Below are 56,463 nucleotides of genomic sequence, written 5' to 3' on the forward strand. Positions count from 1 at the left end.
CCGAACTGCCGCGGGCTCAGCCCGGTGAACCGGGCTGTCCAGGAGGGCTCCGACGCCGTGATCACACCAGCCACGACGTGATCATCTCACCCATGACCAGCAGTTACGGGACAGCCCTCAGGGGCGCTTTCGGCCGGCCTGCGTCCTGGCTCCCACGAGCCATCCGTATCCCGGCCGGACCTGGCAAGGCGCGTGCGGCAAAGATGAACCTGGTGTCTGAAGCCGCCCAGGCCCTCAGCCCTCGCTTGAGCGCCTGCATCTGGACCGCCGCGCGGTGCCTGCCGCCCGCCTTATGCAGGTGAGTCCAGGCACCGCATCAAAGCCTGAAGGCGCCGCCACGCCACAGGCTCGTCTCCATCGCCAAGCTGGTAGTACAACGCCGGCCGGGCCTTCGAGCCAAGCCGCAGAGGTGGCGCGTCGGGCAGTGCGGCATTCGCACGGTTGAGTCCGAAGTCCGCCACCGCGTCCGGGCCGAGTGTGAGCGAGACGGGGAGGGCGGGCGGCTCATAGTGAGCCGGAACAGTGAGGTCGGCGCGCGCGGCCCGGACTTCGGTAACCATCGTGGCCAGGTTGTGGTGGGCAGCGAGTTCCTCGGCCAGGTGAGGCAGCCGGTCCAAGGGGGCGGGCCTGTCCGCGGTGTAGCCGAAGGCGAGGGTGATGTGCTCCTCAACGCCGAGACGAGTGTGCTGCACCTGCTGAGTGGCTATCCCGGGCTGGCCGGGGCTGCCGATCGCCACAAGCCAGGTCGGGGTTCCGCACCGCGCCCGGGTCCGGGCCAGGTCCGTCAGCTGCCGACGGGACCAGGGAACGTTCACCGGTTCCGCCGTGGACCAGACGGCGGGCGGTTCACCAGTCAGCGTCTGCCAGGCACACTCCAAGGCGCCGCCGAGGAGCAGGTGTTCGTCGGCGGGGTGGATGGTGCGCAGAGACAGAAGAAGCTGGCGTTCGCCGACGGCGCCGCCCGCTGGTGGCCGGAAAGCTTCCGCGACGGTCGGGCTCGGATCGGTGACGGGCGTGAAGTGACCATCGCGCCAGCTCAAGACCATGCCGGACAAGCCGTCGTAGTAGCCGGCCTCGGGGTCCCTGATAACCCACCGGGCGGCGGCACGGTCCAGGACGGTACGGGCAGCGAGAGTGAGGCGGGCCGTAGACGGGGTGACCAGATACAGGTGACGGCCGGTCTGCTCAGGGGTGCGCAGAAGTTCGGTCAGCCAGGTAGTGACTGCCAGGACTGGAATGTCGTAGAGGATGACGGCTGACTGGTCAGTCAGCACGTCGGCTTCGGCAAGGACGCCATCCCCGTCGCCGGGTGACGGGTGTGTGCCGGCAGCGGGCAGGGTGACAACCTCTGTGTGGGCGGCGGCCTCAGAGGGCCAGGTAACACCGTCGAGGAGAGCTGCCAGGCGGCCGGCGATGGAGGCTGCCAGCCGCTGCGCTTCCGGTACGGCCGTGCTCGCACGGACCTCGGTCCACCACAGGGGTAGCTGCGTCTCGACGGCCGGTGCAAGCAAACGTGTTGCTTCTCCCGCTACCTGTATAAACCGAGGTGCCTCAACCGAGGCCACCTGACGGCCATCCTCCGTGCGCAGGTACACGAGAGCGCCTTGGCCTGCGCGGCTGACCCGCAGATTCGGGCCGCCAGCGTAAAGGGCGGCTAGCAGACTCTGTGTGTCCGGCATTCTCTGGGTGAGGACAACTACATGTTGAGTCACGTGGTGTCTTCTCGGGACTAGTACCGACCTGACAGCTCTTGCAGAGCGTCAAGTGACGGGGACTCGCGCGGGGCATCCTCGGCAGGGAGGCCGGCATCGGCAGGCGGCGAGGTCTGCGCCGCCCAGGACAGTGCGGCAAGTGCGCTCATCCCTTTGGCGTGGGCTTCGCGAAGGCGGAGAAGCCATTGGGCACCTGCTTCAAATGCAACCTCACCAAGCGCCGTTCGAGGTTCGTAGCCTGCGGCCTCGTCACCGGTGGAGGCCCAGAGGTAGCCGAGCGTCTGGCCGTCTCGTTGGATGGTGAAGTAGCGGACCGGGTGGTCGGTGATACCTTCGTACTCGTCCTCGGAGGCCGGGATGCGGCGCTCGAGCAGCCCCGCACGGCCAGGTACCTCGAACGTCCCCCACGAGTCGTCGTACGCGAATCCTTCGATCCTTGGGTCCTCGAAGCCAAACTCGGTGGGAGTCGCGTGCCGGTTGGGGTCACCCGGGATAGGGGCGCTCCCGAACAGCGCAGCGAGCTCCTTCAAAGCAGCGGTCAGCCGGGGTGCGTTTTGCGCGTAAATCTCTGGCTGCTCACGGTCACGGGTGTCCATGGTCAACCATGCGTCATGGTACGTCTCGATGGTCACCACGAACATGCGGTTGGGCCAGAGATCTACCTGGACGACGAACAGTATCTCTGCCCGGTACTTGACCCCCGACTCCAGCCAATAGCCCGGACATTCGAAACGGACATTAGCGAAAACCTCGTTGCCAACAAGGGCGTCTACCTTGTCCGCCAGAGAGGACAGAGCGGTGCCGGAAGACAGCGGTTCACGCTCCAGGGGCAACCCAGATGCCTCCACTCTTTCAACGCGTGGGCCGCGCGTGACTTGGATCGACACCCTGGCCCGCCCCCCGGGGATCGACAGCTCGTGCCGGGCCAGGACGCTCCAGATAGCCGCAGCAGTTTTCACTGCCTTGACAGGACGAGCCTCTTTCTCGTCCAGCGTCAGTTCCCAAGTCCAGTCACCAACTGGGTTTTTTGAAGTGATCACAGCTTGCCTTCTGGATCGAGCTGTCTTCCGGGCGGAATAACGAGATTGCCATCCTCAAGACGGATAACGAACGTAACCGGCTCGCCATATCGCACGATTGGCTTCCCATCTCGCACGCGCCAACCCTGCTCCAATTCGAGCGGTCTATCATAATAGCCGCGAGATATCCAGTCAGCTTTCGTGCCCTGGCCGCCGTCCACAAGGAGTATTCGATGGTGGACCTCAGCTTTCTCCAGCTGACCCAGGTACTTCACTCGCGTGATTTCGTTAACCGGATCCGCAGGATTGTTGAGGTGTTTCAACTGATAGGCGTAAACTTCACCGGCACTATCCCTTACTTGAACATCCACGTCGGCGCCAAAATGATTCTTCTGCTCAAAGCAGATAGCGGAAGAAGGAACTCCGCTTTTCACCAGGTCATCCGCGAAAATTAGCTGATCGACAGCAGGCTGGAACATCTGGGCCTTTTTTCCCCATGCAAGATACGACAGCTCGACGGCGCCGCCCGCTGGTGGCCGGAAAGCTTCCGCGACGGTCGGGCTCGGATCGGTGACGGGCGTGAAGTGACCATCGCGCCAGCTCAAAACCATGCCGGACAAGCCGTCGTAGTAGCCGGCCCCGGGGTCCCTGATAACCCACCGGGCGGCGGCACGGTCCAGGACGGTACGGGCAGCGAGAGTGAGGCGGGCCGAAGACGGGGTGACCAGATACAGGTGACGGCCGGTCTGTTCAGTGGTGCGCAGAAGTTCGGTCAGCCAGGTAGTGACCGCCAGGACTGGAATGTCGTAGAGGATGACGGCTGACTGGTCGGTCAGCACGTCGGCTTCGGCAAGGACGCCATCCCCGTCGCCGGGTGACGGGTGTGTTCCGACAGCGGGCAGGGTGACAACCTCTGTGTGGGCGGCGGCCTCAGAGGGCCAGGTAACACCGTCGAGGAGAGCTGCCAGGCGGCCGGCAATGGAGGCTGCCAGCCGCTGCGCTTCCGGTACGGCCGTGCTCGCACGGACCTCGGTCCACCACAGAGGACCGTCCCTGTGCACCACGTCGCCCAGTAGCCGCGCTGTCTCTCCGGGCACCTGTATGTAACGCGGAGCCTCCAGAGAGACCACCGGGTTTCCGTCCTCGGTGCAGAGCTGTGCTACGGCACCCTGACCTGCCTGCTTCATACGCAGGTCGGGGCCGCCTGCGTGCAGGGCGGCCAGAAGGGCTTCAATATCGGGATATTCAACGGTGATAGCAAAAGCGCTCTGCGGCATGCACTGCATCCTTGGGCATTGTAAACCCAGCCAAGAGAAACTAATAATTCAAAACTACGACGGATACACAATCCGATCTCAGAGTTTGTCTGTCAAGTCTGGTCCGAGTCCGTCATCACACGAATCAGGCGTAGAGATTCCGCACCCATGCGCATGACCAAAGTAAGTAGGCTCTCCTGCCTCAGGTGTCACACCCAGCACGGAAGTCAAATCTTCCAACGCCTTGGCGAGCCGCGGAGCATTTTGATTGTAGACCTCAGGGTGCGGACGGCCAGAGAAGTCGAACCAACACCAGATGTCATGATGAACTGCAACCTCAGCCGACGGGCCGAAGGGATCCGGCGATACACTCAAGTCGATCAAACGCGACTCTTTCCGGGAGGCACCTTCTGAAGTGATCCACAAACCGGAGCCGATCACTTCTAGGTCGCCCACCTCAGCATCGGGGAAGCCAATAGGCCGACTAGCCAGCACCTTCTCGGACAATTTCGGGTCGTTCAATGGCGTTGTCGGAATAAGTAGACCGCTTGTCACACCTGTCGAACCCGCACCGAGTACGTACCAGCGGTATTCAAGCATGACTGGGTCGAGCAGGTCATGCTCCCGCAGAACATCAACCATGCGTGCGGCGATTTTTAGCGCTGACACAAGCCCTGGCTCTTCGACTTCGCCGAGATCCCAGAACCAAGATCCGCAAGGCTGCGGTGCACGCATCAGCATTGACATGATTGCCCCTTAAGGGTATACGGGGTTTTCAGATGGGACCGTGATAGCGCCATCCTCGAATCGGAGTAGGTAGGTAACTTGCGGACCTTTGCGCGAGATGTGCAACTCCCTCAAAGATTCGCGGGGTGAGATTTTCCAGCGATTCATGCACATCGAGGATCGCCACACGGTGACTCATCGGGTAGTCCATTTGAAATGCCGACTTGCTAGCGCGCAGCTCAGCAGCCGTGGGGACCTTGGCCGCCTCACGCTGCGACCGCGCAGCCATCTCCAGATCGCCCTCGACATAGGCGTTGGTGGCTTTGACGGTGCCGTCCATGGTCTTCCTGATACGGGCCGCCATGAACGTGATCTGCCCTTGGGTGTCAGAGACGAAGTTCGCCACCGCGGCACCGACCGGACCTGCGGGCGCGGGTCCGCAGTAGGGACCACTGGTCGTGCCCGCGCACTGGGCGGCCTCCTCGACACTCTTGCCGTAGCCCTTGATGTCCTTGCTCAGGTCCTCTGCTGCCAGCCCGACCAGCGACAGAATCGACTCCACCCCACTGGGTGTGATGTCCCACCCCGTCACGGCCCCCCGAGGCACTCTGCCAGCGTTACGTTCTCATAGTCGTGCCCGGCAGCAAGCACGCCGCGGACAGGACGATCTTCATGCCTATCAGGGCAACGAAGGCCAGCACAATGCAGTTCGTAGCCGATGGTGCGGAACCGGCCATAGGCAAGGAATCAGCGCGCGGCGGTGCCACGCCTGCCGCGATGACCAGACCACGCCAAGGCCAGGTCGTCTGCCCCGTGAGTCCGGTCACTTGGCATCCGAGACGGTACAGGCCCTGACACTCTTGCAGCGTGTCGAGGGGCGAGGACTCGCGCGGGGTGACCTCGGCAGGGGGTCGGCATCAGAGGGCAGAGAAGTCCGGGCCGCCCAGGACAGTGCCGCGAATACATTCAACCCTGTGGCGTGGGCGCCACTTCAGGCGCAGGAGACACCAGGCGCTCCTGTCGGGCGAGCGTCGGGGTCCCGGACGGGAGCCCGACGGCGCATGACGCCGTCTGATCGAGCGGGGCACGTCCGCAACCAGGGCCCTGAGCCGACGGCAGGCCGCGCACAGCCATAGCGCCAGTTCAGGTCCCCCACTGGGGGTCTGTTGTCGTAATCGGTCCACCTACGGCAGCGCATGCGCCGAAGGGTATTCCCGGCCCGACAGGTCCTGCACGTCCTCCACCGAACAGGATGTTCGCAGTGAGTCCCGCACCACAGTCCCGGATCGGTCGGTCCCGGGCCACCGTATGGCTTCATGCAAGGCATCACGCGCTGACAGTCCACGTCGTCTGGCTTTACCGAGGAACATCAGCCAGTCCTGCGCCACGTCGAGCGCAGCATGTCCCGCGGCGGGACGCGGCTCGTAACCTGCCGCATCACCTCTCGCATCCGCCCACACATATCCGATCGGTCTGTCACCGATTGCCACCTGGACGAAGTCGACAGGCGCTGAAGTCGTAGTGCCGTATCGCGGGGTGTCCTTCGGCACCATTCCATGCAGCCACTCGGTACGTCTCGGTACCTCGAACATGAACCAGGAGTCGAGGAGATCTGGGTCATCGTCCGGGAAGTCCTCGAACCCGAACTCCGTGGGCGCACCATGAACACCCGGATCCCAGGGCTCGATCGGGTGTACCGAGCTGCTCCGTGACGGCCCCGAGCGCGGCCCGGAGGAGCGCAGCATTCTGCTTCTGCACATCAGGCTGCTTGTGACCGCGCAGATCGTGCGACAGCCAGCAGTCGGAGAAGGTGTGCAGGGTGGTCGTTGCAGCACCACTGGGCCACATGTCCACAGTGATGACGAACAGCTGTTCGACTGAGCATCGTCTGCTGCCGCGTAGGACACTGCCTGGCAATGACAGGTCGACCGTCACATAAGCGATGTCCTGATTCTCCAGCTCACTGAGTACGTGGTGGAGAGTGAGAGTTCGCTCGAACTCGACGGCGGGGAGATCGACCCGCAGTCGCCGCTTTCGCAGGACGACATCGCCGCTCGCTGCATCCCGAGCAGCAAGGTCCACGTGTGCTCTCGCGTCCGCAAGGCCATGTGACTTGAGGACCGCCCAGACACCGGGTGCTTCTCGCGCACACTGTGCGAGCAGGCAGGCCAGGTCGCCCGCCGCTGTTGAAGCCGCCAGTGTCTCCCAAGACCGACTGGCGACCGGATCGACGATTCTGATCACAGAACACTCCTCCGCGGGTCCGCCCGGGCTTGCCTCCCCAGGGAACTGCCGTCAGCGAGAGAGTTGGCCCTGTCGACCACCGCGGCCAGGGCGGTGCCGGAGGACAGCGGTTCGCGCTCCAGGGGCAGGGCCGCGGCCTCGACGCGGTCGATGCGTCCGTCGTGCACGGATCGGGCCGAGATGGTCGCCCTTCCCCCAGGCAGGGCCAGCTCATGCCGGGCCAGGATCTTCCACACGGCCACGGCGGTCTCGATCGCTCGGGCAGGCCGTACCTCGGTGTTGTACATGGTTTCCCAGTCCCAGTCGCCGACGGGGTTCTCCGAGGTGAGCACGGAGCACAGCCTGCCTTCACATGTCGCGCTTGCGTGCGGTGATGTGCCCGGCCCGCGGCGCGGCGCCGCGTCCCCTGGCCCGGCCCACGGGTGTCGCCGGCCGGGCCAGGGGGCGAGGTGCCTGCTACTGGGCCGGGCTCAGTTCCGCGCGGCCGAACAACAGAGCGTAACCCGAGGGGAGTTGGGCGAGGATGCGGGTCAGCAGGTCGGTGTCGATCAGGTCGGCCACCACGCTCAGGACCGAGCTGACGTCCCAGCGGGCCGTGGCCGGGGTGGAGCCGTCGATGCGGGCGGCCACCGCTTCGACGAACTCCGCGGCCGTCAGGGGGCGGGTGACCGGGATCTGGGAGGCGATCACACGGGCGGCCTCCTCGGGGAGGGCGCGGGCCAGTTCCACACGCTCGTCGGCGGTGACGTGGCCGCCGAGGGCCGACAGGACGATCCGGGTGACGCGTTCGGCCTCCGCCCGCGTCGGGTACTGGCCGGCGTCCCGCACCCGCTCGGTCAGGTCGGTCCAGTCCGGTTCGCCGCCGCGCGTCCTGCGCTGTGCGGGCAGGTCGAAGGCCGGCTCACGGTGCGGGAGCGCTGCGGCGGACGTCGGTGTCGACGGGACCTTGGTCGTCGTGACGCTGGGCAGGGTCACACGCGGCACCGTGACACTGTGGACCGTCGTCGCGGTCATCTGTGCGGTCCTCCTCCTGGATTGCGTACGGGCATGGCCGCGTCCCGCGGCGGGGTACCGGATCCGCGGGACGCCTTTCCTGGAGTGGTCGGTGTCGGGGCGGCGGAGATCAGCTCCCGATCAGCTCCCGATCTGCTTCCGTTCGCTGCCGCCCGCGATCGGGATCTTGCGCGGCTTCGCCTGCTCGGCCACCGGGATGCGCAGTGTGAGGACGCCGGCGTCGTAGGAGGCGTCGATGCGCTCGGTGTCGAGCGTGTCACCGAGGAACAGCTGGCGGGTGAAGGTGCCCGTGGGGCGTTCCGCGGCGATCATCTCCGCGCCCTCGGGGGCGGGGGACTTCCGCTCGGCGCGGAGGTTCAACACGTTGCGCTCGACGTCGAGGTCGATCGTCTCCGGGTCCACGCCGGGGAGGTCGAAGTGGACGATGAAGTCGTCACCCGACCGGTAGGCGTCCATCGGCATCGCTCCGGGGCGGTCCGGGCCGAAGACCTCCCTGGTGAGGCGGTCGAGCTCACGGAACGGGTCGGAGCGCATGAGCATCACAGGTCACTCCTTTCGTGAGGCGCTTCTTGCGATGCCCTCTGCTGCTTATATAACTCGAAGGATGAAACTTGACAAGAGTGGACTCAGGTTTGCCTCGGATGGGTGAACAGGGGGTGGTGGGGCGGGGCGTGGGGGGGGAGGGTAGGGGTCGCGGCCGGAGGCCGCGTGGTGGGGTTTCGGCGGGTGTCTTGCGTGCAGGACACAACGACACGTACCCGGGCTCCCGGTGGACGCCCCGGCGGTACGTTTCCTCGCCGGTGGGGTGCGCGCTCGGGTGCCGGAACGTGAGCGTTAGCCTCGGTTTGTTTCTATCTCGCAAGCCGGGAGGCAGTGATGGCGCAGATTCTGGCGAAGGTTCCCACGGCGGCGGTGGCCGCGAGCGGGCTCGTCGGGGGGTACGGCGTGGCGCGCTGGACGAAGAAGCGGCAGCTGGGCGGCGCCGTCCTGGCCGTCGCCGGGGCCGCGGCCGCCCATCAGTGGACCAAGCGTGCGGGCGGCAAGGCGGCGGGGGCGCTCACCGCCGCGTATGTCGCGGCGTTCGCCGGTTCGCACCCGCTGGCCAAGAAGGTGGGTGCCTGGCCCTCGGTGTTCGGTGTCGCCGGGGCGGTGGCCCTGGCCTCGTACCTCGTCGCCGACCGGCGTGGTGACTGACGGACGGATGAGGATCTCCGGCGCGGCGGCCTGACCTGTGCCGGTCGTCAGGCCGGGTTCGAGGACGGCGGTGACGGCGGCCGGATGTCCGGAGGGCCGCCGTTGCCGTCGGTGCCCGTGGCCGTCGGCCCCTCCTGGGGCGTGACCGCCGTCAGCGGTGTGGCGATGTCCTCCAGGGAGCGGCGTTCGGCCTTGACCGCGAGGAAGACGGCGACCAGTCCCGCCGCGCACATCAGGGCGGCGCCGATGGAGAAGGCGAGCACGGTGTCGCCGGTCCTGCCGGTGCCGGTCAGGCCGGCGAACAGCAGCGGGCCGCTGATGCCGCCGGCCGCGGTGCCCAGGGCGTAGAAAAAGGCGATGGCCATCGCCCTGGTCTCCATCGGGAAGATCTCGGAGACGGTCAGATAGGCGCTGGAGGCGCCCGCGGAGGCGAAGAACAGCACCACGCACCAGCAGACCGTCAGGGTGGTCGCGGTGAGCGAGCCACGGCCGAACAGCCAGGCCGTGCCGAACAGCAGCACGCCGGACAGCAGGTAGGTCGAGGAGATCATCACGCGGCGGCCGACCGTGTCGAAGAGCTTGCCCAGCAGCAGCGGGCCGAGGAAGTTGCCGGCCGCGATGACGGCGAAGTAGTAGCCGGTGTGATCGGCGGGGATGGCGAAGAACCGGGTCAGGATCGCGCCGAAGCCGAAGGTGATGGCGTTGTAGAGGAAGGCCTGGCCGACGAAGAGGGAGAAGCCGAGCACGGCGCGCTTGGGATAGCGGGCGAAGACGGTGCGGCCGATCTCCGTGAAGGAGATGCTGCGGCGCTGATGGATGGTGATCTCGCCGTGCGGCGGAGGCAGCGGTCCGCTCCGCCTGGACTCGATCGCGCCCTCGATGCCGGACACCACCTCCTCGGCCTCGCGGTCCCGGCCGTGGATCAGCAGCCAGCGCGGGCTCTCCGGGACGTGCCGGCGGACCAGCAGGATCACCAGGGCAAGGACGGCGCCGAGCGCGAAGGTCGCCCGCCAGCCCACGTCGGCCGGCAGGATGCCGGTGTTCAGCGCGACGACCGACAGCAGCGAGCCGGCGACCGCGCCGAGCCAGAAGCTGCCGTTGATGATCAGGTCCACGCGGCCGCGGTAGGCGGCGGGGATCAGTTCGTCGATCGCGGAGTTGATGGCCGCGTACTCGCCGCCGATGCCGAAGCCGGTCAGGAAACGGAAGAGGAAGAACCACCACGCGTGGAAGGAGATGGCGGTCAGGGCCGTGGCCGCCAGATACACCGCCAGGGTGATCATGAACAGTTTCCTGCGGCCGAACCGGTCGGTCAGCCGGCCCCAGAACAGGGCGCCGCTGCACGCGCCCGCGACGTAGAGGGCCGCCGCGACGCCCGTGACCTCGGCGGAGGTGATCGGCAGTCCGCTGCCGGGCTCCGACAGGCGGGCGGCGATGTTGCCGACGACCGTGACCTCCAGGCCGTCCAGGATCCACACCGTGCCCAGGCCGACGACGACCGACCAGTGCCAGCGGGACCAGGGGAGGCGGTCGAGCCGGGCGGGGATGTCGGTGGTCACGGTGCGGCCGGTCGCGGCGTCTGCGGTGGTCATGGGGCACCCTCCTCACCGAGGAGAACGCCCGGACGGGTGCCCCGGACACGGGCCGCGCACGCACCGCAGCGACTCGGCTACGCTCCCAGCACCCGGGTCACCGTGTAGATGAGCAGCCCGGCCAGGGAGCCGACCACTGTGCCGTTGATGCGGATGAACTGCAGGTCACGGCCGATGTGCGCCTCGATCTTGCGGGTCGTGTGCTCCGCGTCCCAGCTCGCCACGGTGTCCGTGATCAGCGAGGTGATCTCCTTGCGGTACGTCGTCACCACGTACACCGCGGCGCCCTCCACCCAGCGGTCCACCTTGCCCTGTGTCCGGGCGTCGCCGGCCAGCCGGTTGCCCAGGGACAGCAGGGAGGCGCGTACCCGCAGGCGCAGTTCGCTGCGTTCGTCCTCCGCCGCCGCGACGATCATGGAGCGGACGGCGGACCAGGCGGAGGCGATCAGGTCCTGCACCTCGCCGCGGCCCAGCACCTCGCTCTTGAGACGCTCGACCCGGGCCCGGGTGTCGCCGTCGGTCTGCAGGTCGGCGGCGAAGTCGGTGAGGAAGCGGTCGAGTGCGCCGCGTGCCGGGTGGCTCGGCATGTCCCGCATCTCGGTGACGAAGCGCAGCAGCTCCTTGTAGACCCGCTCACCGACCTTGCGGTCGACGAACTTCGGGGTCCAGCCGGGCGCCCCGCCCTGCACGGCGTCCATCACCGAGTCGCCGTGCAGCACCAGCCAGTCGTGCGCGCGGGAGACCACCAGGTCGACGGCCCGGCGGTGACCGCCGTCCGCGACGATCTTCTCCAGCAGGGTGCCGAGGCCGGGTGCGATCTCCTGCGCGGCCGCCCGGCGGGTGATCGCCTCTCCGACCACCGCCTGCACGTCCGCGTCGCGCAGCACGGTCAGGGCGCCGCGCAGCGCCGTGGCGAGTTCCTCGGTCACCCGGTCGGCGTGCTCCGGCCGGGCCAGCCAGGCCCCCAGCCGGCTGCCGATGCCGACGGCGCGCAGCCGCTGCCGTACGACGTCCTCGGAGAGGAAGTTCTCCCCTACGAACTCCCCCAGCGACACACCCAGCTGGTCCTTCTTGGTGGGGATGATCGCGGTGTGCGGGATGGGCAGGCCGAGCGGATGCCGGAACAGGGCGGTGACCGCGAACCAGTCGGCGAGGGCGCCGACCATGCCGGCCTCGGAGGCGGCGGCGACATAGCCCGCCCAGGCCCCGGCGCCGGCGTGCTGGGCGGCCTTGGCCAGGACGTAGACCACCGCGACGAACACCAGCAGCGCGGTCGCGGTCAGTTTCATCCGGCGCACACCGCGGCGGCGTTGTTCGTCGGCCGGACCGAAGACGGTCATGGTGCGGTGCGATGCGGCTGCCGCCGTGTCCGAGCTGGTCCGCGGACTCGTCGTCGTCGTTCGTTCCATCCACTCCACCCGCTCGGTGATCGCGCCGTCGGTGATCGCGCACACGTCCCGCCCCCAATTGTCCCTTCCTGGCCGGCTCGCGGGACGGGAGCCGGGGTTCGGGGCAACGAGGGACGGCTTGGCGAACGAAGCGGAGGGTGAACCCGGCTAGGCCTGGCCCTGCCGGCGGCGCTCCCGGTCCTCGCGGCGTTCGTCGCGCCGGGAGGCGTGCAGTTCGCTGCGCTGGGCCCGGCGTTCCAGCCTCTCCTGGCGGCGCTGCTCCTTCAGACGGGCCTGTTCGGCCTTGGCGGGCTTGCGTTCGACGCCCACGCCGCCCCAGAAGGCGAAGCCGGTCACGATCACGCGCGGGGCGCCGGGCTCGCCCGCCACGCCGTCCTCGCGGTGGTCGAAGCCGCCCATGATGCCGATGCCGCGCACGACCACCTCGACCCCCGGCGGCACGATCACCTGCATGCCGCCCATGATCGCGACGCAGTTGATCTCGACCTCGCCGTCGGCGAAGTCCGCCTCGCGCAGGTCGATCTCGCCGCCGCCCCAGAAGGCGAAGCAGTTGAACCGTTTGGGCACGGTCCAGGTGCCCTTGCGCTGGAAGCCGGACATGATGGCGACGGCCCACGAGGAGGAGCCCTCGCCGCCCACGATCCGGCCGCGCCAGCCGCTGTCCGGCACCGGGTCCTTGCGCAGGGACACCGCAGGGGCGGCCCCGGCGGCCGTCACCGCCTGCCCGGCGGGCAGGTCACGGGTGAGGGGCGCCAGCTCCCCGTAGGTGCGCGCCTTGTAGGCGGCCTCCAGGCGTTCGTCGAACTCCTGCATGTCCAGGCGCCCTTCGGCCAGGGCGTCCCGCAGGACCTCGGCGACTCGTTCGCGGTCGGCGTCGGACGCGCGCAGGTCCGGGGCTTCGTCGGTCATGGGCAGCAGCGTACGAGGCGGGCGCGCGCAAGACGAGAGCGTCGGCCGGAGGCCGGCATTCCCCTTGCGTCGCCGGGCTCGCGAGGGCGCACGGGGGCCGGCAGGGGCGCGGGCGCGGCGGTCCCCCGGCCGGCTACGACAGCGCCCGCTCGGTCCTGTCGGCCACGCCCTGCGCGTACATCCGGGCGATCACCGCCTCGATGTCCGGCTCCCGCACGGACAGGTCCACCAATGGACAGCGTTCCGCGATCCGGGCCACCAGCGGGGCCGCCGACCGGTCCGCCGGGAACGCCAGCCACTGACGGGGCCCCTCGACGCGCACCACCCGGGCGGGCGGCACGTCGATGGGCGGCAGCTCCCGCTCCAGGTCGACGACGAGGACGCGTTCGCTGCCGCCGGCCTCGTGCAGTCCGGCGAGCGAACCGTCGTACATCAGCCGCCCGTGGTCGATGACCACCACTCGTGAGCACAGCTGTTCGATGTCCTGCAGGTCGTGGGTGGTCAGCAGCACGGTGGTGCCGCGGTCGGCGTTCAGGGTCCTCAGGAACTCCCGGACCCTGGCCTTGCTGATCACGTCCAGGCCGATGGTCGGCTCGTCCAGGTAGAGGACGTCGGGGTCGTGCAGGAGGGCGGCCGCGATGTCGCCGCGCATGCGCTGGCCGAGCGACAGCTGGCGTACCGGGACGTCCAGCAGGCCGGACAGATCGAGGAGGTCCACGCAGCGGTCGAGGTTGGCCCGGTAGCGGGCGTCGGGGATGCGGTACATGCGGTGCATCAGCCGGTAGGAGTCGATCAGCGGCAGGTCCCACCACAGCGTGGTGCGCTGCCCGAACACCACGCCGATGCGCTGCGCCAGCCGCCCGCGCTCGCGCGCCGGGTCGATGCCGGCCACCCGCAGCCGGCCGGCGCTCGGGGTGAGGATGCCGGTGAGCATCTTGATCGTCGTGGACTTGCCCGCGCCGTTGGGGCCGATGCAGCCGACCATCTCGCCGCGCGCCACACGGAAGGAGATCCCGTCGACCGCCCGCACCCGTCGCCTCTCCCGCCGCAGGAACCCGGTCTTCCGGCGTACGTCGAAGACCTTCTCGACACGGTCGACGTCGATGAAGGCACCGTCCGGTCCGCTGTCCCGGTCCATCGCCCGCTCCTCACGCTCCCCTCAGCTTCCCGTACTGCGATACGCGCGCAGCCCCGCCCGCCAGGCCAGGCCCGCCAGGGCGCAGCAGGCCGCGGCGACCAGCGGTGAGACGAACGCCGTCCACTGCGGCAGCGCCAGCGGGTACGGCCGCCCCAGCACATGGGCGGCGGGCAGCCAGTTGACGAACGCCAGCGGCAGCACGTAGGTCACCCCCCGCACCAGCTCCTTGGCGAACACCGTCGGCGGGTACTGCAGCAGCGTGGCGCCGCCGAAGGTGAAGGCGTTCTGCACCTCGACGGCGTCCTGCGCGACGAACTGGAAGGCCCCGCCGGCCACGAACACCGCGCAGAAGATCACCGTGCCGCTCACCACCGTCATCGGCACCAGCAGCACCTTCCCGGCCGTCCAGTGCACGTCGAGCACGGCGAGGGCGTAGCCGAGCACGAGGACGCCCTGGGTGACGCGGCCCAGCCGGCGCAGGGCGAACCGGTCCCCGGCGACCTGGGCGAGCACCGGGGCCGGGCGCACCAGCAGCGTGTCCAGGGTGCCGTCGCGCACCCGCTGGCCCAGCCGGTCCATCGAGCCGATGGCGAGGTCGGCCAGGCCGAAGGAGACGCTGGACAGGCCGTAGAGGAAGGCGACCTCGGGCAGGGTGTAGCCGGCGAGCGCGTCCACGCGGGAGAACATCAGCAGGATCGCGACGAAGTCCAGCACGGTCACCGCGAAGTGCCCGACCGTGGTCATGACGAAGGAGGCGCGGTAGGCCATGGTGGAGCGCAGCCACATCCCGGCGACCAGGAGGTAGGCCCGCAGCCCGTCCGTGAGCCGGCTGCCGCCGGTGCCGGCTGGGCCCGTGGGTGACCAGGTACCGGCTGTGCTCGCGGGTGCGCCGGTTGTGGCTGGGCGCGTGGGTCCGCCCGGCCCGGCTGGGCCCGCTGGTCCGCCGGCGCCCGGTCCCGGTCCTGTGATCTCAGCCACCCTGGACCACCACCCTCCGGGTCGCCGCCCGCTGCAGCAGCCGTCCCAGTGCCAGCAGGGCCGCCGCCCAGGCGCCCTGGAAGACGTAGGTGTCCAGCGGGTCGGCGTGGCCGAGCAGCACATCGGCGGGGTTCTGCAGCAGCGCGGACCACGGCAGCAGGCGGACGACCTCGCCGAGCAGGCCGGGGAAGACGTTCAGCGGCAGCAGCATGCCCGAGCAGAAGTAGCCGACCAGGTGGGCGACCTGTGCCACGCCCATGCCGTCCAGCAGCCAGAACACGCTGAGCGCCACGAGGTAGCGCAGGGCGAAGCTGACCACCATCGCCGACAGCACCGTGCCGGCGAAGGCGGCCCAGGTGACGGGGTCGGCGGGCAGCGCGACCGGGAAGAACAGCGCCCCGAACAGCAGGGGGACCAGTCCGCGGCCCACCATCTGGAACAGGGCCCGGCCCAGGTCGGCGGCCAGCCACCAGGCCTGCAGGTCGGCGGGGCGGTACAGGTCGACGGCGACGTCCCCCGTCCGGATGCGTTCCATCAGGTCACGCTCGACACCGCCGCCGCCGATGGCGAGCGTGGCGAGCAGGGCCTGCCCCACCCACACGTAGGTGACCGCCTGTGCCTGGTCGTAGCCGCCCAGATGCGGCCTGGCGTCCCACAGCGCGAGGTAGGTGTGGACGAGGATCACTCCGAACACCGTGTTGGTGAACACCCCGGCCGCCGTCGCCACCCGATACGTCGCGTACCGTCTGAAGCCCCCCGCCGCGACGGCCGCGTACAACCGCAAGGCGCCCACGTCACGCCCTCCAAGGACCGTTGACCCGAGCGCGGAAGCGTAGTGCGTGCACAGCGCGGCCTGCCACATGTTTTCACCGGTCCTGTCCCGTTTTCACCGGCCCTGTGCCGGTGGATGCGGGGCCCGGGACCGGAACCGGGGAGCATGGTGCGGCAGTCTTCATCCGGGGGCGCAGAAGGCGCTTGAGAGCGTACGGAGACGTACGACGCGAAACAGGAGTCCGTGCACGACATGAGCGACGAGCCGCAGCCTCGGGCCGAGGCGCAGCCGCCGACCGAACCGCCGACCGGGCCACAGGCCGAGGCGCAGGGCGAGACGCAGGGCGAGGCCCAGCAGCCGACCGAGCCGCAGGCCGGGCAGCCGCGGGCGAGGGCCCAGGGGCCCGCACCGCGCCCGGCCGGCACCCCGGCCCGCTCCTCCGCCGCGGCGGAGGACAGCAGGGCGGCCGGGCCCACCCGTGAGGAGCGGGCCGCGGGGGGCCGGCCCGGCACCGGGGACGGTGGGCCGGCCGAGCGCCGGGGCGGGGCCCCGGCCGGGGACGGCGTCCGGGCCGCAGAGGAAGGCCGGGGCGGAGACGAGCGGCGTTCCCAGAAGCGGTCCGCGCCGGCCTCCGAGCCCGCGTCCGAGCCCGAGCCCGCGTCCGAGTCCGAGCCCGCGTCCGGGCGTGCCGAGCGCCCGTCCGGGCCGGACGCCCGGGGCCGGGACCGGGCCGGAGAGCAGGCGGAGCGCGCTGAGGCGGGCAGGCAGCAGGAGGACGTCCGGGCCGCACGGCGGCCGGCGGACGTGACGGACGACCGCGCGGGCGCGCCGAAGGCCGCCGGGGGCGCGGGAGCCGACGGCGCGAAGGCGGCCTTTGGACCGGCTCGCGCCGAGGGAGCCGAGGCCGGCGAGGGAGCCTCCGGAGCGAAGGGTGCCGCCCCGCGCGGCGGCTCCGGCGCGGAGGCGCGGCGCGAGGGCGCGGGGGCGCCGGCCGGCCGTACGACGCGTGGCACCGGCACGGCGGCGGGCGCTGCGGCGGCCCGGGCCGAGGGAGCCGCGGACGAGGCGTCGCCGAACGCCAAGGCCAGCGGCATCACCGGCGGCTCCGGTGACGCCGCGGGCGCGCGCCGGGACACCCGGCAGGGCGGGGCCGGCGGGGCTGCGGCCGCTGCCGGTGCCGGTGCTGTCGACACGCCCACCACGAAGATCACCGCCGTCTCCGCCGGGAAGGCCGGCAAGGCGCGGAAGACTCCGGGAGCGGCTGGAGCGGCCGCAGCCGCCGGTGCCGCCGGTGCCGACTCCCGCGGCACCGTCCCGGGCGCGACGGCGGCGAACGCCTCCGGCCCCGCGGCCGGCGCCCCGGACTCCACCGCGACGATCGCCACGGCGTCCGCGGCCGCCGCGGCGTCACCGGCCGCCGGTCCCGGCGCCGACGCCTCCTCGGACAAGGGCAACGGCAAGGGCAAGCGGCCCAAGCGGCGCGGACTGCGGCGGCTGGTGCCCACCTGGCGCATGGTGCTGGGCGGTGTCATCACCCTCGCCGTGCTGCTGATCGGCGCGTTCTTCCTCGGGTACTCCCTGGTGAAGATCCCGGCGGCCAACGCCCTGGCGATGAAGCAGGCCAACGTCTACCTGTACGCCGACGGCAGCGAGATCGCCCGCGAGGGCGAGATCAACCGGGAGAACGTCTCCCTCGCCCAGGTCTCCAAGGACGCCCAGCACGCGGTGCTGGCCGCGGAGGACCGCGACTTCTACACCGAGTCGGCGGTCGACCCGGTGGCGATGGTCCGCGCCGGCTGGAACACGGTCACCGGCAAGGGCAAGCAGTCCGGCTCGACGATCACCCAGCAGTACGTGAAGAACTACTACCTGGGCCAGGAGCAGACCGTCACCCGCAAGGTGAAGGAGTTCTTCATCGCGATCAAGCTGGACCGCAGCAAGTCCAAGGACGACATCCTCGAGGGCTACCTGAACACCAGCTTCTTCGGCCGCAACGCCTACGGCATCCAGGCCGCCGCCCGTGCCTACTACGGCATGGACGCCAAGGACCTGGACCCGGCGCGCGCCGCCTACCTGGCCGCGCTGGTCAACGCGCCCAGCGAGTACGACGTCGTCGCCCACCCGGAGAACAAGGACGCCGCCGTGGCCCGCTGGAACTACGTCCTGGACGGCATGGTCAAGAAGGGCTGGCTGAGCGCCTCCGAGCGGGCCGGGATGACGTTCCCGATGCCCAAGCAGGCCACCGTGCCGGTCGGCCTGGCCGGCCAGCGCGGCTACATCGTCCGCGCGGTGAAGGACTACCTGGACCGGAACCACATCCTCAGCGAGCAGGAGCTGGCCACCGGCGGCTACCGCATCACCACCACCCTGCAGAAGAACAAGCAGGACGCCTTCGTCAAAGCGGTCGACGACCAGCTGATGAACAAGCTGGACAAGGAGAACAACAAGGTCGACCGCTATGTGCGGGCCGGCGGTGCCGCCATCGACCCGAAGACGGGCGAGGTGGTGGCCATGTACGGCGGCATCGACTACGTCCAGCAGTACACGAACAACGCCACCCGCCGGGACTTCCAGGTCGGCTCCACCTTCAAGCCGTTCGTCCTGGCCTCGGCCGTCGAGAACGGCTCCCGGACCCAGGACGGCCGCCCGATCACGCCGAACACCGCCTACGACGGCACCAACAAGCGCCCGGTGCGCGGCTGGACCGGCTACTACGCCCCGGAGAACGAGGACCAGCACTCCTACGGCAACATCACCGTCCGCGAGGCCACCGACAAGTCCGTCAACGCGGTGTACGCGCAGATGGCCGTCGACGTGGGCTCGTCCAAGGTGAAGGACACCGCGATCGCGCTGGGCCTGCCGAAGGACACCCCGGAGCTGAGCGCCTACCCGTCCATCGCGCTCGGTGTGGCCCGGGCCAGTGTTCTGGACATGGCGCAGGCCTACGCCACGCTCGCCAACCACGGCCGGCACGGCACCTACACCATCGTCAAGAAGATCACCAAGGGCGGCGAGGCGGTGAACCTGCCGAAGCAGGCCACCACCCAGGCCATCAGCCGTGAGGCCGCCGACACCACCACCGCCGTGCTGCAGTCCGTGGTGCAGAACGGCACCGCGACCGCGGCCAAGGCGGCCGGCCGGCCCGCCGCCGGCAAGACCGGTACCGCCGAGGAGGACACGGCGGCCTGGTTCGCCGGGTACACCCCCGACCTGGCCACCGTGGTGTCGGTGATGGGCCAGGACCCGGACACCGCCGCCCACAAGTCGCTGTACGGCGCGATGGGCCTGCCCCGCATCAACGGCGGCGGCGCGCCGGCGGAGATCTGGGCGCAGTTCACCCGGGACGCGCTGAAGGGCACCCCGGCGCACGACTTCGATCTGCGGATGCAGGCGGGCGCCGACCGGATGCAGCCGGTTCCCGGCGACAGCTCCGCGCAGACCCCGGGCGGCGACGAGCCGGGCACCGGCACGCCCGGCGGGGACACCCCCGGCGGTTCCACCACCCCGGGCCAGGAGGGCCAGGTCCAGGGGCAGGGCCAGGGCGACGCGGGCCAGACCGGCGGCACCCCGGGCAGCGGCACGGCCGGGACCGCGGGTGACACCGCCGGCAGCGGCACGCCGCCCACCGGCGGCGCGGACACCGGCGGCGGTCCGGCCACCGGCGGCTCCACGTCGACCACCGGTGGCGCGGACACCGGCGGCGGTCCGGGCACGGGCGGCGGCATGCCGGCCACCGGCGGCACCGATGCCGGCGGTGCGGCGGGACCGGGCGGCCCGGGCGCGGGCCCCGGCCTCGTCGGCCAGCCGTAGCAAGACCGTCCCCGGGAACACCCGGGCACATGCCGGGTGGGGCTCAGTGACCGGAGGTCACCTTGAGCCCCACCACCGCTGTCAGGAGCAGGCACACGAAGAAGATCCGGGCGGCGGTCGCCGGTTCGCCGAAGACCAGCATGCCGAGCACCGCCGCACCGGCCGCGCCGATCCCCACCCACACGCCATAGGCGGTGCCGATCGGCAGGGAGCGGGTGGCCCGGGACAGCAGCAGCATGCTCGCGACGATCCCGGCGACGGTGAGCACGCTCGGGACGGGCCGGGTGAAGCCCTCGCTGTACTTCATCCCGATCGACCAGGCCACTTCCAGCAGGCCGGCGACGATCAGCAGAACCCAGGCCACGACGGGCACCCCCGAAGGCGACGGGCGACGACGCCGGACGTCGTCGCGGATCCGGACGGATGGCACAGAGCAATGCGTCGTCTTTGCCTTCGACCCGGTACGGCGCGTCTCGTCGGGTTCGCTTGCGAGGGTAACAACACGGCGAAGGGGCCGGTGACCGCGGACGGTCACCGGCCCCTTCGGCGTGCGCTGGGGTGACAGGTCACAGATACAGGCCGGTGGAGTCCTCCGACCCCTCGAACCGGTCCGCGGCCACGGCGTGCAGGTCACGCTCGCGCATGAGCACGTACGCGGTGCCGCGCACCTCGACCTGGGCCCGGTCCTCCGGGTCGAACAGCACCCGGTCGCCGGGCTCGACGGTCCGCACGTTCTGCCCGACGGCGACGACCTCGGCCCAGGCCAGGCGGCGTCCCACGGCGGCCGTGGCGGGGATGAGGATGCCGCCGCCCGTACGCCGCTCGCCCTCGGTCGTCTCCTGCCGGACGAGCACCCGGTCGTGCAGCATGCGAATGGGCAGCTTGTCGTGGTGGGTGCTCTGCTCGTTTCTGTTGGCGCTCACGCCTCGAACCTACCTGCCTTCACCGTGTCCTGACGCGGCTGGGTGGCGGCCGCGGGAGCCTGCCGGCGGACCATGGCTAGTCCCGGCGCCGACGGGCGCCCAGGGTGAGCAGCCCGACCACTCCGACGGCGAGCAGCGCGACGGGCACGATCCGCTCGACGCGCAGCGCTCCGTCCGCGTCCACGAACTGCGACCGCACCTCGCTCACCACCCGGTTGACCTGGACGTAGGCCCGGCCCAAGGTGTGATCGACGTGGGAGACGACCTTGGCTTTCGCGTCCCCGACGATCGTCTTGGGGTGCACCCGCATCCCGATCTCGTCGAGCGTCTCGGCCAGTACCTCGCGGCGGCGCCTGATGTCCGCCTCGATCTCAGCCGGTGTTCTGGTGTCCGCCGTGTCCGCCACCGTACCGCCTCCGAAGTCCACTGATGCCTGTCGAGCACAGTCTGTCAGTTCGCGCCGCGACCGCACGGTCGGCACCCCCGGTTACCCTCGACAGCGACGGTACAGGCATGCGCGAGGAGAAGACCTTCGATGACCGAGCGACTCCAGGCAGGGGACGTGGCCCCCGCCTTCACCCTCCCCGACGCCGACGGCACCGAGGTGTCGCTGGCCGACTACCAGGGCCGCAAGGTCATCGTCTACTTCTATCCTGCGGCCCTCACCCCCGGCTGCACCAAGCAGGCCTGCGATTTCACCGACAATCTCGACCTGCTGGCCGGTGCCGGGTACGACGTGATCGGCATCTCCCCCGACAAGCTGGAGAAGCTGGCGAGGTTCCGGGAGAAGGAGTCGCTGAAGGTCACCCTGCTGTCCGACCCGGACAAGAAGGTTCTGGAGGCCTACGGCGCCTTCGGGGAGAAGAAGCTGTACGGCAAGACCGTCACGGGTGTGATCCGCTCCACGGTGATCGTGGACGAGAACGGCACGGTCGAGCGCGCCCTGTACAACGTCAAGGCCACCGGGCATGTGGCCAAGATCATCAAGGATCTGGGGATCTGACGCGGGCCGGACGGCCGCCGCGTGCCCGGGAGTCGACGGGGGGCGAGCCGCGGCATCGGGCGTGGACCGCGGCGGCGCCCCCGGTAGCATGGGCACGCACGCGGCCGTTGCTGAACGGTATAAGCAGAGGTTTTAGGTGCCTCGGGGCGTTTGCCCATGTGGGTTCGACTCCCACCGGCCGCACCCCCGCAGGGGCCGCCCTTTGGACGGCCCCTGTCTCTTCTTCCGGTTCTTCCGGCATCTCCCCCGACTTGTACGCGGGCCGTGTCAGCCCAGCAGCTCCCGTATCACCGGCACCAGGGCCCGGAACGCCTTTCCGCGGTGGCTGATCGCGTTCTTCTCCTCGGGCGTCAGCTCGGCGCAGGTGCGGCTCTCGCCCTCCGGCTGGAGGATCGGGTCGTAGCCGAAGCCGCCTGTGCCGGCGGGTTCGCGGCGCAGCACTCCGGGCAGCCGACCTTCCACGACCCGCTCGGTGCCGTCGGGCAGGGCGAGGGCCGCCGCGCAGGCGAAGTGGGCGGCGCGGTGCTCGTCGGCGATGTCGGCGAGCTGGGCGAGCAGCAGGCGCAGGTTGGCCTCGTCGTCGCCGTGGCGGCCGGCCCAGCGGGCGGAGAAGATGCCGGGGGCACCGCCGAGGACGTCGACGCAGAGCCCGGAGTCGTCGGCGACGGCGGGCAGGCCGGTGGCCCGGGCGAGGGAGTGCGCCTTGAGCAGCGCGTTCTCGGCGAAGGTGACGCCGGTCTCCTTCACGTCGGCGACGTCCGGGTAGGCGTCGGTGCCGACGAGTTCGTGGGGCAGCCCGGCCTCGGCGAGGATCGCCCTGAGTTCGGTGATCTTCCCGGGGTTGCGGGTGGCGAGGATCAAGCGGGTCATGCCCACCAGTATCCGGGGGCGGGCGGAGGGGTGCGGTCCGCGACCGTGCCGGTCCCCCGGTCCGGGGGCCGGGCGCACGGCGGGGGTGCCGTACGCCCGGGACCGGCGCGTCGCCGTGACCGCCGCTGCGGCGGCCGGTGCCGGCTACTGCTCCAGGGCGGTGCGCTGGATGCGTGCCAGCTCGGTGCAGCCGGTGACCGCGAGGCCGAGCAGGGCGTCGAGTTCCTCACGGGCGAACGGCTCGGCCTCGGCGGTCCCCTGAACCTCGACGAAGCGTCCGTCGCCGGTGCACACGACGTTCATGTCGGTGTCGGCGCGCACGTCCTCCTCGTAGCACAGGTCGAGCAGGGGCACGCCGGCCACGATGCCCACGGAGACGGCGCTGACGCTGCCGGTCAGCGGCTTGCGGCCGGGCTTGATCAGCTTCTTGTCCTGGGCCCAGGTGATCGCGTCGGCGAGGGCGACATAGGCGCCGGTGATGGCGGCGGTGCGGGTGCCGCCGTCGGCCTGCAGGACGTCGCAGTCGAGCACGATGGTGTTCTCGCCCAGTGCCTTGTAGTCGACGACGGCGCGCAGGGAACGGCCGATGAGGCGGCTGATCTCGTGGGTACGGCCGCCGATCTTGCCCTTGACGGACTCGCGGTCGCCGCGGGTGTTGGTGGCGCGGGGCAGCATGGCGTACTCGGCGGTGACCCAGCCCTCGCCGCTGCCCTTGCGCCAGCGGGGCACGCCCTCGGTGAAGGAGGCGGTGCACAGGACCTTGGTGTGGCCGAAGGAGACGAGGACGGAGCCCTCGGCGTGCTTGCTCCAGCCCCGTTCGATGGTGACGGGGCGGAGCTGTTCGGGGGTGCGGCCGTCGATGCGAGACATGGCGCCGAGCCTAGTCCCCCGAGCCAAAGGGGCTCCCTCCGCACCGGAAGGAGCCCCCTGGACGGTGAACCGTGCCGGTTCACATCATGTCTTCGATCTCCGCGGCGATGGGGTCGGCGTCGGTGCCGATGACGACCTGGATGGCGGTGCCTATCTTCACCACGCCGTGGGCGCCGGCGGCCTTGAGCGCGGCCTCGTCGACCAGCGAGGGGTCGTTGACCTCGGTGCGGAGCCGGGTGATGCAGCCCTCGACCTCTTCGATGTTGTCGATGCCGCCGAGCCCGGCAACGATCTTCTCAGCCTTGCTGGCCATGTCTCTTCTCCTAGATCCGAACCGCTATGTCGCAGTAACCCACAGGTGGCCCATCTTCGCGAGCGGTCGTGCCGTGGGTGCCCCATGCTGGCCATCACGACGCGGAACCGTCCGTCAACTGGTCTACACCACGGCCCGCGCCCCGGCCAAACGCGGAGGACGCCGATGACCGCCGACAGCGCCGATGCCAGAGTCTCCCCCGTCCGCGAGCGATGGAACAGGGCTTTCCAGGGACTGCAGAAGATGGGCCGGAGCCTGCAGCTGCCGATCGCGGTGCTGCCGGCCGCGGGCATCCTCAACCGTCTCGGCCAGCCGGACGTGTTCGGCGCGGACGGGCTCGGCTGGGGCGCCGTGTCGAAGGTGATGGCGGGCGCAGGCGGGGCGCTGCTGGACGGTCAGCTGGGTCTGCCGCTGCTGTTCTGCGTCGGTGTGGCGATCGGCATGGCGAAGAAGACGGACGGCTCGACGGCGCTGGCGGCGGTGGTGGGGTTCCTCGTCTACTACAACGTGCTGCACCAGTTCCCCCTCGCCTGCCCGGCTGGAGCGAGGACGATGGCCACAGGGTGCCAGGGGGCGGACGGGACGGTGACGGCGTTCACCTACCAGAATCCGGGGATCTTCGGCGGCATCGTGATGGGGCTGCTGTCCGCTCTCTTCTGGCAGCGTCTGCACCGCACGCGGCTGGTGGACTGGCTGGGCTTCTTCAACGGCCGGCGCCTGGTGCCGATCGTCATGGCCTTCGTGGCGATCCTGTTCGCGGCGCTGTGCCTGTGGGTGTGGCCGCCGGTCGGCCGGGCGCTGGAGTCGTTCAGTGCGTGGCTGAACGCGGCCGGGGCGTGGGGCGCCGGTGTCTTCGGGCTGGCCAACCGGGCGTTGCTGGTGATCGGCCTGCACCAGTTCCTCAACGTGCCGATCTGGTTCCAGTTCGGAAGCTGGACCAAGCCGGACGGCACGGTGGTGCACGGGGACATCAACATGTTCCTGGCCGGGGATCCGCAGGCGGGGCAGTTCACCTCGGGGTTCTTCCCGATCATGATGTTCGCGCTGCCGGCGGCGGCCCTGGCGATCACGCACAGCGCCCGGCCCGCGCGCCGCAAGGAGGTCGGCGGGCTGATGCTGTCGGTGGCGCTGACCTCGTTCGTCACCGGGATCACCGAGCCGCTGGAGTACTCGTTCCTTTTCGTCGCCCCGGTGCTGTACGCGGTGCACGCGGTGCTCACCGGGGTGTCGATGGCGGTGACGTGGGCGCTGGGGGTGCGCGACGGGTTCAGCTTCTCCGCGGGCCTGATCGACTACGTCATCAACTGGCACCTGGCGACGCGGCCGTGGGCGATCGTGCCGATCGGGCTGTGCTTCGCCGTCGTCTATTACGCGGTGTTCCGCTTCGCGATCACGCGGTTCGGTCTGCGCACGCCGGGGCGGGAGCCCGAGGGCGAGACGGAGGACGTCACCAAGGCCTGAGAGGTCGCGGTGCACCGGGCCCGCTGGGCGCACGCACGGTAGCTGATCCGTCGCTGAATCGCGGGTTCCTTCCCCGTCCCTGTCGTGCTACAACAGGTCTACACCACTGGGAGTGGTGTAGACCACAGCCATGCCCGACTGGAGGATCTAGTGACCACGGCCAGCACCGCTCCTGCGGCCAAGAAAAAAGGGAACCGCGCCAGTTCGATGGCCGTGCTTCAGCGGATCGGTCGCAGTCTGATGCTGCCGGTCGCGGTCCTGCCCGCCGCCGCCCTTCTGGTTCGCATCGGCAACACAGACATGCTGGGCCGCCCGTCCTTCCCGGACTTCCTCACGAGGATCGCGTCCTTCATGACGGCCGGTGGCAACGCCATTCTCGATAACATGGCGCTGCTTTTCGCCGTGGGCATCGCTATCGGCTTCGCCAAGAAGTCCGATGGATCTACAGCGCTCGCGGCAGTCGTCGGTTACCTGGTATTCAAGAGCGTGCTCGGCACTTTCACGGACGACAATCTGCCGAAAGTGGCGACAGCCATCGACGGCAAGATCGTCTACCAGGCCGCCCCTGCGGATGCCAAGGTCCTCGGCGGCGTCGTGATGGGAATCGCCGTCGCACTGCTCTACCAGCGCTTCCATCGCACAAAACTGCCGGATTGGGCGGGATTCTTCGGCGGCCGCCGCCTTGTACCCATCTTGTCGGCCCTAGCAGGCTTGATCATCGGCATCGTCTTCGGCTACATCTGGCCAGTACTCGGCACCGGTCTTCACAGATTCAGCGAGTGGCTGGTCGATTCTGGGGCCGTCGGGGCGGGAATCTTCGGAGTCGCCAACCGTGCATTGATTCCGATCGGCATGCATCACTTGCTAAACTCGTTCCCCTGGCTGCAGGCTGGCGACTACCATGGCAAGAGCGGCGACATCGCGCGCTTCCTGGCCGGGGACCCGAGCGCGGGCCAGTTCATGACGGGATTCTTCCCCGTCATGATGTTCGGCCTGCCGGCCGCATGCCTTGCCATGGCACATTGTGCCCGCCCGGAACGACGCAAGGCCGTCAGCGGCATGATGCTCTCTCTTGCGCTCACCAGCTTCGTCACCGGCGTGACCGAGCCCATCGAGTTCACGTTCATGTTCATCGCGCCCGTCCTCTACGGCATCCACGCAGTCCTGACCGGCGTTTCCATGGCGCTGACCTGGGCACTCGGAATGAAAGACGGATTCGGCTTCTCTGCCGGAGCGGTAGATTTCTTCCTGAATCTGGGCATCGCAACCAAACCATGGGGTCTGGCCCTAGTCGGACTGTGCTTCGCGGCAGTTTATTACACAGTCTTCCGTGTTGCCATCACGAAGTTCAATCTGCCAACTCCGGGCCGAGAGCCCGACGAGGAGCTGGAATAAGCCATCAAAGCCGACGCAATCTAGCCACGTGCCGCGCCCCGGACCTCTGACTACCCAGAGGTCCGGTCTTTATCATTAGTACATAATTCAACTGAACCCCGCCGCACCATCCCTCTACAAGCCAAACGGTTGCAGTGATCAGGATCACATCGACCGTCTGTTGATCACGTCACACAAACATCCTAGATTCACTGCAAGCCGATCACGGCTGATACCGACAACGAGTGGGGAAATGATGAGCCTGCAAGCTCTGCGTGATCTGAATTTCACCGCGCTTACCGACGAGGAGGCGGCAGCAGCATCGGGTGAGGGGACGCCGAGCCGCGCCCAGTGCGAGTGGATCTTCGCTCAGATCGGCAACCCGATGTCGTGCAGCTACGGCGACTACTACCAGCTTTGGAAGTCGCTGGGGTGCGACAAGCTGTAATAGGAAATACGCGCCCGCCTCGTCCCGAGGCGGGCGCGCCCATGTCTAGGCCAGGGGTTGTCCGGTGAAGTGGCAGAGGTACCACACTCATCAGTCCGGGGAGACCGACTGCGGCCCGGCATGCCTGCGGACCGTCCTTCTTAGGCACGGAATTGCTGTGGACGCGGCACTCCTCCGAGAGTCCACGGGGCTCGGCGAGCGCGGTTCCAACCTGCTACGCCTGCGCGAGGTGCTGAGCGGTTACGGCGTGGACAGCGAACTGCTGCGCCTGGACATGTCGGAATTGATCAGGGCCGCACGACTGGCCGGTCCGACAATCATTCTGTTGGACGAGGACGGCTATCGGCACTTCATTGTCGTCCACGAGGTCACCGACAGCGGGCACATGGTGGTCAGTGACCCTCTGCTGCAGCGCCCCATGCGGATAGCACCGGAGGTCCTCGCCGAGGTCTTTCACGGAGAGGCTTTGGTGACCGACCGCCCTGCAGCCCGGCTTCCTCTCGGAGCCCGGATCAGAGCCTCGGGCGCGTACGGACTGCTGTGGCAGACCCTGCGCTCCCGTTGGCGGCATCTTTCGCTCATCCTCATCGCCACTGTCATCGTCGCACTGGTCGCTCTACTGAACAGTCTCTTCGTTCAGATAGCCGTGGACCACGTCCTGGGCGGGAGCTCTCGGTACGAGCTTGCGGTCATGTCCGTCGAGTTCATAGGACTCGGTGCAGCAGCAGCAGGCATCCAGTTCCTACGCGGCCGAGCCATAGTGGCGTTGAGCCAGTCGCTGCAACGACAGCTCTCGGAACGTTACCTGAGGAAGCTCCTGCGTCTGCCGGCTGAATACTTCAAGAGCCGCCGGGCCGGCGACTTGGTAAGTCGCATCGATGACGTACAGGAGATTCAGCGCGTCATTACGGGTACCTCTGTACGAGCGGCCGTGGACGTGTTCGTCGTCCTCTCGGTCGGCAGCTACCTCCTCGCTACCCATCCAACCTTGTTCATTTTTCTTCTCCCGCCCACTGCGGTCAATGTTGTCAGCTCGGTCATCCTTTTCCCGCGGATCCGCGATGCGGCACAGGAGTCGCTACAGAGGGATGCCACTCTGAAGTCCGAAACACTCAACGTTCTGCACGGTTACGCCGAGTTCACAGGGTACGGGAGGCGAGACTTCGCTCTCTCCCGGATGATCCGGGCACTGGATCGCAGGATCACCGCAGAAACTCGGCTCGGCCGCCAGGAGAATCTCAATTCCGTGATCAAGGTGGCCAGTCAGACCATCTTCACGGTAGTAGCGGCCTGGGTGGCCCTCGGTCGCATGATGTCCGGCTCACTCACCGTCGGCCAAGTGTTCGGTTTCCTGACCATGGCCGGCTACTTCCTGGGGGCGATGGACTCCGTGGCCTCTCTCCAAGTCGTCCTGCAGCGCACCTCTGCGGCGCTGGGACGATACCGGGACGTGACCTTCCAACAGGACGATGCCCGACTCGCCCTCCCCGTCGGCGGAGGATGCGAAACCCCTTTGGAGCCAGTCGACATCCGGATCCGGTCACTGGGCTTTCGTTACACCGGTGCCCGGCACGACACTCTTAGCGGATTCGACCTTGACATCCCGTACGGCACAACCATGCTGATTCGAGGTGCGAACGGCTCAGGCAAGAGCACGCTCCTCAATCTGCTGGCGGGAATGCATCACACATATGACGGCAGCATCACCATCGGTGGTGCCGAAATCAGCCGTGTTTCGGCTGCCGAGCTGCCTCGGTACGTCCTGTATGTCCCGGAAACCCCGGTTCTGCTGACCGCGTCCCTCCGGGAGAATCTCACTCTCGGCGTCCCACGCAGCACGGCCGACATACTTCAAGCATGCCGGATCGCATGTTTCCTGGACGTGATACAGAGCCTGCCCGAGGGCTTGGACGAACCGATGAAGGAGACCGGATCAGGCCTGTCGCGCGGCCAGCTTCAGCGCCTTTCGATTGCTCGCGCGATACTTCATGGCCCGCAGGTGTACTTGTTCGATGAAACCTTCAGCGGCATAGATCGTGATACCGTCGTCCGGGTGTGGGAAGGGCTCCGCTCCGTCAAGGGCACCAAGATAGTTGTGTCGCATGGCCATGTTCAGGATGTTGCCTTCGATTCTGAACATTCCCTGGGTTCAGCGGCCGATCGCTCGACAGGAATCTCTCGCACAGATGAAGTTCTCAGATCTCTTGACCCTCGTCCGTGAATCCGGGCCGTTCAGCCAATCCAAGCTTGCTTCCGACCTCAGCCTGGTCACTTCGGTTTCATTGGACCTTGCTGACGTGGCACTGCCGTCATCAGATACGGATGAGCTGGCGACGGCGTATATGTCGTACAGCCCGCGCCCTGTCTACGCGGTAGTACTCACCCGGGACGAGGAAGAACGGATCGAACGTTGCTTGGCGGCGCTGGCCGAGGACATCGACCACTGCCTTCTGATCGACTCAGGTTCCACCGACTCCACCATTGCGCGGGCTATGAAAGCCCGCACCGACACATGCATCGTGTCTGCCCCATGGGCTAACGATTTCTCCCTGCAGCGTAATATCGCTTTCCGTGAGGTCCACAACAACGGCTGGCTGTGCCATGTGGACGCCGACGAGGTTCTCACGTCCGCTCACGCGGGTCGGCTGCGGCGAGCTCTCTCGGCACTCGACTTCCTGCTCGGCGACCACGACTTCGTCGTCTCTCCTGTCATCGCCGACGTCGACGGCCCCGTCTACACCAACACGCAGCGCATCATACCGGCGGACGGCCCCTTCCGCTTTCGCGGACGTGTTCACGAACATCCCTACGACAGGCGTGGCTACGCTCCGGCACGCGTCCAGATCGACGTTCGTTTCGATCACTCCGGCTACCTTCCGGAGGTGATCGAGCAGCGAGCCAAGCGGCACCTGTACGTCAAGCTGGACAAGCTATGCCGCGCCGAGGAGCCGGACAACCCGAAGTGGGTCTTCTACGAGATCCGCGACGGCCTGGACCTCACGTCGGCTTCCGCGGCAGAGGTACGAGCAGCATTCGCCCAGCTGGCCGAGGCAGCAGGCACCACCGTTCCGGCCGGACCTCCCGGATACCGCACGGAACGAGTCGTCGATTCATGGGCATTGTTGTGCGAGCTGGCTCTGCGGCTCGGTGAGGCCGACGCCCTCATGACCTACACGACCCTGCTCGGCGAAGCCGGACGGACGGTGGAGGCCACCTACTACCGCACCCTTTGGGAGTCGAGCAGACTTCTCGGGGCGCTCTCCGCTCTTGTCGACAGGATCGCGTCGGTCGGCGCAGAGGAGGAACCCGCCAACCGCCACCTGGTAGCTCGCCTTTTCGATCTGCAGGCGTCGCTCGGACTTGCGAGCGGACGATACGAGGTGGTTGTGCCCGCTTACCGTGAGGCGACCGCCCGGGGTGCTGGGCAAGGCGTGGGTGAGGATCTGACGCGGCTCGCCCGGCTGCTGGCTGACGTCCCGGGGTCAGCGGCCCGCTCGGATCCTCGGAACGATCGATTTCAGAGGGCCGAGCAGGCCGCGGACATCTGATGCTCACTGTTCAGGGTGCCTCACGAGACAGCACCTGCACGGACAACGTCAGATCTCGTACGTCGCCCCCGGCGCCGCCAGCTCCACCGGGACGGTGCAGACCGCGCGGGCGTGGGCCAGGTTGGTCTGCGGATCGGTCCACGGCGGGATGTGGGTGAGGACCAGGCGCCGGGCACCGGTCCGGGCGGCGGCCTCGCCGGCCTGGCGCCCGTTGAGATGCAGGTCGGGGATGTCCTCCTTGCCGTCCGTGAAGGCCGCCTCGCACAGGAACAGATCGGTGTCGCGCGCCAGGTCCTCCAGGGCACCGCAGACGCCCGTGTCGCCGGAGTACGTCAGGGACCGGCCGCCGTGCTCGATGCGGATGGCGTAGGTCTCCACGGGGTGGGCCACCCGCTCGGTGTGCACGGTGAAGGGGCCGATGTCGAAGGTGCCCGGCTTGACCGTGCGGAAGTCGAAGACCTCGCTCATGGACGAGGCGGTGGGGGTGTCGGCGTAGGCGGTGGTCAGCCGGTGCTCGGTGCCCTCCGGTCCGTAGACCGGCAGCGGGGCGCAGCGCCCGCCGTCGTAGCGGTAGTAGCGCGCCACGAAGTAGGCGAGCATGTCGATGCAGTGGTCGGCGTGCAGATGACTGAGGTAGATCGCGTCGAGGTCGTAGAGACCGCAGTAACGCTGCAGCGCGCCCAGGGCGCCGTTGCCCATGTCGAGCAGCAGCCGGTAGCCGTCGGCCTCGACCAGATAACTGGAGCAGGCCGACTCCGCGGACGGGAACGACCCCGAGCAGCCGACGACGGTGAGCTTCATGGAACAGAAACCTCCGCTGACGGGAAACATACAGAAGGTGACGGGGGTCGTGCGGTCCGTCGAGCGTAAGGCGCGAAACGGCCGGTAGCCCCTTCTCCCGGGGTCGTTGTGGGGGAACTCACCTGCGCTGTCACCGGTTTGGCTGGACGTGCGGCGCACGAGGCAGGGCCAAGGGCGCGCACCGCGTGTCGCGCGCCGGTAACGTCGTTCGTATGGACACGTCCTGGTGGCTGGCGCTCGCGGCGCTCGTCCTGCTCGCGCTCGTCGCCACGCTCGTCGACGGCTGGGGACGCAGCCGCCGGCCCGCGGGACGCAGACTGCGGGCACCGGGACGGCCGGCCGGTCCGGGCGCCCGCCCGCAGCCGGCGGAGATCTGGTGGGTCGCCGTCCCCCTCGGGGAGGGCCAGGCGGTCAAGGACCGGCCCTGTCTGGTGCTGTCGGTGCACGGCAAGCGGGCGAGGGTCGCCGGGATCACCAGCAAGTACCACGACGAGCGGGCCGGGGTGATCCCGCTGCCGCCCGGCTCGGTGGGGGACGCGCAGGGGCGGACCAGTTTTCTGCAGACCGACGAGGTGCGCGAGGTGCCGGTGTGGAACTTCCAGCGCCGGGTGGGGGTGGTGGACCCGGTGCTGTGGGACCAGGTGCGCTACCTGGCCGGGTGAGCCGCCCGGAGGCGGGTGCGCCCCGGACGTCCGGGCTCCCGCGGCCCGCTCCGCCCGCCGGGCCCGCCGCACCGGCCCGTGCACCGCGGCCGGACCGCGGCGGTGCCGTCGCCGCGGCGAGAGTGCGCGGTGCGGGGGCGGGAGCGCCGGTGGACGCATGGGACGGCCGCCTTCCTTGACCGGTGGGGCCCCGGTGACGGACCGGGCGGTGTGCGCGACGCCGGTGGGGACGTCTGAGGTGTGCCTGACATCGGGTGGCTTCCTGGCGTGCCGGATGCCGGAGCGATGTCCTTCCAGCACATCAGGAACCCCTCCCCCGCGCACGCCGAGGCCCCGGCCGGACGGATGGGCCAGGGCCTGGGTGCACGAGGTTGCGGGGCGGGCGCTAAGCCCAGAGCTGGCCCTGCAGGGTCTCGATGGCCTCCTCGGTGGTGGCCGCGGTGTAGACGCCGGTGGACAGGTACTTCCAGCCGCCGTCGGCCACGATGAAGACGATGTCGGCGCTCTGGCCCGCCTTGACCGCCTTCTTGCCCACGCCGAGCGCCGCGTGCAGCGCCGCGCCCGTGGAGACGCCCGCGAAGATGCCCTCCTGCTGCAGCAGCTCACGGGTGCGGGTGACCGCGTCCGCGGAGCCGACGGAGAACCGGGTGGTGAGCACCGAGGCGTCGTACAGCTCGGGGACGAAGCCCTCGTCGAGGTTGCGCAGTCCGTAGACGAGGTCGTCGTAGCGCGGTTCGGCGGCGACGATCTGCACGTCCGGCTTGTGCTCGCGCAGGTAGCGGCCGACGCCCATCAGGGTGCCGGTGGTGCCCAGGCCCGCCACGAAGTGCGTGATCGAGGGCAGGTCGGCGAGGATCTCCGGGCCGGTGGTGGCGTAGTGCGCGCCGGCGTTGTCCGGGTTGCCGTACTGGTAGAGCATCACCCAGTCCGGGTGCTCGGCGGCCAGCTCCTTGGCGACGCGGACGGCGGTGTTGGAGCCGCCCGCGGCCGGGGAGGAGATGATCTCCGCGCCCCACATGGCGAGCAGGTCCCGGCGTTCCTGAGAGGTGTTCTCGGGCATCACGCACACCATGCGGTAGCCCTTGAGCTTGGCCGCCATGGCCAGCGAGATGCCGGTGTTGCCGCTGGTGGGCTCCAGGATGGTGCAGCCCGGGGTGAGCCGGCCCTCCTTCTCCGCCTGCTCGATCATGTGCAGGGCGGGGCGGTCCTTGACCGAGCCGGTGGGGTTGCGGTCCTCCAGCTTCGCCCAGATCCGCACCTCGGGGGACGGCGACAGCCGCGGCAGGCGCACCAGGGGCGTGTTGCCGACCGCGGCCAGCGGGTTGTCGTACCGCATGCCGATCAGACCATCCCGCCGGCGACGGCGGGCAGGATCGTGACGTTGTCGCCGTCGGACAGCTTGGTGCCGATGCCGTCGAGGAAGCGGACGTCCTCGTCGTTCAGGTAGACGTTCACGAAGCGCCGCAGCTGGTCGCCGTCGACGATGCGCGCCTTGATGCCCGGGTGCCGGGTCTCGAGGTCGTCGAACAGCTCGGCGAGGGTCTGCCCGTCGCCCTCCACCGCCTTCTGGCCGTCGGTGTACTGGCGGAGGATGGTCGGGATGCGGACCTCGATGGCCATGGCTCAGGGCTCCTGTCGGAAGAGTCGTCGGTTCGGTCAGGCGCGTGCCCGGGGCCGCCCGGGCCTTCGGCACCGCGGGAGCGCCGCGGCTCGCGGCCGCACGGCGGCAGCACCCTGCGTCAACACAGGGCGCTGTCCAGCCTGCACAGGTCGACGTGCAGCCGCGCCACGAGCAGGGTGCCCGGCGCCTTGTCGCTCACGTCGAGAAGAACCATGTTCACATCGTAACGATTCCCGGTTCGGGGCCCGGGATGTGGTCTCGTGATGTGAGCGGCGCTCGTTCGACAGGTGGGATCAGTAGCTCTCGACGACCTTGACCTCTTCCTCCGTGACCTCGCCGTCCACGATGCGGAACGAGCGGAACTGGAACTCGCCGGCACCGTCGGTGTCCGCGGTGGAGACCAGCACGTAGTGCGCGCCCGGCTCGTTGGCGTAGGAGATGTCGGTGCGCGAGGGGTAGGCCTCGGTGGCGGTGTGCGAGTGGTAGATGACCACGGGCTCCTCGTCGCGGTCGTCCATCTCGCGGTAGAGCGTGAGCAGGTCCTGCGAGTCGAACTCGTAGAAGGTGGGCGAGCGCGCCGCGTTCAGCATGGGGATGAACCGCTCGGGGCGGCCGGATCCGACGGGACCGGCGATCACACCGCACGCCTCGTCGGGGTGGTCCTTGCGGGCGTGGGCCACGATCTGGTCGTAGAGCGCCTGGGTGATGGTCAGCATGTCGGCCAGCATAAGCAGCCCCGAGGGGGCGGCGCGGGTGACGGGTTTCACGCCCCTCCGGCTCCGCGCAGCGCGGGTCCGGGCGCCGGGGGACGAAAAGAACGGGCCGTTCCGTACCGGTGCGTGGTACGGAACGGCCCGGATGCCGGACGTCCTGAGCGGCAACGGGGGCGGGACGAGAAGCCCGCCTCCCGCTGGACGTCCTGGAAGGTGGCTCGGCGAAGGCGGCTCAGCGCTTGCGGAAGGCCGCCGCCTCCGGGTTGCGGGCGCGGAGCACCGCGTAGCCGACGCCCAGGATCACAGCCCACACGGGCGCGCAGTACAGCGAGATCCGGGCGTCCTTGTCGATGCCCATCAGCACGATCACCAGGGCGATGAAGGCGAGCGCGAAGGCGCTGGCGAGCACGCCGCCCGGGGCGCGGAAGTCCGAGCGGGGCAGCTCACCGCGGTCGGACTTGGCACGGTAGCGCATGTGGCTGATGAGGATCACGATCCAGGCCCACATGCCGGAGATGGTGGCGAAGGACACGACGTAGTCGAACGCCTTGCCCGGCCACTGGTAGTTGATCCACACGCCGACCAGCATCAGTGCGGCGGAGAACGTGGTGCCGATCAGCGGGGTGCCGCTGGGTGTCAGCCGGGTGAAGAACTTCGGGCCCTGGTTGTTCAGCGCCAGGTCGCGCAGCATGCGGCCGGTGGAGTACATGCCGGAGTTGCAGGAGGACAGCGCGGCGGTCAGGACGACGAAGTTGACGATGCCCGCGCCGGCGGCCAGGCCCATCTTCTGGAAGGCGGCGACGAAGGGGCTCACGCCGGGCTGGAAGGCCGTCCACGGCACGACCGACAGGATCATGATCAGGGCGCCCACGTAGAAGACGGCGATGCGCCAGGGCACGGTGTTGATCGCGCGGGGCAGCACGGTCTTGGGGTCCTTCGACTCGCCGGCGGTCACACCGACCAGCTCGACGGCGAGGAAGGCGAACATCACCATCTGCAGGGTCATCAGCGACTCGCCGACGCCGTGCGGGAAGAAGCCGCCCTGGTCCCACAGGTGCGTCAGGGAGGCGGTGTCACCGGCGTCGGAGAAGCCGATCGTGAGGATGCCGGCACAGATCAGGATCATGCCGATGATCGCGGTGACCTTGACCATGGAGAACCAGAACTCCAGCTCGCCGAAGAGCTTCACGGAGATCAGGTTGGCGCCGTAGAGCACGACGGTGAACACCAGGGCCGACAGCCACTGGGGGATGTCCCACCAGTACGTCATGTAGGAAGCGGCGGCGGTGACCTCGGTGATGCCGGTGACCACCCAGAACAGCCAGTAGGTCCATCCGGTCACGAAACCGGCGAAGGGACCGATGAACTCGCGGGCGTACTCCGAGAAGGAACCGGCAACCGGGCGGTACATCAGCAGTTCGCCGAGCGCCCGCATGATCAGGAAGATGACGAAGCCGGCGATGGCATAGGCCAGGATCAGACTGGGGCCGGCTTTGGATATGCCCTTGCCCGCGCCGAGGAACAGGCCGGTGCCGATGGCACCGCCGATGGCGATCATCTGGATCTGCCGGGCGCCGAGCCCGCGCTGATACCCCTCGCCGCCCTGTACGGCCTCGCTGCCGTCGCTGTGCTGTTCGACCTGCACGGAGGTCATATGTGGTGCGCCTTTCTCCATGCCGATCCGGACCTTCGACGTCGGCCGCGGATCGGGTCTCGATCCCCCCGGAACTGGATGGAGCTGTGCCTGCCGACGGTCGTCGACTTGGTGGCGCACCCGGCGGAGCATGGGTGGTGTCCGCCGGGCGGTCGTGAAGATGTATCACGGCCGCAACAGAGATCACACCCGTGGCCTGTGACCGATCACACAGGCATACCGACCCAAATGCCACCGGACTGCGGCATTTGGGGGCACCTCGGTAATAGGATCGTTATGCGAAATTGAGGGTCCTCTGAGCGAACACTTGACAGACAGGTCCGCCAAGAGCGCCCGGAGCGGGAGGAAGCGGATCTTCCGGCCTCCGGCCGGTCACGGGCACGAGACCCCGGTCAGGGCATGAGGGTGGCGACCAGGGACTCCTGCAGCCCGCCCAGCCACAGGTAGGCCATCACCAACGGCTTGCGCGGGTCCTCGTCCGGCAGCCGGTACAGCTCGTCGGCCTCGTCCTCGTCGGTGATCTCCAGCCGGGCGCCGAGCGCCAGGCGCAGGTCGTTCAGCGCACCCAGCCAGCACCGGGACTGCTCGGGCGACAGCTTCAGCGTGGCCGGGCCCGCGCCCGCGGCGGACGACAGCTCGTCCAGCGTGCGGACCACCGCCAGCGCGTTCTCCCGCTTCCCGGCGCGCAGGTCGTTCTCGGTGTACCGGCGGAACTCGGCGGAGCGGGCGCGCTGCTCGGCGGCCTCCTGCGCACCGGGCGGCGTGCCCGCGGGGTCGCCGTAGGCGTCCGGGAAGAGGCGTTTGAGCACCGGGTCGGAGGGTGGTTCGCTGGGACCCTCGGCGAACAGTTCGGCCAGCGGGTCGGCTCCGCTGTCCTCGGCTGGGCCGGGGCCGATCAGCTCCAGCAGCTGCACCGTCAGGGAGCGGATGATGGAGATCTCGACGGTGTCGAGGGCGACGGCCGCGCCGCCGTCGGGGAGCGGTTCGAAGTATCCAGGCATGAAAAGGGTTCGCTGCTTCCGGTCCGTCCGAAGGTGGGCTGCTCGGCTGGGTGCGGTGAGGGGTGCCCTCGAACGAGGGGTTCCCTCACCTGCGGTCCTGCTGCAGGGTGGCCCACAGACCGTAGCCGTGCATGGCCTGCACGTCCCGCTCCATCTCCTCGCGGGTACCGCTGGAGACGACCGCCCGGCCCTTGTGGTGGACGTCGAGCATGAGCTTGGTGGCCTTGTCCTTGGTGTAGCCGAAGTACGTCTGGAAGACGTACGTGACGTAGCTCATGAGGTTGACCGGGTCGTTGTGCACGATCGTCACCCAGGGGACGTCCGGCTCGGGTACGGCGTCGACCTCTTGCGCCGACTCGGTCTTCTCGATCTCGATGGGTGCGGCTGCCGTCACATGGCCCATGCTGCCACCACAGGGGGGTAGGAGCACAAACGGGCGGGCGGTGGCCGGGTGAAGAGGCCGGACATTTCCGCCGAAGCGGCCGGAGACGCCCGCCGTTCACCAGGCGCGACCGCCCACGGGACGTGAAGAGACCCACAATCGTCAGAATGACGAAATGGGGGTAGCATCGGGCATCATGAACACAGCGGACCTTGGGCTGCCGGTGGACGTTCCCTCGACGGCGCTCTTCACCGACCACTACGAGCTGACGATGCTGCAGGCCGCCCTGAAGGCCGGGACGGCCGAGCGGCGCAGCGTCTTCGAGGTCTTCACCCGGCGGCTGCCGAACGGGCGCCGCTACGGCGTCGTGGCCGGCACCGGGCGGGTGCTGGACGCGGTGGAGAACTTCCGCTTCGACGCGGGCGTCCTCGACTTCCTGCGCGAGCGCCGGATCGTGGACGAGCCGACGCTGCGATGGCTCGCCGACTACCGCTTCACCGGGGACATCTGGGGCTACCCCGAGGGCGAGGTGTACTTCCCGGGTTCGCCGATCATGCGGGTGGAGGGCTCCTTCGGCGAGTGCGTGCTGCTGGAGACCGTGATCCTGTCGATCCTCAACCACGACTCGGCGATCGCGGCCGCCGCCTCCCGGATGTCCTCGGCCGCCGGGGACCGTCCGCTGATCGAGATGGGTGCCCGCCGCACCCACGAGCTGGCCGCGGTCGCCGCCTCCCGCGCCGCCTACGTCGGCGGTTTCGCCAGCACTTCCGACCTGGCCGCCGGCTTCCGCTACAACATCCCCACCGTCGGCACCTCCGCCCACGCCTTCACCCTGCTGCACGACAGCGAGCGGGACGCCTTCCGGGCCCAGGTGGCCTCCCTCGGCCGGGACACCACCCTGCTGGTGGACACCTACGACGTCGCCGAGGCGGTGCGCACCGCCGTGGAGGTCGCCGGTCCGGAGCTGGGCGCGGTGCGCATCGACTCCGGCGACCTGCTGCTGGTGGCCCACCGGGTGCGCCAGCAGCTGGACGAGCTGGGCGCCAGGGACACGAAGATCGTGGTGACCTCGGACCTGGACGAGTACGCCATCGCCTCGCTGGCGGCGGCCCCCGTGGACGCCTACGGCGTGGGCACCCAGCTGGTCACCGGCTCCGGCCACCCGACCTGCTCCATGGTCTACAAGCTGGTGGCCCGCGCCGAGTCCGCCGACCCGCGGGCGCCGCTGAAGCCGGTGGCGAAGCGGTCCACCGGCGGCAAGTTCTCCCTGGGCGGCCGCAAGTGGGCGGCGCGGCGGCTGGACAAGGACGGGATCGCCGAGGCCGAGGTGGTGGGCACCGGCGAGGTGCCGGCCGAGCTGGTCGACCGCCAGCTGCTGGTGCAGCTGGTCAAGGCCGGCGAGGTGACCGGCCGCGAGCCGCTGGACGTGGCCCGTGCCCGGCACCAGGCGGCCCGCGCCAATCTGCCGCTGTCGGCGATCCAGCTCTCCCGCGGGGAACCCGTCATTCCGACCGAGTACGTGCAGGGGCGCCCGGGTTGCTGAAGCGCGTGCCCTCCGCGCCCGTGCCACCCGCGGCCCGCCGCCCGCCGCATCCGCCCACCGACCGACAGCCGAAGGAACACCCCCATGCGCCGTGCCCTCATCGTCGTCGACGTGCAGAACGACTTCTGCGAAGGAGGCAGCCTCGCGGTGGCCGGCGGTGCCGACGTGGCCGCCGGGATCACCGAGCTGATCGGCCAGGCCCCGGCCGGCTACCGGCACGTGGTGGCCACCCGGGACCGCCACATCGCTCCGGGCGGGCACTTCGCCGAGGACCCCGACTACGTCCACACCTGGCCGGCGCACTGCGTCGCGGGCACCGAGGGCGTGGGCTTCCACCCGAACTTCGCCCCGGCCGTCGCCTCCGGCGCGATCGACGCCGTGTTCGACAAGGGCGCCTACGAGGCCGCCTACAGCGGTTTCGAGGGCCGCGAGGAGAACGGCGTGCCGCTGGCCGACTGGCTGAGAGGGCGGAGCATCGACGAGGTGGACGTGGTCGGGATCGCCACGGACCACTGTGTGCGGGCCACCGCCCTGGACGCGGTCCGGGAAGGTTTCCGCACCCGGGTGCTGCTGGACCTGACCGCCGGGGTGGCCCGGGAGACCACCGAGAAGGCGCTCGAGGAGATGCGCGAGGCCGGCGTGCGGCTCACCGGGAAGCCGGTCGTCGTCGAGGGCTGAGATCTCCCTTCGGCCGGCGGCCGGGATCGCCCGCCGAGATTTCCTGTTCCGTCCGTACCGGCGTGCTCAGCGACGCCGAGCAGCATCTGCTGCGCGAGGGGCTGACCCGGCTGACCTGGGATGCTCCAGGGGCCGACGAGGGCCGTCGGGCGAGCCCGGAGCGGCCCGAGCCGGGTCACGAGAAGCCGACGCCGTCACCGGGGTGGCTACCGCCTGACGGCCACCGGGCGGCCGAGGAGGGCGCGGATGGGGTGCCACAGTTCCATGGCCGGCTCGGGGCCGCCGACGCTGCCGGCGGGCGCGGTGCGCCAGACCAGGCCGTCGGGGTGGTGCAGGACCGCGGTCACCTCGTCGGGGGTGGGCGGCGCGGCATTGCCGCGCAGGTAGACCGAGCGCAGTCCCAGGTTGCGCAGCCTCGTCAGGGCCCGTGCGCGGTTCCGGGCGTGCACCAGGACCCGGACCTGGCCGATGCCGTCGGGAACGGTGCCGGGCAGGTTCAGGGCCACCACGACGGTGCCGTTCGGAAGCTTGCAGAACCCTCCTGCGGCCATGCGCTCACTTCCCTGTCCCGCTCGGTGTCAATAAGGAAACCACGCAGGCACTTAAACACGATCGGCGGCAACCCGCCAGAGGGTTGCCGCCGAAGCGCGTCTGACCTGCGGTTCTACCCGTTACTTGGTCGCGGGACCGACTTCCAGCTCGATGGTGGAGCCGTCGGAGGCCTCCTTGGTGATCTCGATCCGGGTGTTGGTGTCAGTGATCTTGACACTGCCGGTCGGGTTCGCCGGGTCGTAGTAGGTGCTGGTGTGGTCGTTGAACACCGGCACCCCCTTCGTCGGCTTGATCTTGGTGGCGACGTCGTTCTTGTGCAGGGTGAAGCCGTCGGTGCGGGCGTGGGTGAAGGTGGCGTCGAAGGCCTGGATGCGGTTGCGCATCAGCGTGCCGTCCGACCACTTCAGCGCCGTCGGGTGGGCGTCGACGGGAAGGATCAGGCCCGTGCCCGGGTGGACGCTGGTGTTGTTGTCCAGCTGGGAGGTGTCCCACTTCCAGATCAGCAGGCCGTTCTGGTACGCGTAGTGCTCCACCCAGTCCGGGCGCACGGCCGAGCCGAAGTTGTACGGGCCGGTCTTCAGCGTGGTGTCGTACGACACGTACTGCCGGTTCTCGGCGATGTAATACTGCGCGTAGTCCTTGGTGAAGGACGCGCCGATCCGGCTGAAGCCGTTCGCCGTCCAGGCGTCGTCCGCGCTCTCCGCGTCGTCGGCGAAGAGGGTCTCGCCGTCCGCGGTCACGGTGATCTCGTCGGCCGCGAAGCCCTTCTGGGCCACGCCGCCGTCGGTCTGGTAGCGGAAGCGGAGCTGGATCTTCTGGCCGGCGTAGGCGTCCAGCGGGTACGACAGCTTTTCGTAGCCCTCGATGGAACCGGTCAGGGCCGGCTTGTCGCTGCCGTCACGCGGGATCGGCTGACCGTCGACCGTGCCGTCCAGGGCGGTCCAGTTGGCGCCGCCGTCGGTGGACACCTCGGTGTAGAGGAAGTCGTAGTTGGCCTCGATGTCGTACCAGCCGTCGAGGGTGAGGGTGGCCGACTTCTTGCCGGTGAGGTCCACGGTCCGGGTCAGCGTGTTCTTCAGGTCGTCGCCGCTGCCGCTCCACCACTGGGTGGCGCCCTGCGCCGGGGTGACGACCTCGGTGGTGACCGCCTTGTCGGGCAGCGAGACCACCAGCGCCTGCTTGTACTTGGTGTTGTACTCGGCCAGGCCCAGCTTGTGCCAGGAGTTCACACCGGCCTTGGCGGTGTCGTAGTTCAGCCAGCCCAGCTGCAGCTTGTCCCAGGCGTTCATGTCGCCGGGCAGGTCGCCGATGGCCTCCTTGCCACGGCCCAGCCAGGAGCCGGAGGACATCAGGGTCCAGAAGGCGGTGGAGTTCTCGCCGCCGGCGGTGTCGTACTCGTCGGGCAGGCCGAGGTCGTGGCCGTACTCGTGGGCGAAGACGCCGAGCCCGCCGTTCTCCGGCTGCATGGTGTAGTCGCCGACCCAGATGCCGGTGTCGCCGATCTGCGTGCCGCCGAGCTTGTTGAAGTCGGGGCCGGTGGCGCCGGCGTCGGTGCCGTAGGCGTACCAGCGGTGCGCCCAGATGGCGTCGGTGCCCTGCGCGCCGCCGCCCGCGGACTCGTCCTCGCCGGCGTGCACGATCTGGAAGTGGTCGATGTAGCCGTCGGGCTCGTTGAAGTCGCCGTCGCCGTCGTAGTCGTAGCGGTCCCACTGGTCGTACTGGGCCAGGTCCGCCTTGATGTCGGCGTCGGTGCGGCCCGCCGCCTTCTGGTCGGCGACCCAGGCGTTCAGGCCGTCGCGGACCAGGTCCCAGGCGGTGGCGCAGGTGGTGGAGCCGCAGGCGTTGTTGCCGTAACGGGCCTCGTTGTAGGGCACCTTGACCCAGTCGGTGACCTCGCCGTCGACCGAGTAGCGGCCCGAGGACTGCTTCTCGTAGTACTTCTTCAGCGACTCGGTGCTCTTGCCCGTGCCGAAGTACAGGTCCTGGTAGTGCTTCTGGTCGTAGTCGGCCTGCCAGTCCGTGGAGTTGTCCTTGGACCGGTCCGGCTCCGCGATCTGGTTGTGCAGCGGGCCGGGGGTGCCGCCGTACTTGGCGTCCGTCTGGTCGCCGAACTCGACCAGGATGGTGAAGATCTTGTCGGTCTTCTCCCGGCTCAGCTCGACGTACTTGGTGTCGCCCTTCTTCTTGCCCTTCAGGCCGACGACCTTGGACCCGTGCCGCTCCTGCACCTTGGTCCTGCCGGTGATGAGCTGGTTCAACGCCTCCTGGCGCTGGGCCCTCTGAGTCCTGCTCAGCGGGCCGTCCAGGTCGTGCGGGTGCTGCTCGACCGGTGCGGGGTCGTGCCGGTCGACGGTGGCGGGCGCGGTGGCGGAGCCGCCGGTGGTGGCCGCCTCGGCGACGGCGAACGTCGAGAACGTGGCGGTGGCCGCGGCGAGCGCGACACCGATCGCCGCTGCTCTGAATGTCCAGGGTCTACTGGTCACTTGCTGTCCTCCCCTGACGCGCCCGCGCACGGAAGAGACGTCAGTGGACACGATGCGGTCCGCGCGCGATCAACGCGTGTAGTCAAGTGACGACATTTGACTAGAGGTTTAAGAGAAAAGACAGGTCTTGACTTGGACAGTACAAGTGCACTATGCGCGGCGGACCTTGGCTTGACGTCAGGCGTGAGGGAGGTGCGTGCGCCGCGTGAGGGGGAGGTGGAGCCGGGCCGGTGGCACGGTGTGACTCCGTGCGCCCCCCGTGCACCGGCACGGGAGGTCAGGGGAGGCTTACCGGCGGTTCCGCTCGGGCAGGCAGAAGTTCAGAGTCGATTGCCGGAACGCTCGGAAGTCGGCGGAAAGCCAGGCCGTCACCCCTTCTCACCCCCGAATCGTCCGAGGACACGATCGTCATGCCGCGTCCGACCGCCGCACAGCTCGCCTACGGCTCCTGCACCGTGATCGTCTCGACATTCGCCATGCTGCTGCTGTCACAGACGCGCTCGGGCCTCGGGATCACTGTCGTCGCCCTGCTCTCACTGGGGCTCGGCCTGCTGGTGGCGCTGACGGTGCCTCAGCCGAAGGCGGGCGCGACGGGCGCCGGGACGCACGGGACCGCCGGCCCCACCGGGCCGGCTCGGGTGCGGGAACGGCGGGAGACCGTCGGCGCGGGAGCGCGGCTGCCGGGGCAGCGCCCGAGGCCGACCGCCTGACGGTCACACCCGCTCAGTTCTCTCCATCGGTTGCATCATTTCCGGTCACCTTCGACCGGGGCGTGACGGCCGCTGCGGGCGTCCACGGTCGAGGCTGTTTCGTCAGGCGTCCATCCGGCTTCGTCAGGCGTCCATCCGGCCGGATCGCCTCCGCCGTGTGCCGCGTCCGGCCGGATCGCTGTCGCCGATTCAGCGCGAGGTGCTGACCACGACCGTCCGGGCCGCCTTGTCGTGCAGGCCCTGCTTGTAGGGCCGGTCGAAGAACGACCAGCCGCCGCACACGGCCAGCCACACGCAGGCGCAGCAGAACCAGAACGGGATCCAGAGCACCGCCGCACGCGCCAGCGACACGGCGACCGACGGTGTCGTGCCGTCCTTCAGGTTCGCCACCCGCATGCCCATCAGCCGCTTGCCGAGGGTCTGGCCCGACCAGGACGTCAGGAAGGTGTCGTAGGCCAGGTAGAGCACCGCGCCCACCGCCGACTGGGTCAGCGACCTGCCCACCTGCACCTGATCGGCGTTCATCATGTACTCGTTGACGTTCAGCGCCCAGGTGATCAGCCAGACGACGATGCCCACCAGGACCAGGTCGACGATCCGGGCCAGGGTGCGTCGGGCGCTGTCGGCGAGCGGAGGCATGCCGGCGAGCGGGTCCGGCTCGTTCGGGCCGCCGCCGTACGGACCTCCGCCGCCGTGGGAACCCCCGCCGCCGTACGGACCACCGCCGTACGGGCCGCCCGTGCCGTGAGGGTCGCCGCCGGGCGGGGGCTCGCCGCGGCCGCCGTCGTACGGCCCGCCACCCGAGGGCGGCGGGCCGCCGGGCGGAGGTCCGGAGCCGGGGGGTGGTGCGGAGCCGGCGGGCGGTTCGGTGCTCATGGGCCGAGTCGACCGCGAAGCCGGCCCGGCCGCATCCGGCGAGCGGCCGGACGGATGACGCCCCGCCCGCCTTCTACGCCGTCCTGGTCACCCCGCGACGAAGGTGTGCGCCGCCTTGTCGTGCCAGCACTGGTGCCACGGCCGGTCGAACAGGCACCACACCACGCCCACCACACCGACGACGAGGATCCCGGGGACGCTGTAGACGAGCCAGCGGCGCAGCGCCTGGGCGAGGGACGGCACCTCGTGGGCCTCGATGTCGCGCACCTGGAGACCGCACATCTTCTTGCCCAGGGTGCGGCCCCACTTGGCCGTCGGCAGCGCCTCGTAGAGGGCGCCGAAGACCAGCAGCACGGCGAGGACGATGCCGAGGTACGTCGCCGTGGTGCCGTCCAGCAGCCAGACGGTGACCGTCCGGCCGGACTGCCGGGCCGCCTCGATCTTGTCGTCGATGTGGCCGGCGGCCTGGATGCCGAGCGGCACACCGACCGCCGCCGTGACGGCCCCGACGACGGCCGAGTCGACGAGGCGGGCCAGCAGCCGCTTGCCCGGAGAGGCGGGGCGGGCCGCCGCCTGCTGCCGGGCGGCCGCCTGGAACGGGTCCTCGACCGGCGGCTTCCACGGCACGACGGGCTGGTCCTCGGCCGCCGTCCTGGTCCCGGCGAGCTGCTGCACCTGCTGCGCCCAGGCGGCCTGCCCTCCGCCGGGCCCGCCGGTCACCGAGGTGGGCAGGGGGCCCGGGGCAGGGGCGGACGGGTGCGGCCCGCCCGCCTGCTGGGGCAGCGAGGGGGCGGGCGAGGCGGAGGCGTGCGGGAACGGGGCGGGCCCGGTCTGCCCGGGCACACCGCCCTGTCCCGGTCCGGCGTTCTGCGCGGGAACGCCGGGGAACGGGCCCGCGGCGGGCGCCTGTGCAGGCGTGCCGGCCGCACCGTCCGGGGTGCCGGCCGCCGCCGGCGATGCCTGGGCGGGCACCGACGGCTGTCCCTGTGCCGCGTCCTGCGGGCGGGCCGGGCGGGGTACCTGACGGAAGGTCATGGTGCCCTCGTCCGCCTGGGGTTCGGGCCGGCCGGGCACGGCCCGGTCCGCGTCCTGCGGCGCCTCGGCGGTGCCGTCGGTCACCGGGCGGCGCAGCACGAAGGTATGGGCGGGGTCGGCCGGCGCTTTCCGCGACGCGGGCGGCTGGGCCTGCTCCTGCTGCGGGGCCGGCGCCGGCTGTCCCTGTCCGTCGCCGGCGTCGCCGTCCCGCGTGCCGGACGCCGGGGCCGTGCCGGACGCCGGGGCGTCGGTGCCGGCCGCTCGGGGGGCGGACGCCGCCGGGGCCTTCCAGGTGGCGTCGGATCCGCGGTCACCGCCGTCCGCGGGGGCCTCCTGTGAGGCGCCGGACTCGGTCACCGGTTCCTCGTCGAGGTAGTGCGGTCCGGTCTCCTCGCTCGAGGGGGCGGGCTCGGGCGCCGTCGCGGGGCGCACCCCGGGCGGCGGGCTGAGCGGCTCGCCGTCGGCAGGGGCGGGCCGGCTGGTGCCCGGTACCCAGGCGGCACCGTTCCAGTACCGGACGTAGCCAGGGATGGACGGGTCCGGGTAGTACCCCTCGCGGGGCCGTTCGTCACCGGGTGCCGGGGTTGGGGCGCTCATGTCCGTCGTCCCGTATCTGCTCGGGGGTGGTATCGGGGGATCCACATCTATCAGACCGGCGCGCGCGCCACCGCCCGTCCCACCCGGCCCACTTCTTTCCGGGCATCCCCGTACAGGTGCTTCACCGCACGTCGGCGCAGGCGGCACGGCTGCCGGACGCCGCCGCGGACCGGCGGTGCGGAAAAAAGTTTCGTCAACCCGCGTAATGCCGGCCGTCCCGTGCGCCTCTCTGCTCGTACGGGTCCGCCCGGGACCCGTACGGCACACCGGTGACCGCGCCGCGCGTGCCGCCAGGGCCACAGGACGCACGGACGCGTCCTGAGCGGAGAGGAACGAGGAAGCGTGAAGCACACCGTGGTGGAGCGGGAACTGCGACTGCAGCTGATCGTGTCGGCCGGCCGGGCGGTTCCCGTGCGGGCCCGCCTCGGGTACCGCACCGCCGACCCGTACGCCGTGCACATCGACTTCCATGTCGACTCGGCGTGCCCCGTGCACTGGGCGTTCGCGCGGGATCTGCTGGTGGAGGGGATGTGCCGGCCCTGCGGGCAGGGGGATGTGCGGGTGTGGCCGGCGCAGGCCGACGGCCACGGCGTGGTGGTGATCGCGCTCGACTCCCCTGCCGGTGAGGCCCTGCTGGAGGCGCCGGCGGCACCGGTGGCCCAGTGGCTGGAGCACACCCTGCGTGTGGTGCCGCCGGGCAGCGAGGGCGACCGGCTCGGCATCGACGAGGAGCTGGCGGGGCTGCTCGCCCCGTGAGGCGCGGGCCCGCGGGCGCCCCGGAAGGGGCCCTGAGGGCGCCCAAGGGGGCCTGCGGGCTTCCTAGAACAGCTTGCCGGGGTTGAGGATGCCCAGCGGGTCGAAGGTCTGCTTGACGGCTCGCTGGACCTCCAGCCCGACCGGTCCGAGTTCGCGGGCCAGCCACTCCTTCTTCAGCACGCCCACGCCGTGCTCGCCGGTGATGGTCCCGCCGAGCCGCAGTCCGAGCGCCATGATCTCGTCGAAGGACGCGCGGGCCCGGCGGGACTCGTCGGGGTCCTGGGCGTCGAAGCACACCGTCGGGTGGGTGTTGCCGTCGCCGGCGTGGGCGCAGACACCGATGGTGAGCCGGTGCTTCTCGGCAATCTGTTCGATGCCGTCGAGCAGGTCGCCGAGCCGGGAGCGCGGCACGCACACGTCGTCGATCATCGTGGTGCCGCGGACCGCCTCCAGGGCGGGCAGCGACAGCCGCCGGGCCTGCAGCAGCATCTCGGACTCGGCGGCGTCGTCGGCGGGGACGACCTCGGTGGCGCCGGCCGCCTCGCACAGCGCGCCGACGGCGGCGAGGTCGGCGGCGGGGTCGGGGGTGTCGAAGGCGGCGAGCAGCAGGGCCTCGGTGGTCTCGGGCAGGCCCATGTGGGCGAGGTCGTTGACGGCCTTGACCGTCGTGCGGTCCATCAGCTCCAGCAGCGAGGGCACATGGCCGCCGGCCATGATCCGGCAGACCGCGTCGCAGGCGGCGGCCGCGGAGGGGAACTCGGCGGCGAGCACCAGCTGCTGCGGCGGCTTCGGTTTGAGGGCGAGGACGGCCCGGACGACGATGCCGAGCGAGCCCTCGGAGCCGACGAAGAGGCGGGTGAGGTCGTAGCCGGCGACGCCCTTGGCGGTGCGGCGGCCGGTGGACAGCAGGCGTCCGTCGGCGAGCACCACGTCCAGGCCGAGCACGTACTCGGCGGTGACGCCGTACTTCACGCAGCACAGGCCGCCGGAGGCGGTGCCGATGTTGCCGCCGATGGTGCACATCTCCCAGCTGGAGGGGTCCGGCGGGTAGTACAGGCCGTGCTCGGTGACCGCGCGGGACAGGTCGGCGTTGACGACTCCGGGTTCGACCACCGCGATGCGGTCCACGGGGTTGATCTCCAGGATGCGGTTCATCCTGGTCAGGGAGAGCACGATGCAGCCGTCGGAGGCGTTGGCCGCGCCGGACAGGCCGGTGCGGGCGCCCTGCGGGACGACCGGGACCCGCAGCTCGGTGGCGGTGCGCATGACATGCTGCACTTCTTCCACGGTGCGGGGCAGCACCACGACGGCCGGGGAGCCGGACGGGCAGAAGCTCGCCATGTCGTGGGCGTAGGAGGCCGTGATGTCGGGGTCGGTGACGACCGCGTCGGCCGGCAGGCCCGCGAGGAGCCGGTCGGTGAGGGTGCTGTCCACCCCGTCGGGTGCGGCTTGGCTACGGCTCATGATCACAGCGTTGCACTCGGGGGCGCCGGTGTGAACCCCCTGCGGCGTGCGCTTCCCGCCCCGCGCGGGTGCGCCGGGGTGCGCTCGCTCGGGGCGGGGCGGGGCGGTCACAGGTTGCCGCGGCGGGCCTGTTCGCGCTCGATGGCCTCGAACAGGGCCTTGAAGTTGCCCTTGCCGAAGCCCATGGAGCCGTGCCGCTCGATCAGCTCGAAGAACACGGTCGGGCGGTCCTGGACCGGCTTGGTGAAGATCTGCAGCAGATAGCCGTCCTCGTCGCGGTCGGCGAGGATCTTCAGCTCGCGCAGGGTGTCGACGGGCACCCGGGTGTCGCCGACCCAGTCGCCGAGGGTGTCGTAGTAGGCGTCGGGGGTGTCGAGGAACTCGACACCGGCGGCGCGCATCTGCCGGACGGTCTTCACGATGTCGTTGGTGCTCAGCGCGATGTGCTGGACACCGGCACCGCGATAGAACTCCAGGTACTCGTCGATCTGGGACTTCTTCTTGCCCGGGGCGGGCTCGTTGATCGGGAACTTGACCTTGCGGGTGCCGTCGGCCACGACCTTCGACATCAGCGCGCTGTACTCGGTGGCGATGTCGTCGCCCACGAACTCCTTCATGTTCGTGAAGCCCATGACCTTGTGGTAGAAGTCCACCCACTCGTTCATCCGGCCGAGTTCCACGTTGCCGACGCAGTGGTCGATGGCCTGGAAGAAGCGCTCGCCGGGCTCGACGATGGGCCGCGCGGCGACGAAGCCGGGCAGGTAGGGGCCGTCGTAGCCGGAGCGTTCGACCAGGGTGTGCCGGGTGTTGCCGTAGGTGGCGATCGCGGCGAGGACCACGGTGCCGTGCTCGTCCTTCAGCTCGTACGGCTCGGCCACCGAGCGGGCGCCGTGCGCGGTGGCGTAGGCGTGGGCGGCGCGCGCGTCGGGGACCTCGATGGCGAGGTCGATCACGCCGTCGCCGTGCTCGGCCACATGCTCGGCGAGGAAGCGGCCCCAGTCGGTGGCGGGCTTGATCACCGAGGTGAACACGAAGCGGGCGGAGCCGCTCTCCAGCACGTACGAGGCGGTCTCGCGGCTGCCGTTCTCCGGTCCGGAGTAGGCCACCAGCTGCATGCCGAAGGCGGTGGAGTAGTAGTGCGCAGCCTGCTTGGCGTTGCCCACGGCGAACACGACCGCGTCCATCCCCTTGACCGGGAAGGGATCGGCCTGCCGAGCGGTCACGTCGGGAGCGTGCTGTGTGGTCTGTGTCATATTCGCAGGGTCACCCGGGTCCGCAAGGTGCGCAATAGTTCGTGCATCCACTGGGCAATCTGTCCGGTGAGACACGGGTTTCAGCGGGCTTTCTGTACAGGATGACCATCCTGGAGGCGTGCCATGGCGATCGATCACCTGGACGGCCGGATCATCGTGCTGCTGGCGCGCGAGCCGCGCATCGGCGTGCTGGAGATGTCACGGCGGCTGGGGGTGGCCCGGGGGACGGTGCAGGCCCGTCTGGACCGGCTGCTCGCCCGGGGCGTCATCCGCGGTTTCGGCCCCGAGGTGGACCCGGCGGCCCTCGGCTACCCGGTGACGGCGTTCGCGACCCTGCAGATCCGGCAGGGCCAGGGCGCCGAGGTGCGGGCCCATCTGGCCGGCGTCCCCGAGGTGCTGGAGCTGCACACCACCACGGGCACCGGCGACATGCTCTGCCGTCTGGTCGCCCGCTCCAACGCCGATCTGCAGCGGGTGATCGACCGGGTGGTCGCCATCGACGGCATCGTCCGTGCCTCCACGGCGATCGTGATGGAGAACCCGGTGCCGCTGCGCGTCATCCCCCTGGTGGAGCAGGCCGCCCAGGAGTGACGCGGCGGTGCTGCGGGCGTGCCCGGCGCCCGGTCAGCAGCTGGGGACCCGGCCGCCCTTGTTCAGGGCGGTCAGGGCGCCGACCGCGCCCTTGAGCGTGGTGACCGGGATCAGGCGCAGCCCCTTGGGCAGCTCGGCGCGCGCCTCGGCGCACTCGGCGCGGGGGACCAGGAAGACGGTGGCGCCGTCGCGGCGGGCGGCCCGGGTCTTCAGGGAGACCCCGCCGACCGGGCCCACCGTGCCGTCGGGGCTGATGGTGCCCGTGCCGGCGACGGTGCGGCCGCCGGAGAGGTCGCCGCCGGTGCCGTCGCCGTGCAGCTTGTCGACGATGCCCAGCGAGAACAGCAGGCCCGCGCTGGGCCCGCCGACGTCGGCGAGCTTCAGCGAGACCTTGATGTCCTTGTCCCTGTCGAGGCCGAGGTAGCCGAGGGCGGCCTGGGTGGCCGCGTCCTGGGACTGCCGCATCTGCTGGGCGTTGTGCTGCTCGATCTCCTTGACGTCGTCCCCGCTCGGGTAGACCGCGTCGCGCGGCATGACCGCGCGGTCCGAGGCGAACCAGCCGTCGAGCACGTGTCCCAGCGACACCCGGGTGTCCGGGCTGGTGGCCTCGATCGTGGTCATCCGCAGCTGCCCGGTGGTCCGGCGCACGGGCGCACCGCTGATGGTGATCACCTGGCTGCCCCGGAAGCTGCCGAGCACGTCCGCCGTCGCCCCCGGCTGCGCCACCGAGAACGGCAGCGGCGCGAGCACCGCCGCCCCGATCAGGCCCACGACGGGCAGCGCGCAGACACCGAGGGTTTGCAGGCGTGTGAGGCGAGAGAACACAGGGTCAATCTACGCGACGACCGGTTGCGGCCGGGCTCGGGCCGGGGCCCGGCCGACCCGGTGCGCTGCCGCCGTCCGCCGGTGTCAGCGCAGCGCCTCCGCCACCTCGCGGGCGGCCTCCACCACCCGCGGCCCGACCCGTTCGGGCACGCGGTCCGCCAGCATCACCACGCCCACGCTGCCCTCGATCCCGGTCACCCCCAGCAGGGGTGCGGCCGCCCCGCAGGCGCCCGTGTCCGGCTCGCCGTCGGTGACGGTGTAGCCGGGGTCGCCCGTCGCGTGACGGCGGGCCGCGAGGATGGCCTGGCCCGCGGCACCCCGGTCCAGGGGCTGCCGGAAGCCGGGACGGTAGGCGACGTGGAAGTCGGTCCAGGTGGGTTCGGCCACGGCGACCGCGAGCGTCTCCGCCCCGTCCACCAGGGTCAGATGCGCCGTGGCCCCGACGTCCTCGGCGAGGGAACGCAGCGCGGGCAGTGCCGCCTCGCGCACCAGCGGATGCATCTGGCGTCCCAGCCGCAGCACGCCGAGCCCGACCCGGGCCCGCCCGCCCAGATCACGGCGGACCAGGGCGTGCTGTTCCAGGGTGGCGAGGAGCCGGTAGACCACGGTCCGGTTCACGCCGAGCCGCTGGGACAGTTCGGTGACGGTCAGCCCGTGGTCCGTGTCGGCCAGGAGTTTGAGAACCTTCAGTCCCCGGTCGAGCGTCTGAGAGGTCTCCGCGGTCACGACGCCCACTCCTTCGGTGGTGAGGTCGGCGGCGCTCTTCGCGGCGGGTACGTCACCGAGTCCCCGTCGGTGACACGCGACGAAGGCCACCGATCGGCCGGCCGTCCGGGCCGCCCCGGACGCAAGGTCGCTTCACGGCTGCGCTCCGAGGCGGTGTCGCCACGGGGCGTGTGCGTAGCCGGACCTTAGCGAAGCCGGTTCGCTGAGCGGAAGACGTCGTCCAGAATCCGGTCACCGGCCGGTGCCACACGGGCGTGTTCGTCCCGGTACGTACGGCGCCCGGTGAGGCACCGGGCGCCGGTATCCGGTCACCAGGTCACCAGGTCACCAGGTCACCGCATTCTGGTCGCCCACTCCTGCACCTTGGCGATGCGCTGACGCAGCTGACCGGCCGTCGCCTCGGCGGTCGGCGGGCCGCCGCACACCCGGCGCAGCTCGTTGTGGACGACGCCGTGCGGCTTGCCGCTCTGGTGGACGTAGGCGCCGACCAGGCTGTTGAGCTGCCGGCGCAGCTCCATCAGTTCCTTGTGGGTCACCACCGGCCGCCGGTCGGCGGGCAGTTCGAGCAGGTCGGCCTGGTCGGCGGGCTTCCTGCGGCTGTGCGCGATCTGCCGGGCCTGGCGCTTCTGCAGCAGCAGCTGGACCTGTTCGGGCTCCAGCAGGCCCGGGATGCCGAGGTAGTCCAGCTCCTCCTCGCTGCCGGGATGGGCCTGCATGCCGAACTCGGCGCCGTCGTAGAGGACCCGGTCGAAGACGGCGTCGGACTCCAGCGCCTCGAAGGGCAGCATGTCCTGCTCGCCGGTGTTCTCGTCCTGCTGCTTGTTCGCCTCCTCCATCTCCTTCTCGGATTCGGCGTACGGGTCCTCCTCGCCCTCCTTCTTCGGCTTGTCCAGGGCGTGGTCGCGCTCGGCCTCCATCTCGTTGGCGAAGGAGAGCAGGTCGGGGATGGTCGGCAGGAACACGGACGCGGTCTCCCCGCGTCTGCGGGAGCGCACGAAACGGCCGACGGCCTGGGCGAAGAACAGCGGTGTGGAGATCGTCGTGGCGTACACCCCGACCGCCAGCCGGGGCACGTCGACGCCTTCGGAGACCATGCGGACCGCGACCATCCAGCGGTCGTCGTTCTTGCTGAACTCCTCGATCTTCTTCGACGCCCCGGTGTCGTCGGAGAGCACGACGGTCGGGCTGCTGCCGGTGATCTCGCGCAGCAGTTTGGCGTAGGCCCGCGCGGAGTCCTGGTCGGAGGCGATGACCAGCGCACCGGCGTCCGGGATGCCCTTGCGGACCTCGGTCAGCCGCTGGTCGGCGGCGCGCAGCACGGCGGGCATCCACTCGCCGCGGGGGTCCAGCGCGGTCCGCCAGGCCTGGCTGATCGCGTCCTTGGTCATCGGCTCGCCCAGCTTGGCCGAGACCTCGTCGCCTGCCTTGGTGCGCCAGCGCATGTTGCCGCTGTAGGAGAGGAAGATCACCGGGCGGACCACGCCGTCGGCGAGGGCGGAGCCGTATCCGTAGGTGTAGTCGGCGGCCGAGCGGCGGATGCCGTCGGCGCCCTCCTCGTACCGCACGAACGGGATCGGGTTGGTGTCGGAGCGGAACGGCGTGCCGGTGAGCGCCAGCCGGCGGGTCGCCGGCTCGAACGCCTCCAGGCAGGCCTCGCCCCAGGACTTGGTGTCGCCGGCGTGGTGGATCTCGTCGAGGACGACGAGGGTCTTGCGCTGCTCGACGCGGTTGCGGTGCAGCATGGGGCGCACGCCGACGCCCGCGTAGGTCACGGCGACGCCGTGGTACTCCCGGCCCAGCGGGCCCGCGCTGTACTCCGGGTCCAGCCGGATGCCCACGCGCGCGGCCGCCTCCGCCCACTGCTTCTTCAGGTGCTCGGTCGGGGCGACCACCGTCACCTGCTGGACGATGTGGTGGTGCAGCAGCCAGGAGGCGAGCGTCAGCGCGAAGGTCGTCTTGCCGGCGCCGGGGGTGGCGACCGCGAGGAAGTCGCGCGGCTGCTCCTGGATGTACTTGTCCATCGCGGCCTGCTGCCAGGCACGCAGCTTGTTGGCGGTGCCCCAGGGGGCGCGGCCGGGGAAGGCGGGCGACAGGTGATGGGAGGAAGCGGGCGACGGTCGCGAGGTGGTAGTCACGGTCTCCGGTTCGCTGCTGGACTCGGCTACGGGAAACGACGAGCCACCCTACCGGCGGCCCGGTGGTGCCACCGAGCGGACCGCACCCGGCCACGGGACATGGGAGCCAGCTCACATGGCGCCTACCGCACCGCCGTACGCGAGGGCCGGCGCCCACCGGTCGTCCTCACTTCGCCCGCAGCCGCGTCGTCACCCACGCCCCCACCAGGGCCACGCCCGCCATCGGCAGGAACACCGCGGCGAACGCCGCCGGGTGCGCCTCGGTGGCGGTGGCCGTCGCCGTCGAGGAGACGGCCGCCGAGCCGCCGCCCAGGGCCGCGAAGGCGGCGCCGCCCGCGGCGAGCAGCAGGATGTTGGACAGGGCGTCGGAGATCTGCAGGGCGGCGGAGTTGACACCGGCCTCGTGCGGGGCGGACAGCCGCAGCATCAGCACGCTGGTGGAGGCGATGACCAGGCCCATGCCGAAGCAGCCGAAGCCCCAGGCGACGGCGACCGTCCACACCGGCACGGAGCCGATCAGCACGCTCGGCGCGGTGGCGATCGCCGCGGCCACCAGCACCATCCCGAGCGTCATCAGCCGCTCGCGGTGCGGTGCCATCTGCGGCCGGGACTGCACCCACGAGCCCATCGCCCAGGTGGCCCCGCCCGCCGCCAGGGAGAACCCGGCGAGCGTCGGGGACAGGCCGCGCTGGGTGACCAGCATCAGCGGCACGAAGGACTCGGCGGCGATGAAGGAGCCGGCGGCCAGGCCGCGCAGCAGCACCACCGACGGCAGCCCGCGCGCCGCCCGGTAGGTGCCGCGCGGCAGCAGGCCCCGCACCGCCGGGACGAGCAGCGCGACCCCCGCCGCGCCGGGCAGCAGGGAGACCCACCGCAGGTCCTGCACCGCGTACTGCAGCAGCCCGGCGCCCAGCGAGATGCCGAGCGCGAGACGGATGCGCCGCCGGCCGGAGCCGGGCGGCTGTGCCGCGCCGTCCTCCTCCACCGGGCCGGCCGCCCGCCGGCGTATCTGCGGCAGGGCCACGGCGAGGGGCAGGACCACCAGCACCGGGATGCCGATGAACACCCAGCGCCAGCCGAGGTGTTCGGTGACCGCGCCGGAGGCGAGCGGTCCGACGATCGAGGGGACCACCCAGCTCGCCGCGAACGCCGCCATGATGGCCGGACGCAGCCGCTCGGGGTAGGCCCGCCCGACGACCACGTACAGGGCGACGATCACCAGACCCCCGCCCAGCCCCTGCACGGCCCGGCCCAGGACGAACACCCACATCGAGGCCGCCGTGCCGGCCAGCAGCAGCCCGGCCGCGAACGCCCCGATGCCCCCGGTCAGCGGTCCCAGCGGCCCCCGCCGGTCCGACCACTGCCCGGCCAGCACCATGCCGAACAGGCTGGTGGTGAAGTAGCCGGAGAACGCGAACGCGTACAGCGACAGCCCGTGCAGCTCCCGCGCCGCGACCGGCATCGCCGTGCCGACGGCGGTCGCCTCGAAGGCGATGAGCAGGACCACGGAGACGATGCCGATGCTCAGGGACCGGTAGGCCCGGCCGAGGACCGTGTCCGCGAAGGCGTCGCGTCCGGCCGCGGTGCCGGAGGTGTCCGCGACGGCGGTGTCGCGGGGGTCGAGGGCTGACATGCCCGCCAGCGTAAGGGCCGCCGACGGCTTTCGGCCCTGGCCCAGGTCGGTCACGTGCCCGGACCTTGGTCGTAGGACCGGGTTCGCTCCGCTCCCCCGTCGCCTCGCGACGTGCCGGCTGTCCGTCCGTACGGTTCCCCCTGGCGCCCGGTGCCCCTCCGTGCGGCCCGCCGGCCCTGTCCGTCGGTGCGCTCCCCGCCCTCGCGTGAATGCAGTGTGGCAGTCGTGTTGCACGGCCGACGGCACCCTTGAGTCACCGCTGTCACACGGCCTACCGTCGAGAAACCGAGTCCGGCACGGACCGCTTCGGTGGTCCGGTCGGTCGGCACGGCCGTGTGCCCGAGTGGTTCAGGGACTCGCCTGCAAAGCGAGTTACGCGGGTTCGATTCCCGCCACGGCCTCTACGGCATGACAGGCGGAACAGAGGGGCGGCACCCCGGCGGGAGTGCCGCCCCTCCGGCCGTCCGTCTCGGTTCTCGTATCGGTTCTCGTCTCGGTTGGGGCGTGGGACGGAACCGCCTTGTACCGACTCACTCACCCGGGGCCAGGCCCTGGTGGAGGGCGACACCCGACTGTGCCGCGGGTTACGCGGCTTCGATTCCCGCCACGGCCTCCGAGCAGGCCTCCGGCAACGCCTGCACCCGTTGCCCGCCGCGCCCCGACAGGGTGCGGTGGAACAGCCAGAGGCCGTGGGCGACGGTGGAGATGTCCTCCTCGAAGGGGTGGAGCGTGGCCTCGGAGGCGCTCCAGTTGCTGACCTCGCCGGTGATGCCGTCGACCACCAGGCTGCCGTCCTCGGCGAACTGGCCGAGGCGTATGAGGCGGTCGGCGTGGGCGGGGAGTCCGGCGGCGCAGCCGGCCTCGGGGTGTTCGTCGGCGTAGTACTCGGTGAGGGGGCGCAGCGGGGCGTCGACGTCCAGCTCGAAGAGCAGGCCGTCCTCCGGCAGACCCGTGTCGCGCAGGAAGCGGCGGGTCGGCTCGTGGGTGAGCGCGAGGGGGAAGTCGATCTCCTCGAAGCGGACGACGCGACCCCGGCCGAACTCCTGGTCCAGCAGGCGGGCCGGGATGCGCAGGGCGAGGCCCGGCTGCCCGCATCCCCGGCCGGCGGTGCGCGCCGCGGCCACGGTGCCCGTGCAGATGGTGCTCATCGGCTCCCCCCGGTGCTGTCCGAAGCCCTCGTTTCGACTGA

Annotated in this window: 54 protein-coding genes, 2 tRNA genes and 1 riboswitch; of the genes, 17 read left to right on the plus strand and 39 right to left on the minus strand. The window is 70.1% G+C overall.

Going from position 1 to position 56,463, the window contains the following annotated elements; all coding sequences use genetic code 11:
* Window positions 1–290 precede the first annotated feature (290 nt).
* The 5 genes from IE286_RS21495 to IE286_RS21515 form a co-directional block, all read right to left on the minus strand.
* Complete coding sequence (locus IE286_RS21495) at window positions 291–1,595, minus strand: DUF6177 family protein (RefSeq protein ID WP_308115069.1); 1,305 nt, start codon at window positions 1,593–1,595, stop codon at window positions 291–293.
* 134 nt (window positions 1,596–1,729) lie between these two features.
* Window positions 1,730–2,752, minus strand: a complete 1,023-nt coding sequence (locus IE286_RS21500) for a hypothetical protein (protein WP_189798406.1) — start codon at window positions 2,750–2,752, stop codon at window positions 1,730–1,732.
* Window positions 2,749–4,008, minus strand: coding sequence for a DUF6177 family protein (locus IE286_RS21505; protein ID WP_189798407.1), 1,260 nt, complete (start codon window positions 4,006–4,008; stop codon window positions 2,749–2,751). The genes IE286_RS21500 and IE286_RS21505 overlap by 4 nt, the downstream gene beginning before the upstream one ends.
* Before the next feature lie 78 nt (window positions 4,009–4,086).
* Entirely contained in the window at window positions 4,087–4,734 is a 648-nt protein-coding gene (locus tag IE286_RS21510; protein ID WP_189798408.1) for a hypothetical protein, read from the minus strand.
* Window positions 4,735–4,762: 28 nt separating this feature from the next.
* Window positions 4,763–5,320, minus strand: coding sequence for a DUF6507 family protein (locus IE286_RS21515; RefSeq protein WP_308437392.1), 558 nt, complete (start codon window positions 5,318–5,320; stop codon window positions 4,763–4,765).
* 1,364 nt (window positions 5,321–6,684) lie between these two features.
* On the opposite strand from IE286_RS21515, the gene IE286_RS21520 reads away from it, so the two are divergent.
* Window positions 6,685–6,825 carry a hypothetical protein gene (locus IE286_RS21520; protein WP_189798410.1) on the plus strand — a complete coding sequence of 47 codons (141 nt, stop codon included), beginning with the start codon at window positions 6,685–6,687 and terminating at the stop codon, window positions 6,823–6,825.
* Between the two features lie 128 nt (window positions 6,826–6,953).
* On the opposite strand, the gene IE286_RS21525 is transcribed toward IE286_RS21520, so the two are convergent.
* The 3 genes from IE286_RS21525 to IE286_RS21535 form a co-directional block, all read right to left on the minus strand.
* Window positions 6,954–7,289, minus strand: a complete 336-nt coding sequence (locus IE286_RS21525) for a hypothetical protein (RefSeq protein WP_189798411.1) — start codon at window positions 7,287–7,289, stop codon at window positions 6,954–6,956.
* Between the two features lie 124 nt (window positions 7,290–7,413).
* Complete coding sequence (locus tag IE286_RS21530) at window positions 7,414–7,971, minus strand: DUF2267 domain-containing protein (RefSeq protein WP_189798412.1); 558 nt, start codon at window positions 7,969–7,971, stop codon at window positions 7,414–7,416.
* A 120-nt stretch (window positions 7,972–8,091) separates the two neighbouring features.
* Window positions 8,092–8,511, minus strand: a complete 420-nt coding sequence (locus IE286_RS21535) for an Hsp20/alpha crystallin family protein (protein ID WP_189798413.1) — start codon at window positions 8,509–8,511, stop codon at window positions 8,092–8,094.
* A gap of 348 nt (window positions 8,512–8,859) precedes the next feature.
* Between IE286_RS21535 and IE286_RS21540 the strand changes: the two genes are divergently transcribed.
* Complete coding sequence (locus IE286_RS21540) at window positions 8,860–9,165, plus strand: hypothetical protein (RefSeq protein WP_189798468.1); 306 nt, start codon at window positions 8,860–8,862, stop codon at window positions 9,163–9,165.
* A gap of 47 nt (window positions 9,166–9,212) precedes the next feature.
* On the opposite strand, the gene IE286_RS21545 is transcribed toward IE286_RS21540, so the two are convergent.
* The 6 genes from IE286_RS21545 to IE286_RS21570 all read right to left on the minus strand — a co-directional run bounded on the left by IE286_RS21545 (window position 9,213) and on the right by IE286_RS21570 (window position 15,984).
* Window positions 9,213–10,757, minus strand: coding sequence for an MFS transporter (locus tag IE286_RS21545; RefSeq protein ID WP_189798414.1), 1,545 nt, complete (start codon window positions 10,755–10,757; stop codon window positions 9,213–9,215).
* A 77-nt stretch (window positions 10,758–10,834) separates the two neighbouring features.
* A complete protein-coding gene (locus IE286_RS21550) occupies window positions 10,835–12,166 on the minus strand; it encodes a DUF445 domain-containing protein (protein WP_372462563.1) in 1,332 nt (443 codons plus the stop codon).
* Between the two features lie 147 nt (window positions 12,167–12,313).
* Window positions 12,314–13,075, minus strand: coding sequence for a DUF1707 SHOCT-like domain-containing protein (locus IE286_RS21555; RefSeq protein WP_189798415.1), 762 nt, complete (start codon window positions 13,073–13,075; stop codon window positions 12,314–12,316).
* 133 nt (window positions 13,076–13,208) lie between these two features.
* Complete coding sequence (locus IE286_RS21560) at window positions 13,209–14,213, minus strand: ABC transporter ATP-binding protein (protein WP_189798416.1); 1,005 nt, start codon at window positions 14,211–14,213, stop codon at window positions 13,209–13,211.
* A 21-nt stretch (window positions 14,214–14,234) separates the two neighbouring features.
* Window positions 14,235–15,026 (minus strand): ABC transporter permease, encoded by a 792-nt coding sequence (locus IE286_RS21565; RefSeq protein ID WP_229863327.1) that lies wholly within the window; start codon window positions 15,024–15,026, stop codon window positions 14,235–14,237.
* Window positions 15,027–15,183: 157 nt separating this feature from the next.
* A complete protein-coding gene (locus IE286_RS21570) occupies window positions 15,184–15,984 on the minus strand; it encodes an ABC transporter permease (protein WP_229863281.1) in 801 nt (266 codons plus the stop codon).
* 1,356 nt (window positions 15,985–17,340) lie between these two features.
* Here IE286_RS21570 and IE286_RS27955 point away from each other — a divergent pair.
* Window positions 17,341–19,773 carry a transglycosylase domain-containing protein gene (locus tag IE286_RS27955; protein WP_443743031.1) on the plus strand — a complete coding sequence of 811 codons (2,433 nt, stop codon included), beginning with the start codon at window positions 17,341–17,343 and terminating at the stop codon, window positions 19,771–19,773.
* A gap of 43 nt (window positions 19,774–19,816) precedes the next feature.
* Here the strand turns inward: IE286_RS27955 and IE286_RS21580 are convergent, their stop codons facing one another.
* The 3 genes from IE286_RS21580 to IE286_RS21590 all read right to left on the minus strand — a co-directional run bounded on the left by IE286_RS21580 (window position 19,817) and on the right by IE286_RS21590 (window position 21,102).
* Entirely contained in the window at window positions 19,817–20,137 is a 321-nt protein-coding gene (locus tag IE286_RS21580) for a DMT family transporter (protein ID WP_189798419.1), read from the minus strand.
* A 71-nt stretch (window positions 20,138–20,208) separates the two neighbouring features.
* Window positions 20,209–20,269: riboswitch (guanidine-III (ykkC-III) riboswitch) on the minus strand.
* A 70-nt stretch (window positions 20,270–20,339) separates the two neighbouring features.
* Entirely contained in the window at window positions 20,340–20,696 is a 357-nt protein-coding gene (locus tag IE286_RS21585; RefSeq protein ID WP_125499712.1) for a GroES family chaperonin, read from the minus strand.
* 76 nt (window positions 20,697–20,772) lie between these two features.
* Entirely contained in the window at window positions 20,773–21,102 is a 330-nt protein-coding gene (locus IE286_RS21590; RefSeq protein WP_189798420.1) for a DUF3618 domain-containing protein, read from the minus strand.
* Between the two features lie 129 nt (window positions 21,103–21,231).
* Between IE286_RS21590 and bcp the strand changes: the two genes are divergently transcribed.
* Window positions 21,232–21,699 (plus strand): thioredoxin-dependent thiol peroxidase, encoded by a 468-nt coding sequence (bcp, locus tag IE286_RS21595; protein ID WP_189798421.1) that lies wholly within the window; start codon window positions 21,232–21,234, stop codon window positions 21,697–21,699.
* A gap of 100 nt (window positions 21,700–21,799) precedes the next feature.
* A tRNA-Leu gene (locus IE286_RS21600) sits at window positions 21,800–21,882 on the plus strand.
* An 84-nt stretch (window positions 21,883–21,966) separates the two neighbouring features.
* Here IE286_RS21600 and rdgB read toward each other — a convergent pair.
* The 3 genes from rdgB to IE286_RS21615 all read right to left on the minus strand — a co-directional run bounded on the left by rdgB (window position 21,967) and on the right by IE286_RS21615 (window position 23,752).
* Window positions 21,967–22,569 carry an RdgB/HAM1 family non-canonical purine NTP pyrophosphatase gene (rdgB, locus tag IE286_RS21605; protein ID WP_189798422.1) on the minus strand — a complete coding sequence of 201 codons (603 nt, stop codon included), beginning with the start codon at window positions 22,567–22,569 and terminating at the stop codon, window positions 21,967–21,969.
* A 144-nt stretch (window positions 22,570–22,713) separates the two neighbouring features.
* A complete protein-coding gene (rph, locus tag IE286_RS21610) occupies window positions 22,714–23,439 on the minus strand; it encodes a ribonuclease PH (RefSeq protein ID WP_189798423.1) in 726 nt (241 codons plus the stop codon).
* Window positions 23,440–23,518: 79 nt separating this feature from the next.
* On the minus strand, window positions 23,519–23,752 hold the full coding sequence (locus IE286_RS21615) for a PTS sugar transporter subunit IIB (RefSeq protein WP_189798424.1): 234 nt from the start codon (window positions 23,750–23,752) through the stop codon (window positions 23,519–23,521).
* A 165-nt stretch (window positions 23,753–23,917) separates the two neighbouring features.
* Here IE286_RS21615 and IE286_RS21620 point away from each other — a divergent pair, with 165 nt between their 5' ends.
* The 5 genes from IE286_RS21620 (at window position 23,918) to IE286_RS21640 (ending at window position 30,583) form a co-directional block, all read left to right on the plus strand.
* Window positions 23,918–25,213: a PTS transporter subunit EIIC gene (locus IE286_RS21620; RefSeq protein ID WP_189798425.1), complete on the plus strand. Its 1,296-nt coding sequence runs from the start codon at window positions 23,918–23,920 to the stop codon at window positions 25,211–25,213.
* A 150-nt stretch (window positions 25,214–25,363) separates the two neighbouring features.
* The gene (locus IE286_RS21625) at window positions 25,364–26,608 is read left to right on the plus strand and encodes a PTS transporter subunit EIIC (RefSeq protein ID WP_189798426.1); all 1,245 of its coding nucleotides are present in this window, start codon (window positions 25,364–25,366) and stop codon (window positions 26,606–26,608) included.
* A gap of 235 nt (window positions 26,609–26,843) precedes the next feature.
* Window positions 26,844–27,035 carry a hypothetical protein gene (locus IE286_RS21630; RefSeq protein WP_189798427.1) on the plus strand — a complete coding sequence of 64 codons (192 nt, stop codon included), beginning with the start codon at window positions 26,844–26,846 and terminating at the stop codon, window positions 27,033–27,035.
* A gap of 64 nt (window positions 27,036–27,099) precedes the next feature.
* Window positions 27,100–29,256, plus strand: a complete 2,157-nt coding sequence (locus tag IE286_RS21635; protein WP_189798428.1) for a peptidase domain-containing ABC transporter — start codon at window positions 27,100–27,102, stop codon at window positions 29,254–29,256.
* Window positions 29,222–30,583: a glycosyltransferase gene (locus IE286_RS21640; RefSeq protein WP_189798429.1), complete on the plus strand. Its 1,362-nt coding sequence runs from the start codon at window positions 29,222–29,224 to the stop codon at window positions 30,581–30,583. Before IE286_RS21635 ends, IE286_RS21640 begins: the two co-directional genes overlap by 35 nt.
* A 48-nt stretch (window positions 30,584–30,631) precedes the next feature.
* On the opposite strand, the gene IE286_RS21645 is transcribed toward IE286_RS21640, so the two are convergent.
* Window positions 30,632–31,384 (minus strand): MBL fold metallo-hydrolase, encoded by a 753-nt coding sequence (locus tag IE286_RS21645; protein ID WP_189798430.1) that lies wholly within the window; start codon window positions 31,382–31,384, stop codon window positions 30,632–30,634.
* A gap of 212 nt (window positions 31,385–31,596) precedes the next feature.
* Between IE286_RS21645 and IE286_RS21650 the strand changes: the two genes are divergently transcribed.
* The gene (locus tag IE286_RS21650; protein WP_189798431.1) at window positions 31,597–32,046 is read left to right on the plus strand and encodes a type II toxin-antitoxin system PemK/MazF family toxin; all 450 of its coding nucleotides are present in this window, start codon (window positions 31,597–31,599) and stop codon (window positions 32,044–32,046) included.
* Between the two features lie 385 nt (window positions 32,047–32,431).
* Here the strand turns inward: IE286_RS21650 and IE286_RS21655 are convergent, their stop codons facing one another.
* The 7 genes from IE286_RS21655 to clpS form a co-directional block, all read right to left on the minus strand.
* Window positions 32,432–33,382 (minus strand): PLP-dependent cysteine synthase family protein, encoded by a 951-nt coding sequence (locus IE286_RS21655; RefSeq protein ID WP_125499722.1) that lies wholly within the window; start codon window positions 33,380–33,382, stop codon window positions 32,432–32,434.
* A 5-nt stretch (window positions 33,383–33,387) separates the two neighbouring features.
* Entirely contained in the window at window positions 33,388–33,666 is a 279-nt protein-coding gene (locus tag IE286_RS21660) for a MoaD/ThiS family protein (RefSeq protein ID WP_189798432.1), read from the minus strand.
* 119 nt (window positions 33,667–33,785) lie between these two features.
* A complete protein-coding gene (locus IE286_RS27960; RefSeq protein ID WP_372462562.1) occupies window positions 33,786–33,881 on the minus strand; it encodes a putative leader peptide in 96 nt (31 codons plus the stop codon).
* 79 nt (window positions 33,882–33,960) lie between these two features.
* Window positions 33,961–34,383: a M67 family metallopeptidase gene (locus tag IE286_RS21665; RefSeq protein ID WP_189798433.1), complete on the minus strand. Its 423-nt coding sequence runs from the start codon at window positions 34,381–34,383 to the stop codon at window positions 33,961–33,963.
* Window positions 34,384–34,612: 229 nt separating this feature from the next.
* Window positions 34,613–36,034, minus strand: coding sequence for an amino acid permease (locus tag IE286_RS21670; protein WP_189798434.1), 1,422 nt, complete (start codon window positions 36,032–36,034; stop codon window positions 34,613–34,615).
* A gap of 392 nt (window positions 36,035–36,426) precedes the next feature.
* Window positions 36,427–37,035 carry a DUF2017 domain-containing protein gene (locus IE286_RS21675; RefSeq protein WP_189798435.1) on the minus strand — a complete coding sequence of 203 codons (609 nt, stop codon included), beginning with the start codon at window positions 37,033–37,035 and terminating at the stop codon, window positions 36,427–36,429.
* Between the two features lie 85 nt (window positions 37,036–37,120).
* Entirely contained in the window at window positions 37,121–37,438 is a 318-nt protein-coding gene (clpS, locus tag IE286_RS21680) for an ATP-dependent Clp protease adapter ClpS (RefSeq protein ID WP_189798436.1), read from the minus strand.
* Window positions 37,439–37,613: 175 nt separating this feature from the next.
* Here clpS and IE286_RS21685 point away from each other — a divergent pair, with 175 nt between their 5' ends.
* Window positions 37,614–38,960, plus strand: a complete 1,347-nt coding sequence (locus IE286_RS21685) for a nicotinate phosphoribosyltransferase (RefSeq protein ID WP_189798437.1) — start codon at window positions 37,614–37,616, stop codon at window positions 38,958–38,960.
* A gap of 84 nt (window positions 38,961–39,044) precedes the next feature.
* Window positions 39,045–39,638: an isochorismatase family protein gene (locus tag IE286_RS21690; RefSeq protein WP_189798438.1), complete on the plus strand. Its 594-nt coding sequence runs from the start codon at window positions 39,045–39,047 to the stop codon at window positions 39,636–39,638.
* 206 nt (window positions 39,639–39,844) lie between these two features.
* Here IE286_RS21690 and IE286_RS21695 read toward each other — a convergent pair whose 3' ends face one another.
* Together IE286_RS21695 and IE286_RS21700 are read right to left on the minus strand one after the other, a co-directional pair.
* Complete coding sequence (locus IE286_RS21695) at window positions 39,845–40,189, minus strand: hypothetical protein (RefSeq protein WP_189798439.1); 345 nt, start codon at window positions 40,187–40,189, stop codon at window positions 39,845–39,847.
* A gap of 120 nt (window positions 40,190–40,309) precedes the next feature.
* Window positions 40,310–42,673 carry an immune inhibitor A domain-containing protein gene (locus tag IE286_RS21700; RefSeq protein WP_189798440.1) on the minus strand — a complete coding sequence of 788 codons (2,364 nt, stop codon included), beginning with the start codon at window positions 42,671–42,673 and terminating at the stop codon, window positions 40,310–40,312.
* A gap of 410 nt (window positions 42,674–43,083) precedes the next feature.
* Between IE286_RS21700 and IE286_RS21705 the strand changes: the two genes are divergently transcribed.
* Window positions 43,084–43,383 carry a hypothetical protein gene (locus tag IE286_RS21705; RefSeq protein WP_189798441.1) on the plus strand — a complete coding sequence of 100 codons (300 nt, stop codon included), beginning with the start codon at window positions 43,084–43,086 and terminating at the stop codon, window positions 43,381–43,383.
* Between the two features lie 189 nt (window positions 43,384–43,572).
* Here IE286_RS21705 and IE286_RS21710 read toward each other — a convergent pair whose 3' ends face one another.
* Window positions 43,573–44,259 carry an RDD family protein gene (locus tag IE286_RS21710; protein ID WP_189798442.1) on the minus strand — a complete coding sequence of 229 codons (687 nt, stop codon included), beginning with the start codon at window positions 44,257–44,259 and terminating at the stop codon, window positions 43,573–43,575.
* An 87-nt stretch (window positions 44,260–44,346) separates the two neighbouring features.
* Complete coding sequence (locus IE286_RS21715) at window positions 44,347–45,891, minus strand: RDD family protein (RefSeq protein ID WP_189798443.1); 1,545 nt, start codon at window positions 45,889–45,891, stop codon at window positions 44,347–44,349.
* A gap of 342 nt (window positions 45,892–46,233) precedes the next feature.
* On the opposite strand from IE286_RS21715, the gene IE286_RS21720 reads away from it, so the two are divergent.
* The gene (locus tag IE286_RS21720; RefSeq protein ID WP_189798444.1) at window positions 46,234–46,647 is read left to right on the plus strand and encodes an SsgA family sporulation/cell division regulator; all 414 of its coding nucleotides are present in this window, start codon (window positions 46,234–46,236) and stop codon (window positions 46,645–46,647) included.
* Window positions 46,648–46,710: 63 nt separating this feature from the next.
* Here the strand turns inward: IE286_RS21720 and IE286_RS21725 are convergent, their stop codons facing one another.
* Window positions 46,711–48,117, minus strand: coding sequence for an FAD-binding oxidoreductase (locus IE286_RS21725; RefSeq protein ID WP_189798445.1), 1,407 nt, complete (start codon window positions 48,115–48,117; stop codon window positions 46,711–46,713).
* 101 nt (window positions 48,118–48,218) lie between these two features.
* Window positions 48,219–49,364 (minus strand): 4-hydroxyphenylpyruvate dioxygenase, encoded by a 1,146-nt coding sequence (hppD, locus tag IE286_RS21730; protein ID WP_189798446.1) that lies wholly within the window; start codon window positions 49,362–49,364, stop codon window positions 48,219–48,221.
* 123 nt (window positions 49,365–49,487) lie between these two features.
* Here hppD and IE286_RS21735 point away from each other — a divergent pair, with 123 nt between their 5' ends.
* The gene (locus IE286_RS21735) at window positions 49,488–49,955 is read left to right on the plus strand and encodes an Lrp/AsnC family transcriptional regulator (RefSeq protein ID WP_125498777.1); all 468 of its coding nucleotides are present in this window, start codon (window positions 49,488–49,490) and stop codon (window positions 49,953–49,955) included.
* A gap of 33 nt (window positions 49,956–49,988) precedes the next feature.
* Here IE286_RS21735 and IE286_RS21740 read toward each other — a convergent pair whose 3' ends face one another.
* The 4 genes from IE286_RS21740 to IE286_RS21755 form a co-directional block, all read right to left on the minus strand.
* On the minus strand, window positions 49,989–50,780 hold the full coding sequence (locus IE286_RS21740; RefSeq protein ID WP_189798447.1) for a YlbL family protein: 792 nt from the start codon (window positions 50,778–50,780) through the stop codon (window positions 49,989–49,991).
* An 84-nt stretch (window positions 50,781–50,864) separates the two neighbouring features.
* Entirely contained in the window at window positions 50,865–51,506 is a 642-nt protein-coding gene (locus IE286_RS21745) for an IclR family transcriptional regulator (protein WP_189798448.1), read from the minus strand.
* A 332-nt stretch (window positions 51,507–51,838) separates the two neighbouring features.
* Window positions 51,839–53,641, minus strand: coding sequence for a DEAD/DEAH box helicase (locus IE286_RS21750; protein WP_189798449.1), 1,803 nt, complete (start codon window positions 53,639–53,641; stop codon window positions 51,839–51,841).
* Window positions 53,642–53,807: 166 nt separating this feature from the next.
* Window positions 53,808–55,274 carry an MFS transporter gene (locus IE286_RS21755; protein WP_189798450.1) on the minus strand — a complete coding sequence of 489 codons (1,467 nt, stop codon included), beginning with the start codon at window positions 55,272–55,274 and terminating at the stop codon, window positions 53,808–53,810.
* 329 nt (window positions 55,275–55,603) lie between these two features.
* Between IE286_RS21755 and IE286_RS21760 the strand changes: the two genes are divergently transcribed.
* A tRNA-Cys gene (locus IE286_RS21760) sits at window positions 55,604–55,675 on the plus strand.
* Between the two features lie 183 nt (window positions 55,676–55,858).
* Here the strand turns inward: IE286_RS21760 and IE286_RS21765 are convergent.
* Window positions 55,859–56,422, minus strand: a complete 564-nt coding sequence (locus IE286_RS21765) for an SUKH-4 family immunity protein (RefSeq protein WP_189798451.1) — start codon at window positions 56,420–56,422, stop codon at window positions 55,859–55,861.
* Between the last annotated feature and the right edge of the window lie 41 nt (window positions 56,423–56,463).

It is taken from the genome of Streptomyces thermodiastaticus (genome assembly GCF_014656135.1).
Taxonomy (GTDB): domain Bacteria; phylum Actinomycetota; class Actinomycetes; order Streptomycetales; family Streptomycetaceae; genus Streptomyces; species Streptomyces thermodiastaticus.

Coding starts and splice junctions, on each gene's coding strand:
- IE286_RS21640 (WP_189798429.1), top strand. CDS start 29,222: ATGAAGTTCTCAGATCTCTTGACCCTCGTCCGTGAATCCGGGCCGTTC.
- IE286_RS21695 (WP_189798439.1), bottom strand. CDS start 40,189: ATGGCCGCAGGAGGGTTCTGCAAGCTTCCGAACGGCACCGTCGTGGTG.
- IE286_RS21655 (WP_125499722.1), bottom strand. CDS start 33,382: ATGCGGTACGACAACCCGCTGGCCGCGGTCGGCAACACGCCCCTGGTG.
- IE286_RS21765 (WP_189798451.1), bottom strand. CDS start 56,422: ATGAGCACCATCTGCACGGGCACCGTGGCCGCGGCGCGCACCGCCGGC.
- IE286_RS21710 (WP_189798442.1), bottom strand. CDS start 44,259: ATGAGCACCGAACCGCCCGCCGGCTCCGCACCACCCCCCGGCTCCGGA.
- IE286_RS21535 (WP_189798413.1), bottom strand. CDS start 8,511: ATGCTCATGCGCTCCGACCCGTTCCGTGAGCTCGACCGCCTCACCAGG.
- IE286_RS21555 (WP_189798415.1), bottom strand. CDS start 13,075: ATGACCGACGAAGCCCCGGACCTGCGCGCGTCCGACGCCGACCGCGAA.
- hppD (WP_189798446.1), bottom strand. CDS start 49,364: ATGACACAGACCACACAGCACGCTCCCGACGTGACCGCTCGGCAGGCC.
- rdgB (WP_189798422.1), bottom strand. CDS start 22,569: ATGACCCGCTTGATCCTCGCCACCCGCAACCCCGGGAAGATCACCGAA.
- IE286_RS21670 (WP_189798434.1), bottom strand. CDS start 36,034: ATGACCTCCGTGCAGGTCGAACAGCACAGCGACGGCAGCGAGGCCGTA.
- IE286_RS21510 (WP_189798408.1), bottom strand. CDS start 4,734: ATGTCAATGCTGATGCGTGCACCGCAGCCTTGCGGATCTTGGTTCTGG.
- IE286_RS21645 (WP_189798430.1), bottom strand. CDS start 31,384: ATGAAGCTCACCGTCGTCGGCTGCTCGGGGTCGTTCCCGTCCGCGGAG.
- IE286_RS21615 (WP_189798424.1), bottom strand. CDS start 23,752: ATGGCCAGCAAGGCTGAGAAGATCGTTGCCGGGCTCGGCGGCATCGAC.
- IE286_RS21705 (WP_189798441.1), top strand. CDS start 43,084: ATGCCGCGTCCGACCGCCGCACAGCTCGCCTACGGCTCCTGCACCGTG.
- rph (WP_189798423.1), bottom strand. CDS start 23,439: ATGTCTCGCATCGACGGCCGCACCCCCGAACAGCTCCGCCCCGTCACC.
- IE286_RS21690 (WP_189798438.1), top strand. CDS start 39,045: ATGCGCCGTGCCCTCATCGTCGTCGACGTGCAGAACGACTTCTGCGAA.
- IE286_RS21660 (WP_189798432.1), bottom strand. CDS start 33,666: ATGGCCATCGAGGTCCGCATCCCGACCATCCTCCGCCAGTACACCGAC.
- bcp (WP_189798421.1), top strand. CDS start 21,232: ATGACCGAGCGACTCCAGGCAGGGGACGTGGCCCCCGCCTTCACCCTC.
- IE286_RS21530 (WP_189798412.1), bottom strand. CDS start 7,971: ATGACCGCGACGACGGTCCACAGTGTCACGGTGCCGCGTGTGACCCTG.
- IE286_RS21735 (WP_125498777.1), top strand. CDS start 49,488: ATGGCGATCGATCACCTGGACGGCCGGATCATCGTGCTGCTGGCGCGC.
- IE286_RS21650 (WP_189798431.1), top strand. CDS start 31,597: ATGGACACGTCCTGGTGGCTGGCGCTCGCGGCGCTCGTCCTGCTCGCG.
- IE286_RS21755 (WP_189798450.1), bottom strand. CDS start 55,274: ATGTCAGCCCTCGACCCCCGCGACACCGCCGTCGCGGACACCTCCGGC.
- IE286_RS21545 (WP_189798414.1), bottom strand. CDS start 10,757: ATGACCACCGCAGACGCCGCGACCGGCCGCACCGTGACCACCGACATC.
- IE286_RS21685 (WP_189798437.1), top strand. CDS start 37,614: ATGAACACAGCGGACCTTGGGCTGCCGGTGGACGTTCCCTCGACGGCG.
- IE286_RS21620 (WP_189798425.1), top strand. CDS start 23,918: ATGACCGCCGACAGCGCCGATGCCAGAGTCTCCCCCGTCCGCGAGCGA.
- IE286_RS27960 (WP_372462562.1), bottom strand. CDS start 33,881: ATGGTTCTTCTCGACGTGAGCGACAAGGCGCCGGGCACCCTGCTCGTG.
- IE286_RS21630 (WP_189798427.1), top strand. CDS start 26,844: ATGAGCCTGCAAGCTCTGCGTGATCTGAATTTCACCGCGCTTACCGAC.
- IE286_RS21505 (WP_189798407.1), bottom strand. CDS start 4,008: ATGCCGCAGAGCGCTTTTGCTATCACCGTTGAATATCCCGATATTGAA.
- IE286_RS21560 (WP_189798416.1), bottom strand. CDS start 14,213: ATGGACCGGGACAGCGGACCGGACGGTGCCTTCATCGACGTCGACCGT.
- IE286_RS21665 (WP_189798433.1), bottom strand. CDS start 34,383: ATGCTGACCATCACCCAGGCGCTCTACGACCAGATCGTGGCCCACGCC.
- IE286_RS21715 (WP_189798443.1), bottom strand. CDS start 45,891: ATGAGCGCCCCAACCCCGGCACCCGGTGACGAACGGCCCCGCGAGGGG.
- clpS (WP_189798436.1), bottom strand. CDS start 37,438: ATGGGCCATGTGACGGCAGCCGCACCCATCGAGATCGAGAAGACCGAG.
- IE286_RS21675 (WP_189798435.1), bottom strand. CDS start 37,035: ATGCCTGGATACTTCGAACCGCTCCCCGACGGCGGCGCGGCCGTCGCC.
- IE286_RS21550 (WP_372462563.1), bottom strand. CDS start 12,166: ATGGAACGAACGACGACGACGAGTCCGCGGACCAGCTCGGACACGGCG.